At 40.7% G+C, this 56041-nt stretch carries 63 protein-coding genes and 1 other RNA gene (1 of these 64 cut by a window edge); 27 read left to right on the forward strand and 37 right to left on the reverse strand.

The window, feature by feature from the left end; translation table 11 throughout:
* Positions 1-283 precede the first annotated feature (283 nt).
* From FY557_RS20525 to FY557_RS01125, 13 genes are all read right to left on the reverse strand, one after another.
* Complete coding sequence (locus FY557_RS20525) at positions 284-589, reverse strand: DegT/DnrJ/EryC1/StrS family aminotransferase (RefSeq protein ID WP_317131771.1); 306 nt, start codon at positions 587-589, stop codon at positions 284-286.
* A gap of 64 nt (positions 590-653) precedes the next feature.
* A complete protein-coding gene (locus tag FY557_RS20530; protein WP_317131772.1) occupies positions 654-863 on the reverse strand; it encodes a DegT/DnrJ/EryC1/StrS family aminotransferase in 210 nt (69 codons plus the stop codon).
* A 94-nt stretch (positions 864-957) separates the two neighbouring features.
* On the reverse strand, positions 958-1203 hold the full coding sequence (locus FY557_RS20535; RefSeq protein WP_317131770.1) for a DegT/DnrJ/EryC1/StrS family aminotransferase: 246 nt from the start codon (positions 1201-1203) through the stop codon (positions 958-960).
* A 15-nt stretch (positions 1204-1218) separates the two neighbouring features.
* The gene (locus tag FY557_RS01075) at positions 1219-1674 is read right to left on the reverse strand and encodes a regulatory protein RecX (protein ID WP_149245450.1); all 456 of its coding nucleotides are present in this window, start codon (positions 1672-1674) and stop codon (positions 1219-1221) included.
* Positions 1675-1734: 60 nt separating this feature from the next.
* Positions 1735-3000, reverse strand: coding sequence for a serine hydroxymethyltransferase (gene glyA, locus FY557_RS01080; protein WP_149245451.1), 1266 nt, complete (start codon positions 2998-3000; stop codon positions 1735-1737).
* 108 nt (positions 3001-3108) lie between these two features.
* On the reverse strand, positions 3109-3525 hold the full coding sequence (locus FY557_RS01085; RefSeq protein ID WP_149245452.1) for an arsenate reductase ArsC: 417 nt from the start codon (positions 3523-3525) through the stop codon (positions 3109-3111).
* A 132-nt stretch (positions 3526-3657) separates the two neighbouring features.
* The gene (locus FY557_RS01095) at positions 3658-4128 is read right to left on the reverse strand and encodes a DUF6428 family protein (RefSeq protein ID WP_149245454.1); all 471 of its coding nucleotides are present in this window, start codon (positions 4126-4128) and stop codon (positions 3658-3660) included.
* 57 nt (positions 4129-4185) lie between these two features.
* Positions 4186-4512, reverse strand: a complete 327-nt coding sequence (locus FY557_RS01100; RefSeq protein WP_149245455.1) for an ArsR/SmtB family transcription factor — start codon at positions 4510-4512, stop codon at positions 4186-4188.
* Positions 4513-4621: 109 nt separating this feature from the next.
* Positions 4622-5521: an NAD(P)/FAD-dependent oxidoreductase gene (locus tag FY557_RS01105; RefSeq protein WP_149245456.1), complete on the reverse strand. Its 900-nt coding sequence runs from the start codon at positions 5519-5521 to the stop codon at positions 4622-4624.
* Between the two features lie 416 nt (positions 5522-5937).
* A complete protein-coding gene (locus tag FY557_RS01110; RefSeq protein ID WP_149245457.1) occupies positions 5938-7134 on the reverse strand; it encodes an efflux RND transporter periplasmic adaptor subunit in 1197 nt (398 codons plus the stop codon).
* Between the two features lie 43 nt (positions 7135-7177).
* On the reverse strand, positions 7178-8449 hold the full coding sequence (locus tag FY557_RS01115) for an ABC transporter permease (protein ID WP_149245458.1): 1272 nt from the start codon (positions 8447-8449) through the stop codon (positions 7178-7180).
* 210 nt (positions 8450-8659) lie between these two features.
* Positions 8660-9889, reverse strand: coding sequence for an ABC transporter permease (locus FY557_RS01120; protein WP_149245459.1), 1230 nt, complete (start codon positions 9887-9889; stop codon positions 8660-8662).
* A 108-nt stretch (positions 9890-9997) separates the two neighbouring features.
* On the reverse strand, positions 9998-10687 hold the full coding sequence (locus FY557_RS01125) for an ABC transporter ATP-binding protein (protein ID WP_149245460.1): 690 nt from the start codon (positions 10685-10687) through the stop codon (positions 9998-10000).
* Positions 10688-11113: 426 nt separating this feature from the next.
* On the opposite strand from FY557_RS01125, the gene FY557_RS01130 reads away from it, so the two are divergent.
* The 4 genes from FY557_RS01130 to FY557_RS01145 all read left to right on the forward strand — a co-directional run bounded on the left by FY557_RS01130 (position 11114) and on the right by FY557_RS01145 (position 15354).
* Positions 11114-12088: a ribonucleotide-diphosphate reductase subunit beta gene (locus tag FY557_RS01130; protein WP_149245461.1), complete on the forward strand. Its 975-nt coding sequence runs from the start codon at positions 11114-11116 to the stop codon at positions 12086-12088.
* A gap of 133 nt (positions 12089-12221) precedes the next feature.
* Complete coding sequence (locus FY557_RS01135) at positions 12222-13880, forward strand: ribonucleoside-diphosphate reductase subunit alpha (RefSeq protein ID WP_149245462.1); 1659 nt, start codon at positions 12222-12224, stop codon at positions 13878-13880.
* 159 nt (positions 13881-14039) lie between these two features.
* Positions 14040-14930, forward strand: coding sequence for a DUF72 domain-containing protein (locus FY557_RS01140; RefSeq protein ID WP_149245463.1), 891 nt, complete (start codon positions 14040-14042; stop codon positions 14928-14930).
* A gap of 193 nt (positions 14931-15123) precedes the next feature.
* Complete coding sequence (locus FY557_RS01145; RefSeq protein ID WP_149245464.1) at positions 15124-15354, forward strand: hypothetical protein; 231 nt, start codon at positions 15124-15126, stop codon at positions 15352-15354.
* 126 nt (positions 15355-15480) lie between these two features.
* Here the strand turns inward: FY557_RS01145 and FY557_RS01150 are convergent, their stop codons facing one another.
* The 7 genes from FY557_RS01150 to FY557_RS01180 all read right to left on the reverse strand — a co-directional run bounded on the left by FY557_RS01150 (position 15481) and on the right by FY557_RS01180 (position 22630).
* Entirely contained in the window at positions 15481-16074 is a 594-nt protein-coding gene (locus FY557_RS01150; RefSeq protein ID WP_149245465.1) for a hypothetical protein, read from the reverse strand.
* A gap of 39 nt (positions 16075-16113) precedes the next feature.
* Complete coding sequence (locus FY557_RS01155; RefSeq protein WP_149245466.1) at positions 16114-16758, reverse strand: HD domain-containing protein; 645 nt, start codon at positions 16756-16758, stop codon at positions 16114-16116.
* A complete protein-coding gene (locus FY557_RS01160; RefSeq protein WP_149245467.1) occupies positions 16755-17597 on the reverse strand; it encodes an alpha/beta fold hydrolase in 843 nt (280 codons plus the stop codon). Before FY557_RS01160 ends, FY557_RS01155 begins: the two co-directional genes overlap by 4 nt.
* An 87-nt stretch (positions 17598-17684) precedes the next feature.
* Positions 17685-18572, reverse strand: coding sequence for a ribokinase (locus FY557_RS01165; RefSeq protein WP_149245468.1), 888 nt, complete (start codon positions 18570-18572; stop codon positions 17685-17687).
* 84 nt (positions 18573-18656) lie between these two features.
* Positions 18657-19292, reverse strand: a complete 636-nt coding sequence (locus FY557_RS01170; RefSeq protein WP_149245469.1) for a DUF4241 domain-containing protein — start codon at positions 19290-19292, stop codon at positions 18657-18659.
* Between the two features lie 84 nt (positions 19293-19376).
* Positions 19377-19991, reverse strand: a complete 615-nt coding sequence (locus tag FY557_RS01175; RefSeq protein ID WP_149245470.1) for a DUF3239 domain-containing protein — start codon at positions 19989-19991, stop codon at positions 19377-19379.
* 23 nt (positions 19992-20014) lie between these two features.
* The gene (locus FY557_RS01180) at positions 20015-22630 is read right to left on the reverse strand and encodes a valine--tRNA ligase (protein WP_149245471.1); all 2616 of its coding nucleotides are present in this window, start codon (positions 22628-22630) and stop codon (positions 20015-20017) included.
* Positions 22631-22757: 127 nt separating this feature from the next.
* Between FY557_RS01180 and FY557_RS01185 the strand changes: the two genes are divergently transcribed.
* The 4 genes from FY557_RS01185 (at position 22758) to FY557_RS01200 (ending at position 25535) form a co-directional block, all read left to right on the forward strand.
* Positions 22758-23243, forward strand: coding sequence for a DUF1573 domain-containing protein (locus FY557_RS01185; RefSeq protein WP_149245472.1), 486 nt, complete (start codon positions 22758-22760; stop codon positions 23241-23243).
* A 251-nt stretch (positions 23244-23494) separates the two neighbouring features.
* The gene (locus tag FY557_RS01190; protein WP_149245473.1) at positions 23495-24364 is read left to right on the forward strand and encodes a PPK2 family polyphosphate kinase; all 870 of its coding nucleotides are present in this window, start codon (positions 23495-23497) and stop codon (positions 24362-24364) included.
* A gap of 148 nt (positions 24365-24512) precedes the next feature.
* A complete protein-coding gene (locus FY557_RS01195; RefSeq protein WP_149245474.1) occupies positions 24513-24890 on the forward strand; it encodes a hypothetical protein in 378 nt (125 codons plus the stop codon).
* An 84-nt stretch (positions 24891-24974) separates the two neighbouring features.
* Positions 24975-25535, forward strand: coding sequence for a hypothetical protein (locus FY557_RS01200; RefSeq protein ID WP_149245475.1), 561 nt, complete (start codon positions 24975-24977; stop codon positions 25533-25535).
* Between the two features lie 51 nt (positions 25536-25586).
* Here the strand turns inward: FY557_RS01200 and rnpB are convergent.
* Positions 25587-25910: RNase P RNA component class A (gene rnpB, locus FY557_RS01205), an RNA gene on the reverse strand.
* 155 nt (positions 25911-26065) lie between these two features.
* Here rnpB and FY557_RS01210 point away from each other — a divergent pair.
* The 3 genes from FY557_RS01210 to FY557_RS01220 are packed head-to-tail and all read left to right on the forward strand — an operon-like array spanning position 26066 to position 28907.
* The gene (locus FY557_RS01210; RefSeq protein WP_072954385.1) at positions 26066-26557 is read left to right on the forward strand and encodes an RNA polymerase sigma factor; all 492 of its coding nucleotides are present in this window, start codon (positions 26066-26068) and stop codon (positions 26555-26557) included.
* Entirely contained in the window at positions 26550-27224 is a 675-nt protein-coding gene (locus tag FY557_RS01215; RefSeq protein ID WP_149245476.1) for a beta-carotene 15,15'-monooxygenase, read from the forward strand. The genes FY557_RS01210 and FY557_RS01215 overlap by 8 nt, the downstream gene beginning before the upstream one ends.
* Positions 27225-27284: 60 nt before the next feature.
* Entirely contained in the window at positions 27285-28907 is a 1623-nt protein-coding gene (locus FY557_RS01220; RefSeq protein WP_149245477.1) for an AMP-binding protein, read from the forward strand.
* Positions 28908-28965: 58 nt separating this feature from the next.
* Here the strand turns inward: FY557_RS01220 and rpoN are convergent, their stop codons facing one another.
* Both rpoN and asnS read right to left on the reverse strand, forming a co-directional pair.
* Positions 28966-30429, reverse strand: coding sequence for an RNA polymerase factor sigma-54 (gene rpoN, locus FY557_RS01225; RefSeq protein WP_149245478.1), 1464 nt, complete (start codon positions 30427-30429; stop codon positions 28966-28968).
* 777 nt (positions 30430-31206) lie between these two features.
* Complete coding sequence (gene asnS / locus FY557_RS01230) at positions 31207-32655, reverse strand: asparagine--tRNA ligase (protein ID WP_149245479.1); 1449 nt, start codon at positions 32653-32655, stop codon at positions 31207-31209.
* Positions 32656-32837: 182 nt separating this feature from the next.
* Here asnS and FY557_RS01235 point away from each other — a divergent pair, with 182 nt between their 5' ends.
* Positions 32838-33062, forward strand: coding sequence for a hypothetical protein (locus FY557_RS01235; RefSeq protein ID WP_185151623.1), 225 nt, complete (start codon positions 32838-32840; stop codon positions 33060-33062).
* A gap of 24 nt (positions 33063-33086) precedes the next feature.
* On the opposite strand, the gene rimM is transcribed toward FY557_RS01235, so the two are convergent.
* From rimM to FY557_RS01255, 4 genes are all read right to left on the reverse strand, one after another.
* Complete coding sequence (rimM, locus tag FY557_RS01240; RefSeq protein ID WP_149245480.1) at positions 33087-33629, reverse strand: ribosome maturation factor RimM; 543 nt, start codon at positions 33627-33629, stop codon at positions 33087-33089.
* Between the two features lie 12 nt (positions 33630-33641).
* Positions 33642-34196, reverse strand: a complete 555-nt coding sequence (locus FY557_RS01245; protein WP_149245481.1) for a 30S ribosomal protein S16 — start codon at positions 34194-34196, stop codon at positions 33642-33644.
* 202 nt (positions 34197-34398) lie between these two features.
* Positions 34399-34911, reverse strand: a complete 513-nt coding sequence (locus FY557_RS01250) for a nitroreductase (RefSeq protein WP_149245482.1) — start codon at positions 34909-34911, stop codon at positions 34399-34401.
* Positions 34912-35015: 104 nt separating this feature from the next.
* Positions 35016-35465, reverse strand: a complete 450-nt coding sequence (locus FY557_RS01255; RefSeq protein WP_149245483.1) for a hypothetical protein — start codon at positions 35463-35465, stop codon at positions 35016-35018.
* 137 nt (positions 35466-35602) lie between these two features.
* On the opposite strand from FY557_RS01255, the gene FY557_RS01260 reads away from it, so the two are divergent.
* On the forward strand, positions 35603-35977 hold the full coding sequence (locus FY557_RS01260; protein WP_149245484.1) for a DUF805 domain-containing protein: 375 nt from the start codon (positions 35603-35605) through the stop codon (positions 35975-35977).
* Between the two features lie 33 nt (positions 35978-36010).
* Here the strand turns inward: FY557_RS01260 and FY557_RS01265 are convergent, their stop codons facing one another.
* Positions 36011-36544 carry an SRPBCC family protein gene (locus tag FY557_RS01265; RefSeq protein ID WP_228451664.1) on the reverse strand — a complete coding sequence of 178 codons (534 nt, stop codon included), beginning with the start codon at positions 36542-36544 and terminating at the stop codon, positions 36011-36013.
* Positions 36545-36755: 211 nt separating this feature from the next.
* On the opposite strand from FY557_RS01265, the gene FY557_RS01270 reads away from it, so the two are divergent.
* From FY557_RS01270 to FY557_RS01300, 7 genes are all read left to right on the forward strand, one after another.
* Positions 36756-38789, forward strand: a complete 2034-nt coding sequence (locus FY557_RS01270; protein ID WP_149245485.1) for a M3 family metallopeptidase — start codon at positions 36756-36758, stop codon at positions 38787-38789.
* A gap of 59 nt (positions 38790-38848) precedes the next feature.
* Positions 38849-39109 carry a hypothetical protein gene (locus FY557_RS01275; protein ID WP_149245486.1) on the forward strand — a complete coding sequence of 87 codons (261 nt, stop codon included), beginning with the start codon at positions 38849-38851 and terminating at the stop codon, positions 39107-39109.
* Between the two features lie 293 nt (positions 39110-39402).
* Positions 39403-39894 (forward strand): GNAT family N-acetyltransferase, encoded by a 492-nt coding sequence (locus tag FY557_RS01280; RefSeq protein ID WP_149245487.1) that lies wholly within the window; start codon positions 39403-39405, stop codon positions 39892-39894.
* A gap of 26 nt (positions 39895-39920) precedes the next feature.
* Positions 39921-40304, forward strand: a complete 384-nt coding sequence (locus FY557_RS01285) for a tetratricopeptide repeat protein (RefSeq protein WP_149245488.1) — start codon at positions 39921-39923, stop codon at positions 40302-40304.
* A 136-nt stretch (positions 40305-40440) separates the two neighbouring features.
* On the forward strand, positions 40441-41064 hold the full coding sequence (locus FY557_RS01290; protein WP_149245489.1) for a hypothetical protein: 624 nt from the start codon (positions 40441-40443) through the stop codon (positions 41062-41064).
* A gap of 211 nt (positions 41065-41275) precedes the next feature.
* Complete coding sequence (gene tyrS, locus FY557_RS01295; RefSeq protein ID WP_149245490.1) at positions 41276-42475, forward strand: tyrosine--tRNA ligase; 1200 nt, start codon at positions 41276-41278, stop codon at positions 42473-42475.
* Positions 42476-42545: 70 nt separating this feature from the next.
* The gene (locus tag FY557_RS01300; protein WP_149245491.1) at positions 42546-43067 is read left to right on the forward strand and encodes a 3'-5' exoribonuclease; all 522 of its coding nucleotides are present in this window, start codon (positions 42546-42548) and stop codon (positions 43065-43067) included.
* Positions 43068-43155: 88 nt separating this feature from the next.
* On the opposite strand, the gene FY557_RS01305 is transcribed toward FY557_RS01300, so the two are convergent.
* The 4 genes from FY557_RS01305 to panD all read right to left on the reverse strand — a co-directional run bounded on the left by FY557_RS01305 (position 43156) and on the right by panD (position 45911).
* The gene (locus FY557_RS01305) at positions 43156-43827 is read right to left on the reverse strand and encodes a TerD family protein (protein WP_149245492.1); all 672 of its coding nucleotides are present in this window, start codon (positions 43825-43827) and stop codon (positions 43156-43158) included.
* A gap of 2 nt (positions 43828-43829) precedes the next feature.
* Positions 43830-44405 carry a TerD family protein gene (locus tag FY557_RS01310; RefSeq protein WP_149245647.1) on the reverse strand — a complete coding sequence of 192 codons (576 nt, stop codon included), beginning with the start codon at positions 44403-44405 and terminating at the stop codon, positions 43830-43832.
* Positions 44406-44527: 122 nt separating this feature from the next.
* Positions 44528-45556, reverse strand: coding sequence for a lysylphosphatidylglycerol synthase transmembrane domain-containing protein (locus tag FY557_RS01315; RefSeq protein ID WP_149245493.1), 1029 nt, complete (start codon positions 45554-45556; stop codon positions 44528-44530).
* Between the two features lie 4 nt (positions 45557-45560).
* On the reverse strand, positions 45561-45911 hold the full coding sequence (panD, locus tag FY557_RS01320; protein ID WP_149245494.1) for an aspartate 1-decarboxylase: 351 nt from the start codon (positions 45909-45911) through the stop codon (positions 45561-45563).
* 399 nt (positions 45912-46310) lie between these two features.
* Between panD and FY557_RS01325 the strand changes: the two genes are divergently transcribed.
* Positions 46311-46622: an HU family DNA-binding protein gene (locus FY557_RS01325; RefSeq protein WP_149245495.1), complete on the forward strand. Its 312-nt coding sequence runs from the start codon at positions 46311-46313 to the stop codon at positions 46620-46622.
* Between the two features lie 63 nt (positions 46623-46685).
* Here the strand turns inward: FY557_RS01325 and pdxH are convergent, their stop codons facing one another.
* On the reverse strand, positions 46686-47330 hold the full coding sequence (gene pdxH, locus FY557_RS01330) for a pyridoxamine 5'-phosphate oxidase (protein WP_149245496.1): 645 nt from the start codon (positions 47328-47330) through the stop codon (positions 46686-46688).
* A gap of 24 nt (positions 47331-47354) precedes the next feature.
* Here pdxH and FY557_RS01335 point away from each other — a divergent pair, with 24 nt between their 5' ends.
* From FY557_RS01335 to FY557_RS01360, 6 genes are all read left to right on the forward strand, one after another.
* Complete coding sequence (locus FY557_RS01335; RefSeq protein ID WP_149245497.1) at positions 47355-47903, forward strand: YqgE/AlgH family protein; 549 nt, start codon at positions 47355-47357, stop codon at positions 47901-47903.
* Positions 47904-48007: 104 nt separating this feature from the next.
* Positions 48008-48592 (forward strand): N-acetylmuramoyl-L-alanine amidase, encoded by a 585-nt coding sequence (locus FY557_RS01340; protein WP_149245498.1) that lies wholly within the window; start codon positions 48008-48010, stop codon positions 48590-48592.
* A gap of 261 nt (positions 48593-48853) precedes the next feature.
* Entirely contained in the window at positions 48854-50047 is a 1194-nt protein-coding gene (locus FY557_RS01345; RefSeq protein ID WP_149245499.1) for a hypothetical protein, read from the forward strand.
* Positions 50034-50606, forward strand: coding sequence for a PorT family protein (locus FY557_RS01350; protein WP_149245500.1), 573 nt, complete (start codon positions 50034-50036; stop codon positions 50604-50606). Before FY557_RS01345 ends, FY557_RS01350 begins: the two co-directional genes overlap by 14 nt.
* Positions 50607-50621: 15 nt before the next feature.
* Positions 50622-51176, forward strand: coding sequence for an outer membrane beta-barrel protein (locus FY557_RS01355; RefSeq protein WP_149245501.1), 555 nt, complete (start codon positions 50622-50624; stop codon positions 51174-51176).
* A gap of 1 nt (position 51177) precedes the next feature.
* On the forward strand, positions 51178-51726 hold the full coding sequence (locus FY557_RS01360) for an outer membrane beta-barrel protein (protein ID WP_149245502.1): 549 nt from the start codon (positions 51178-51180) through the stop codon (positions 51724-51726).
* Between the two features lie 67 nt (positions 51727-51793).
* Here FY557_RS01360 and FY557_RS01365 read toward each other — a convergent pair whose 3' ends face one another.
* The 4 genes from FY557_RS01365 to FY557_RS01380 all read right to left on the reverse strand — a co-directional run.
* On the reverse strand, positions 51794-52606 hold the full coding sequence (locus FY557_RS01365) for an aminotransferase class IV (protein WP_149245503.1): 813 nt from the start codon (positions 52604-52606) through the stop codon (positions 51794-51796).
* Positions 52607-52682: 76 nt separating this feature from the next.
* The gene (locus FY557_RS01370) at positions 52683-53069 is read right to left on the reverse strand and encodes an START-like domain-containing protein (protein ID WP_149245504.1); all 387 of its coding nucleotides are present in this window, start codon (positions 53067-53069) and stop codon (positions 52683-52685) included.
* 185 nt (positions 53070-53254) lie between these two features.
* On the reverse strand, positions 53255-54430 hold the full coding sequence (locus FY557_RS01375; RefSeq protein WP_149245505.1) for an aspartate aminotransferase family protein: 1176 nt from the start codon (positions 54428-54430) through the stop codon (positions 53255-53257).
* A 447-nt stretch (positions 54431-54877) separates the two neighbouring features.
* Positions 54878-56041: the 3' portion of an OstA-like protein gene (locus FY557_RS01380; RefSeq protein WP_228451665.1), read on the reverse strand. It continues 609 nt past the right edge of the window; 1164 of the gene's 1773 nt are visible here — the last part of the coding sequence; its start codon lies off the right edge, out of view; its stop codon occupies positions 54878-54880.

The raw sequence follows: 56041 nt of genomic DNA on the forward strand, positions 1-56041 counted from the left end.
TTAAAAGCATAAACCCGATCCTGCATTGATGGTTGAAGCATTAGTGCAAAATTAAAATAAAAATTCAACTGTTGTTGAAATTTACAAAATAAATTTAAATTTTAATATTGAATAGCAATTCTGATATTCTGTATCTGCATCTATTACTCATTTCGCTTCCTGATGGAAGGCATAGACCACTATCAAAAAGCATACCACATATATTATTACCAAAGAAATAATAATCTTTATACAAATCCTGTAAATGCATCGGTTTCCATAAATATCGGACCTCTATATTTTTTCAGAAATTGTTTTGCAATTTTTTCTTTTTGTAAATCAGGATGTTTAATGATGGTATTGAGCCAGTAATTGGAATAATATTTTTCATCAGGATCAGAAATAGAGAAAATATTTCAGAATCATTTAATATGGTCTGATAAAAGTCATTATTTTTCCTGTGTTCAGGAATTCTTTCTTCAGGAACCTGCATCTGTCCTCTCCCGATTCCTGCGGAAATATTAAGGCGGTAATTGTATGCTATTTCAGAATGGCTGTAATAATCTTTCTTCTTTGGCCTGTGTTGCCAGGTATAATGTCCTGTTTTTATCTTTGATTTCTTGAAATCAAGATACCGCCACCCGACTTCGTAATGATTTTATTTCCATTAAAGCTTATAACCGACAAATCACCGAACGTTCCGCAAAGCTGATTTTATAACAGCTTCCCAGATCTTCTGCGCTACCTTTGATACCAAGAACCTCGTATTCTCTGGAAATATCCATAATCTCTTTTACCATGAAAGGCATTCCATATAAAGACACAAAAATTATTGCTTGGGGGTTTTTACCCTCTTTTATACAAAACTTAATCGCTTCCTCCAGAGCATCCGGACATAAATTTCACGTGAAATGCTCACCGTCTACAAAAATGAGATTCGCCTTAAATACAGAATGGGATTAGCAGAAGCCACAAAGGTCAAAGACTGCATATGACGAAATTCCCTTCCCCGACATTTAAAAGCTGCAGCGCGAGATGTATGGCTGCGGTGCCGGAAGATAAAGCAGTGACAAATGAATTCTCACCCAAATAATTTTCAAGGCTTTTTTCAAATTCGGTAATGTTATGGCCGGCCTGCGAAATCCAGTTGGCATCAAATGCTTCCTGTAGATATTGAAGCTCGCTGACCCTCATATAGGAGGGTGAAAGCCAAATTAGTTCCAATACCAAATGTTAATTTTATTCAAAAACATCGTTTATTCGCTCATATTCAAAACCCCGGCTCATCAGGTATTTTATGGTTTTGGATTTTTTCTGATATTCCTGTCCGCTTTGTTTTGCGTAATAATCTTCATAAATCTTTTTTATGGTTTTCAGATAATCGTCTTCATAAATTTCATCAAAGCATTTGCTGATCAGTTTATCGGTAATCTGCTTTTGCTTGAGATGCATTTTGATTTTTGTCTTTCCCCAGTGCTTGATATAAAATTTGCCGCGGATGTAGCTTCTGGTAAACCGCTCTTCATTCAGATAATTTTCTTTCATCAGATAAAGCATGATTTCTTCCTTTGCTTCATCAATCAAAAGAAACTCCTTCATTTTCTGTTCAACTTCTGCATGGCAACGGTCCTGATACACGCAATAATTCACGAGTTTCAGCTTGATCTCAGCAAAAGTCAGAGACTTCTTTTCCATATGTAATGATACAAAAAAGAATGGACAGTGTGCCCATTCTTTCATTTATTTATAATAAGATTAGTAATTGAACAAGGCTTTACCTTCCATTAATTCATTTACTTTTTTTCTTACGGAAGCAATTACTTCTTCATTTTTGATATTGTCCACCACGTCGGAAATCAATCCGGCAATCGTATCCATATCGTTTTCTTTCAATCCTCTTGTCGTAATGGCTGCAGTACCCAAACGGATTCCGGAAGTTGTAAACGGTGATTTATCATCAAACGGAACCATATTTTTGTTGCAGGTAATATCTGCCAATACCAATGCTTTTTCGGTCTCTTTACCGTTCACATTTTTATTTCGGAGATCTACCAGCATCAGGTGGTTATCCGTTCCGCCGCTTACAATATCGAATCCTCTGTCGATCATTGCTTTGGCCAGAGCCTGGGCGTTGGACTGTACCTGCTTGGCATACGTCATGAACTTATCATCCAGCGCTTCACCGAAGGCTACTGCCTTTCCTGCGATAACGTGCTCCAGCGGGCCGCCCTGGATTCCAGGGAAAACAGCTCCGTCAAGAACCTGGCTCATCATTTTGGTCTCGCCTTTCGGTGTTTTATGACCGTAGGTATTTTCAAAATCTTTGCCCATCATGATCATTCCTCCTCGCGGGCCTCTTAAAGTCTTATGCGTAGTTGTGGTTACAAGGTGGCAATGCTCAAACGGGTTATTTAAAAGACCTTTGGCAACAAGACCTGCCGGGTGGGCAATATCGGCCCAAAGCGTAGCTCCGATTTCATCGGCAACTTCCCTGAATTTTGCATAATCAAGATCCCTGGAATATGCTGAGAAACCTGCAATAAGCATTTTCGGCCTTTCCCTTAATGCCACTTCTCTCATCTGATCGTAATCGATAAGGCCGGTCTCCTGCTGAACGCCATACGAAACCACATCATACTGGATCCCTGAAAAGTTTACGGCTGAACCGTGAGTCAGGTGCCCTCCCATGGAAAGGTCCATTCCCATGATTTTGTCACCGGGTTTTAAAACGGCAAGATAAATGGCTGCATTCGCCTGGGATCCTGAATGAGGCTGAACATTTACATACTCGATTCCGAAAAGTTCTTTCGCTCTTTCAATTGCCAGGGTTTCGACCTCATCTACTACTTCACATCCTCCGTAATATCTTTTCCCGGGATATCCTTCAGCATATTTATTGGTCAATACGCTTCCCACAGCTTTCATTACATTATCAGAAACAAAGTTTTCTGACGCAATCATCTCAATGCCGTGAGTCTGTCTTTGTCTTTCTTTTTCAATCAGGTCGAAAATAATGTCCATTTTACTTTTAGTTTTAGAAATTTTTCATGCCAAAAGTACGAAATTTCCGGCGAGATTTCAGCATTAGAAAATATGATTTTTAGTGGGAAAAATTATCAAATTCGCCTATCAGAGGTTTTCTTTAATGAAATTTTCACAATATTTCTTAATTTCTTCCCGAACATTTTTAAAGGCATGGCAGATTTCCTCCTTCCTTCCCATTGCTTTGGCAGGATCGGGAAAATTTTGATGAAAGGATTTCGTTTTCGACGGGAAATACGGACAATTTTCTTTAGCGTGGTCACAAACAGTAATCACAAAATCAAAATCGAGGTGCCTGTATTCATCGATGTGGTTGGAAGTATGCCTGGAAATGTCGATGCCATCTTCTTTCATGGTTGCAACAGCCTCTGGATTCAAGCCGTGGGTTTCAATTCCCGCACTATAGATTTCAGCTCTGTCCCCGGCAAAGTACCGCAGATAACCTTCTGCGATCTGACTTCTGCAGCTGTTTCCCGTGCAGAGAACAAATATCTTCTTTTTCATATTTAAACAAGCAACCAAATAATATTAATAATACAGAACTTCGGATCGAAGCCGAAAATCAGCTGCAGAAGAATGACGGAAGCCGTTATCATGAGAGGCTTCCTGTATTTTATCAAAAGGTTTTCCATAGTATCAGCAACATCCGGCCCCAGGGCAGCAGCCTGAATTTTGTTTTGTAAGTTCACTCAGTTGTACTTTTTGCTTCTGTGTCGGTATTCCGCAGGCCTCCTCGGCAAGACAGGCAGTTAAAGTATTTTTGAGAATGAAATTTTTCCCGTTAAAATCCAGACTGTACTTTCCAATAGTCGTGCTTTGGTATTCCACTTCAATTTCGACATCTTTTATTCCCAGCTGTATTTCGGCGAGCGAGATAATACCGAGCAGTTTCCCGGCTTTCAGACGGTGTTCATAATCGTCGGCATTCCAGAGCTGAAAGTTTACTTTTTCCTCTGTCCTTAAGGTTCCGCCACAGTCGATAAAATTTTTGGTAACCTTTCCGATTTCAGTCACATGAAAATGTTCCGGTACAAATGTTCCGTCTTCCAGCTGGAATTCCATATTGTTTAGTCCAGGAAGGATTTTTTTAATCTGTTCAAGAGTCATAACGCTTCTATTCTAATTGTAATATCGCAATATTACGATAATTTATTTTAATTTTTTTCAACAGCAACTTTGATTTTTAACGGTGGCAATCACCTCCGAAAAAAACAGATGCAATACCTCAAAAGCTTTTTCATCAATACAATAACAAACGGAATTTCCTTCAACATTTCCTTTGATCAGGCCTGCATTTTTCAATTCTTTAAGGTGCTGGGAAACGGTAGGCTGCGCCAGAGGAAGCTCATTCACGATATCTCCGCAAATACATTCGTTTACTTTTAAGAGGTATTCTATAATAGCAATCCGCGCAGGATGGCCTAATGCCTTTGCAATAACCGCAATCCGGTTCTGGCGTTCGGTAAAGAAATCTGTTTTTGTAGCACCCATATCCAAAACTTTATCGCAATATTACGATAAATATTCTTGATCAGCCAAATTTCTCTAAAAAAACCTCCCGAAAAACCGGGAGGCAGCAAAATAAATATATAAATGAAGTTTAAAAACTTTCATCAGCAAGCTCCTTATTTACAATCGCTCCGGTTAAATTTCCCTGAGCTACCGCATTTGCTACGGCACGCATCATGGTGGTATTGTCACCGCAGGCAAAAACACCTTCTACATTGGTTTTATGGAAGTGGTCTATTTTAATGTGCCCATGTTCCGTAAGCTCCAGTCCCAGATCATCGGTGTTGACATTCTGCTCAAAAGGAATTTTGGCATAGAGGGCATCCAAGGAAATTTCTTCCCCACCTTTGAGAATAACCTTACGGATCTGCCCGTTCTCGTGATCAATCCTTTCAATCTCCGTTTCTGTAATTCCTATGTTGTTTCTGCCGAATCTTTCGGTTTGTTCACCGTTGAGTGTTGAACTACCGTTGGTGAAAAGGGTCAGTTCTTTGGTTAAATTATAAACAATCTTTGAAAATTCGAAACCCATATCGCCGTTAGACATAATGCCGGTGGCCTTTCCATGAACTTCATATCCATGGCAATAAGGACAATGAATCACTGAAATTCCCCAGCATTCCGCAAACCCGGGAATATCCGGCATTATATCTTTTACGCCTGAAGCCAGGATTATCTTTCTGGCATGAAATACACCGCCGTTTTCAGTCCTTACTTCAAAATTTTCAGATTGCTTTGATACGTTGGTTACGAGTCCGTCATAAAATTGTACGGTTTTATATTTCGACACCTGCTCTTTAGCGAGATCAGAAATTTCTTTCGGTATTTTTCCGTCATGGGTAAGAAAATTATGGGAATACGGGGTCTGCTGATTACAGGGTCTTCCACTATCAATAATTAAAATTTTCCGTAAGGATCTTCCTAAAGCCATTCCCGCCGATAGTCCCGAATAGCTCCCTCCTATAATGATTACATCAAAGTTATTTTCCATTAGCTGTCTGTTTGCCGGTAGTAAGTACAAGTACTGCACCGTTATCTGTCGCAAAGGTAAAACAAAAATTATTAATGCAACAATGTTTCAATAATAAAATTATGAATCAGCGTATTCAATGAAAGTAGAGCGTTTGCCTAAAGTTAAGTTTGATTGGTTAAGCCACCTGAAAATCATAACAGATCCGGGAATCTAAATATTCCAGGCTGTCGAAAAACGCCTTCAGCCTTAGCCCTGATTGGAACGGCATCCTTTTTTGTTGCGGGCGGAACAGCGTGGAGGCCGTAACAGAAAAGATACAGTGGAAAGCAGGAAACAGCTCCTGAAAAATATCCGGAACAGAGATGAAGACCCGATAAAACAAAAAACCCGGGTATACCCCGGGATTGTGTTAAAAAAAATATAGTGATTGCTTACTATTTTTTCGCTTTGTCTTTTAATTCTTCTTTGTCTTTATCAGAAGGGTTCCAGACTTTCACTTCCGCATTTTTATCCAGCCCTGCCAGGATCTGAACATTGATTCCGTCGCTTGCGCCTAATTTTACGTACGCTTTCTTGAACTTGCCGTCTTTTTGTTTTACTTCCACGAAAGGAACGTCTTTTCCGTTTCTTTTTTCATACTGGATTAAAGATTCATCCAGCAGCAGAGCATTTTTCTGTGAATTCAGTACAATCTCACCGTTGGCTGAAAACCCGGCTCTGATGTACTCGTTATTCGGGTTGAAAACATCACCCTCTACCGGAAATTTAATGGTTCCGTTGTTGTCTTTTCCTTTCGGAGCGATCATCGTCAGCCTTCCCGGAAATGTTTTGTTCTGAAGAGCACCGATCACGATGTTCATGTCCATTCCCTGCTTCAGCTTTCCGGCCTGGGCCTCATCGATTTCTCCCTGGAAGATCAGTGAATTCAGGTTAGCGATCGAACAGATGGTGGTTCCGGCATTGAATGAGTTGGCTTCAATCACCTGGCTTCCTACTTTTACCGGCACCTCAAGAACTGTTCCTGATGCTTTGGAGCGGATCTGGGTGGTAGCCAGCCCCTGCAGTTCCGGAGTAGATCCCGTTCTGGCGATCTGCAAAGCCTTTTGGGCCGTTACCAATTGCTGCTGGGCATTTCTGAGGGCCTGTTGCGTAGAGTACAGCTGCTGTTGGGCATTTAAGTATTCCTGCTTGGAAGCTACCCCTTGCTTATAAAGACGCTCCTGCATGTCAAACTGTTTGCGCATGTTATCGACGTTCAGTTTGGCATTGCTGATCTGAAGCTGCTGGTTGCTCACATTCTGCTGTGCGTTGTTCACCTCGGAAAGATTGGGAACAATCCTTACTGTGGCAATCAGCTGTCCCACTTCTACCCTGTCTCCTTCATCCACCAGGATTTTATCGATAATCCCTGCAATATTCGGCTTGATCTCAATTTCTTCTTTCGGAACAATTTTCCCCGTAGCCATTACTTTATCGTCCATGTTCTGAACGGTAGGCTTTCGGGTTAGGAACGCTTCATCTTCCTTTGAATTGGATTTTACCAGGTACCCGATTCCTGCGAAGAGGGCCACGGCAAACAAAAGCCCCAGGACGATATAAACGGCTTTTTTCCAGGTGAATTTCTTTTTCATTGTATAGTTTATTTTTTTATTCTGTTAAATTAAATTCATTCAATTATTCGGTTCTCAATGCTTCGATCGGTCTGATTTTTACAGCTCTCTGCGCCGGAATCAGCCCGATAATCAATCCAAGGATTACCATGACCGACATGGCAGCAAAAACATTCCCGTAGTTTACGGTCGGATTGTAAAACGGAAACGAGTCCTGGCCTTTGGTGGCGATATCCAGAATCATCAGCACAAAAATCCCGAAGATAAAGCCGAGCAGGCCCGATGAGAGTGTAATGACCACACTTTCCAGCAGGATCTGGTTCCGTACCTCGGCAGGCTTTGCGCCTAATGCTCTCCGGATCCCGATTTCTTTGGTTCTTTCCTTCACCGTGATCAGCAGGATGTTGGAAATGGCAATGACTCCGGCGAGGATGGTTAAGGTTCCTACGATAATGGTTAAAAGCTGCATTCCCGTCAGAAAGCCGGTAAGCTTTTTAAATTCCTTCCCTAAATTGAAGCTTCCGAACGCATTGGTATCTTCCGGGGAAACTTTATTTTGGGCTTTCAGTTCAAGCTTTACTTTTTGTTCCACGGAATTCACATCCACATTCGGTTTGCTCACAATGGCAAACATATCGATCTGGTCTGCGGCATTATACATTTTCGTATAGGTGGAAAGCGGAATAAAAACCGTCTGGTCATTTTCGAAACCGCCACCTTTCTTCACCCGGAAAACCCCGATCACATTAAAAAAGATCCCTTTGATATTGATGGATTTCCCAAGCGGGTTCTCGTTCTTTTTGGCATCAAAGAAATTTTTGTAAATCTCTTCTCCGATGACGGCCACGTTTTTATTTCCCGAAACATCGGCATCGTTGATGTATCTTCCGAAAATCAGCTTTTTTTCGGAAATTTTATTTCCTATCGGATAATCCCCGGTTAAGGAATAGGTTCCCGTTTTACCGTTTTTAGACATGGCTTCTCCCGGAGTTCCTGTAAAGCTTCCGCGTGAGTTCTGAGGGGAAATATAGTCGATGTCCGGGATTTTCCTTTTCAGCATGTCGATATCCGGAAGGTGAAGATGCACCTGCCTTCCTTTTGGAAACCCCTCATATGGAATAGAGGTATTCTGTGCCCAAAGGAAAATCGAGTTGGTAGCAAAACCGGAAAACAATTTATCGAAACCGTTTTCCATTCCTTTTGCCGCTCCCAGCAAACTTACATACAAAAACATACCCCAGCCTACCCCGATCATGGTAAGGAATGTCCGGAGCTTATTATTCCGCAACGAATAATAAATTTCCTGCCAGGTATCTTTTTTAAATATTATGTTCATTTTAAACTGTCAGTTTTTTAATATTGTCAATCGTCAATTTCTTCAAGTCAATGGTGAATTTTCTGTGACCTTAATTCACTTGAAAGCAAGGTTCACCTTTCGTCTTTACCAATGGTATTCCTTCGGATCAGTTCGCTATGCCTTTCAATTTCAGTTCAGTTATAAGCTTCATTTTTTACTCGCGAAGTGAAATTCATCTTTCACCTTCTATCATTCCGTCCTCAAGGCTTCAATCGGCTTGATTTTCGATGCCCGGTATGCCGGAACGAATCCTGCCACCAATCCTGAAAAAACCAGCGCGATGAATGCCGCAATAATATGCCCCCAGCCTACACTCGGATCTTTAATAAAATACTCTTCCAGGTTATTTCCGATTAAATACAAAGCCAACACCCCCAATCCTACACCGATCAGTCCTGAAACCACGGTGATAACTACACTTTCCTGAACGATCAGGGCTACAATGCTCCGCGGTTTCGCCCCGATGGCTTTCCGCACCCCGATTTCTTTGGTCCTTTCTTTTACGATATAGACCATGATGTTGCTGATCCCTATGATTCCCGCCAGTAGAGTTCCCAAACCGATAAATCCGACGATTCCGGTAAGAACGGCCATGAATGCGAAAGTGTCGTTCATATTCTGGGCATTGTTCCAGATCCGGACTCCGTTTTCATCGTCGGGAGCCACGTTTTTACGGGCTTTTAGCCGTTCTTTCAGCTTGTCGCCGTATTTGATGGCCTGTTCAGGCGTCATTTTTTCGTTATAGGCAATGTAATTGATGCTTACTGTATCGGATCCCTTTTTCATCTGCTGCAGCGTGCTAATCGGAACGGTAATGTGCCTTTCGTCCCAGTCGCCGCCATCATCCGAAAATACCCCGACCACTTTGAACATGGTTCCGTTGATGTTCAACTCTTTACCAACAGGGCTTCCGTTTTTGATAAGGTCACGCTGGACCATTCTGCCGATCACGGCCACATTCTGTTTCCGCTCGAGATCGGTCGGGGTCAGGTAGCGGCCTTCCAGTACTTTCCGGTTTTCAATGACCTGTTCTTCAGGCGTGGCGCCGTTGATCTGGTAATTCCCGCTTTCCTTTCCGTATTTCACCAATAGGTTTGAGGTATATCTTGGAGTGGAACTCCCCACTTTTTCTTTATCAATATTGACGAGAAAATCGTAGTCATCATTATTCATTGTCACCTGCCGGTCAGACTGCAGCCCGTTGTAAGCGATGGTTGTTTTTCCCGTAACAATCGAAATCAGGTTTTGGGCATCCCGGGCAAAGCCTTGGGTAAAAGCATTCTGCAATCCCGATCCTATTCCGAAAAGCACAATGAAAATAAACAATCCCAACGCCACGGTAAAACCGGAAAGTACTGTCCGCAATACATTACTGCGGATCGAACTGAATATTTCCTGCCAACGATCTAGATCAAACATATTTTTTAGGCTTGAAGCGGGAAGCTGGATGAAAGAAGTCTCCATCTTTCCGCTGATTTAATTCTAATTTATTATAACATCCTTTCTCCCAGCACCCAGCATCCTACTTTACAACACCAGCTGCTTAATAAACTCATCACTTTCGATGATTCCGTCTCGGAGTACGACGTTTCTTTTGGTCTGTGCGGCAACGTCGGGCTCGTGGGTCACGACAATGATGGTTTTCCCTTCATTGTTAATGTTCTGAAGAAGCTTCATGATGTCGTGGGTAGTCTTGGAATCCAATGCCCCGGTCGGTTCATCGGCCAGTACTACTTTCGGATCGGTGATTAATGCCCTGGCGATGGCCACCCTTTGCTTCTGCCCTCCTGAAAGCTCATTCGGCAAATGGTTTGCCCATTGGGCCAGCCCAACTTTCTCCAGGTATTCCATCGCTTTCTGGTTACGTTCTTTTCTAGCAACATTCTGGTAATACAGCGGAAGGGCTACATTATCCAGAGCGGTTTTATATCCGATCAGATTGAAGGACTGGAAAATGAATCCCAGAAACCGGCTTCTGTATTCTGCCGCTTTTACTTCAGACAAATGTTCGATCGGCACGCTATCCAGTTCGTAGATCCCGGAATCTTTTTCATCAAGAATACCGATGATATTCAGAAGTGTGGATTTTCCGGATCCGGAACTTCCCATGATCGAAACAAACTCCCCCTCGGAAATGCTGAGATTGATTCCCTTGAGTACGTGCAGTTTGCTCTTTCCCGTGTCGTACGATTTGTGTAAATCCTGAATTAGTAACATGAAGTGATGTTATGTTTTATATTCAATAAGTAGGTACATTTTTTAATTTGTTACGGCGAATGGAAATTTCTTTCCATAAATTAATGTTTAACAAAATAATCCTTTATTTATAAGGCTTTATACTTTTTTGTTTAATAAAAATTCTGTAATATCCCCTATTTCTCCGTGATAAAGGTTTGGAAGTCAATATCTAAAGGCTTTCCGTGCAAATGTGGAAAACTTTTACTGTTAAAACTCAACGAATTAGTGTTTTGCCCTTTCAATTACAGTTCTTGTTTTCTAACTTTGTACATAAATGGTCCGGGATCTATAACAGTTTTGATTGTGAATAAATTTTACCAATAAGTAACTATCAGTCAACTACTTGTTTATTTCAAGCGACTTTTCCACACTGATCCGATTAATTAAATATAAAGACATTTTAACATGGGAGTTTTTGATAAGAGAGTAAGTTACAAGCCATTTGAATACCCTGAAGTTCTTCAGTTCGTAGAGGCGATCAACAAATCGTTCTGGGTACATTCCGAAGTGGATTTTACTGCAGATGTTCAGGATTTTCATTCGCAGCTGGAGCCGCATGAAAAACATGCTGTGAAAAATGCGCTTTTGGCGATTGCACAGATTGAGGTGTCTGTAAAGACCTTCTGGGGAAATCTATACACGCATCTTCCAAAACCTGAATTCAACGGGCTGGGTTCTACCTTCGCCGAATGTGAATTCCGTCACTCAGAAGCCTATTCCCGTCTTCTTGAGGTGTTGGGATATAATGATGAGTTCCTTAACGTTGTTGAAATTCCTGCTGTAAAAAGCAGAATCGAGTTTCTGGGAAATGCCCTGAGACATGCCAATTCCGCAACACCTAAAGAATATGTTTCGGCTTTACTGCTGTTCAGTATCCTGGTAGAAAACGTATCGCTTTTCTCTCAGTTTGCCATTATCCTTTCTTTCACAAGGTTCAAAGGATTCATGAAAAACGTTTCCAACATTATTGCCTGGACCTCCATTGACGAACAGATCCACGCCAATGCCGGAATTTTCCTGATCAACAAAATCAGGGAGGAGCAGCCGGAACTTTTAACCGACAGTGATATAGAAGACATTTATACTTTGGTGGATGAATCTATCGAAAGAGAAGGCGATATCCTGAGCTGGATCTTCGAATTAGGCGAAATAGACCATGTTTCTAAAGAAGACCTTTTGAATTTCATGAAATACCGTGTTGATGACAGCCTTAAGAAAATCGACATGCAGCCGAGGTACAATGTTACTGCCGAGCAGTACAGACCAATGGTTTGGTTTGAAGAAGAGGTTTTCGCTAATTCTATGGATGATTTCTTTGCGAAAAGACCGGTGGATTATACGAAGCACGATAAGAGTATTACAGCGAACGATTTATTCTAAATGAATAAATCATGATAAGGCACTGGTCTCTACAAATATCATGTTAGCCTACCGAATCATTAAAAATTTACTTTAAAGCAACGAAATTCCTGAGCCGTAAAACCGTTCGGGAATTCGAAAATATACAACAACTATGGACGAACAGAACAACAACATATGGTGGCTCAATGAAGAGTCTGAGCAAATGCTGAACAGGGGCTATTTGCTGAAAGGGGAAACGGTAGACGGTGCCATTGACCGGATTACCACTGCTGCGGCAAAGAGATTATACAAGCCGGAGCTTCAGCCAGCTTTCAAGGAAATGATCACCAAAGGATGGATCAGTTTCTCGTCGCCGGTTTGGGCCAATATGGGAACCCAGAGAGGGCTTCCAATTTCATGTTTCAACGTGCACATTCCGGACAGCATCGAAGGTATTACTCACAAAATGGGTGAGGTGATCATGCAGACGAAAATCGGGGGTGGAACTTCAGGGTATTTCGGAGAGCTCCGTAACCGTGGAACAGCGGTAACGGACAACGGTAAATCTTCAGGCGCGGTTTCTTTCATGAAATTATTTGATACGGCAATGGATGTTGTTTCCCAGGGCGGTGTAAGAAGAGGAGCTTTTGCTGCTTACCTGGACATCGACCACGGGGATATTGAAGAATTTTTATCGATTAAAGATATCGGAAGCCCGATCCAGAACCTGTTTACCGGAATCTGTGTACCGGATTACTGGATGCAGGATATGATCGACGGCGATATGGATAAGCGTAAAATCTGGGCAAGGGTATTGGAAAGCCGCCAACAGAAGGGGCTTCCTTACATCTTCTTTACGGATAACGTAAATAGAAACAAGCCTCAGGTATATAAGGATCTCGGGCTGACGGTAAACGCAAGTAACCTTTGTTCCGAAATCATGCTTCCTTCCACAAGGGAAGAATCTTTCATCTGCTGTCTGTCTTCCATGAACCTGGAACTGTATGATGAGTGGAAAGATACCGATGCCGTAAAACTGGCCATCTACTTCCTGGATGCCGTATTGTCCGAATTCATTGATAAGACGGAAGGCAACTATTACCTTCAGGGTGCAAGAAACTTCGCCATGCGTCACAGGGCTTTAGGTTTAGGGGTTTTAGGATACCATTCTTACCTTCAGAAAAATATGATCCCGTTTGAAAGTTTTGAAGCAACACAGTTCAACGCAAGGGCTTTCAGGCTTATCAAAGAACAATCTGAACAGGCTTCAAGAGAGCTTGCAAACATCTATGGGGAACCGGAAATACTGAAAGGATACGGATTGAGAAATACCACGACGATGGCTATTGCTCCTACGACATCAAGTTCTGCGATCCTGGGACAGACTTCTCCGGGAATCGAACCGTTTGCATCCAACTATTACAAAGCCGGGCTTGCCAAAGGAAACTTCATGCGTAAAAATAAGTATCTGGCTAAATTGCTTGAAGCAAAAGGGCTTGACAATGAAGAAACATGGAGAACCATCATGTTGAATCACGGTTCGGTACAACATTTGAAGGAACTAACCGATGAAGAGAAAGCAGTGTTTAAAACCTTCAAGGAAATTTCTCCGATGGAAATTATTTCCCAGGCTGCCCAAAGACAGCAGTATATCGATCAGGCGCAGTCCCTGAACCTGCAGATCCCTTCGACAATGCCTGTGAAAGATGTAAACTACCTTTACATCGAAGCATGGAAGAAAGGTGTAAAAACCCTTTATTATCAAAGAAGTTCTTCTGTTTCTAAAGAAATGATGGTAAATTTTGTTACCTGCACAGCTTGTGAAGCATAAGACTTTCAAATAATAAACAATACATATTCACTTCGGCACGCTTTTTAGCGTGCTTTTTTATGGCCAGATATATATAAAAATTGCATAGTGCTGTGAAAACAATTTCTGTAAGTTTTATCTTATATTTGTTCAGCCGCCTAATCAAAAAAACATCCAGTTATGAAATTCGGAAAAGTGGAAGACCCTTCAAAGATTAATTTTACATTGCCTAAAGACCATCCGCGAACACAGGAAATTTTAAGCCGGAATACAGAAGGGCTTGAGAATATTTCAGTCGGGGCGGCCAAGTGGACCAAAAGCGAAATGAAAGGATTCTACCCGAAAGGTACGAAAGACGAACTGAAGTACTATTCTACCCAGTTCAATTCAATTGAGCTTAACGGTACATTTTACGGAATGCCGGCTCCGGAACAGATTCTTACCTGGAAAGACAAAACGCCCGCAAACTTCAAATTTTTCCCTAAAATCACCAGTACGATTTCACACTACAGGCGGCTGATTGACGTTACGGATCATGTCACGCAGTTTGCCACCTCCGTCCTGAATTTTGAAGAAAAACTGGGCATGGTCTTTCTACAGCTTCATGATAATTACCAGCCAAAAGATTACAGCAGGCTCGAAAAGTTTGTAAAAGAATGGCCGAAAGAAGTTCCGCTGGCGATCGAGCTCAGAAATAGCGAGTGGTATAACAACGAGGAAATTTTCAATATAACCTGTGACCTTTTTGAAGAACATCAGATCACTAATATTATTGTAGATACGCCCGGCAGAAGAGATATGCTTCATATGCGGCTTACCACTCCCACTACTTTCATCCGTTTTGTGGCAGCCGGTACGGAAATAGACCTTACACGGCTGGATGAATGGGTAGAACGGCTTACGGCCTGGAAAAAAGAAGGCCTGCAAAATATTTATTTTTTTGTCCATCAGGGTTTCGAAAAAGACAGTCCTCTGTTAGCGTCCTATCTCGTCAAAAAACTCAATGAAATCTGGAAAACAGACCTTCACATCCCAAAAATGGCAACGGAAAGCATCGGAAGTCTGTTTTAGAAAATTAAGACTTTAAATTTTATTCGCTAATTAGTGAAATAAATTACATCAAAAGCTACCACTTTAACGAAGATAATCCACTTTTTTAACTATTAAAAAAATTCCGTGCAATTCTGTATTCGTATTTTTATAATCAGTACATTAGGAAAATATATCCCGTTAAGGGGAATGTTTAACAATTTATTGAAAAGCAATGGAAAATGAAATCTGCACCATCAGCATCGCCACTAACTGGCTGGGCGACGAATATACTTTTTATGAGGACCATAAAATAAAAAGAACGTATGACAGCAACAGCTTGAGTTCCGATAAAACCGAGTGGCTTGAGCAGAAACAGATTAGTAAGCAGAATAAAGATAAATTGGTGAAGAACTGCCCGGAAGAATTCAAGGAGACGGTTATGCTGATTCTGGATTATCCTTAAACAGCGGAAGACTTTAACGTTAAAGCCCGGAAGGGGAAAACTGGAGGCTGGAAGCCTCTTAAACGTTAAAATAAATCAGATTATCTAAATATAATTCCAGCCAAGTATAGAACAGGCCGGAATTCATTATTTACGTTTTCTCGTCAGCAATACAAGATTGAGAAACAACAGCAGGAAATCCAGGGTTACCCAGATGCCCACCTTTGTATTTTCATAATTGTAGGCTTCTACCTGCTTTTTGGCAATCTCCGAAAGTTTCACACTCTGGTTGATATAGTTATTGATCTCAATGATCTGGTCGATGTTCTTATTCGGAACGGCGTGCTGGGAAAAATATACCAGGTTTTTTTTTCCAAGATATCCTACGATCCAGTATTCATCGGATCTATCCATTCTCAAATATTCAATTCTGTAGTATTCTGAACGGATATTGCCGATATGCTTGGTTTCAATTGCCTTTCCGGCTTCAGGATCGTTGAGATTGATCACATAAAAATCGATAGGCTGCGGAAGTTTGTTGATGACCTGCAAAGCTACAGAATCCTGCACGATTCCCACCGAGCTTCTTTTAATAAACCAATAGGTAAAAAAAGAAATGGAGAAAACGAGCGTGAGGATCCTGAAGATCTTCGCCCATTCCGCGCCCCTTCCCTTCTTTATTTTGAAAAGAATAAGGGAAAAAACCAATGCCCAGAAAATAAGCAGGACCATAAATACCATACTGCAAAGATACTTATTTAAAAGGGTTTATCGGGAATGCTAGTCAACATTCCATTCTTTATAGAACTGATCGAGGAATTTCAGCATAAAACCGTGTCTTTCCTCTGCCATTTGCTTCCCTTTTTCCGTATTCATCAGATCTTTCAGCAGCAATAATTTTTCATAGAAATGATTGATGGTTGTCCCGTTTGATTTCTTGTATTCTTCTTTGGACATATTCAGTTTAGGTTCAATATCCGGATCATACATCAGGTTGTTTTTAAAGCCTCCGAAGTTGAATGTCCTGGCAATTCCAATGGCCCCAATGGCATCGATTCTGTCTGCATCCTGTACGATTTTAAGTTCAACCGGGAGATCCTGCGGAACCTCGTCCCTGTTCTTAAAGGAAATATTTTTAATGATGAATAATACCTGCCCGATGACCTCTTCCGGAACCTGCTGGCTTTCCAGAAATACCCTGGATACTTTCAGAGCAATGGTTTCATCCCCGTTATGGAACTTCGGATCAGCAATATCATGCAGCAGGGCAGACAGTTCCACCACTTCTTTATTACATTTTTCCGTTTCGGCAATTTTTTCAGACAGCTTCCACACCCTTTCGATGTGAAACCAGTCGTGTCCCGCTTCTGCACCTTTCAATTTTTCTTTTACAAATTCTACCGTGTTTCCGATCAGTTTATTCATCTTATCAATTCGTTTAAAATAATGTCCCAAAGATTTTTATTATAGCTCCTGAAAAAATTGACGTGGCCGATTTCTCCCTGCTCAGATTCTGAAGTTTTAACTAATCTATATACAGGTCTGAGGTTTGGATACGTATTATTCAGCAGGCTTTTTACCCCTTTTTCCGTCAGCCATCCGTCATCTTCTGCCCGGATGACCAATACACGCTGTTTCAGATCTTTAGAATAGTCCTCTGTTTTTTCCAGCAACCGGTTGGTTGATTTTCTGTTTAAAATTAAGGTTCTCCAGTCAGATGCGCAATTTTTCGGGAGACTTTCTCCGAGTCCGAACCACTGCGCAGGAAAATATCCCAGCAATCCTGTGGTTAAAGGCTGAATAATTCCAAATCCCAGGAGGGCTTCTACTTTGGTCCTGAATTTTAAATTCCCGATGAAAGCATTCTGTGTCCCGACAAAAACAAATTCGTCAAAGATCCCCGAGCCCTCATTCATTCCCATGATTAAAGCACCTACTGAATGGCCGAGAACATATTTTTTGTAGTTGTTAAAATGAATTTTAATATAATCGGTTACTGCTTTATAATCCATAGCTCCCCAAACCCTCATTGAAGCTTTAAAACCTCTCATACGGGCAGGTTTGGAAGAACCGATGCCGCGGTAATCATAAGTAATAACGGTGAACCCTTTTTGCGAAAAGTAACTGGCAAATAAAAAGTAAAGCTGCTGTTTTACGCCTGTAGCCGAATTGATGAGCAACAGTCGGCCATTGCTTTTTTCAGGCAGAAAAAGATGAGCCGTAATTGAAAAACGGTCCGGTGTCGTAAGTTTTAACTCTTTCATAAGTAAAAGAAAAAATCCACTATAAAAGTGGAAATTTTACATTTTATATTTAGGTTTTATCCTGTTTTTCGATATGCAGCAAATACTTTAAAGAAAATCCGACACTCTCGGAAGCCCGGTCTGGGAACCTTTTTTACCGGAAACCCTGGCGGAAACCTCATTCCCGAATTTTACACAATCTTCAATAGGATTTTCATGACACAATGCTACCGCAAACCCTGCGGTAAATGCATCACCCATTCCCATTTTATAGACGGTTTTATCTTTATCATTTCTGCAGTACTTCATTTCCGTGCCGTCAAAATAAACGGTGGAATTAATATCATCTCTTACGAAAACTTTGTTAAAGTACTTTTTAAGGATTTCTTCCCTCTGTTCTTCTCCAAAAACGATGTGCAGCTCGTTGCTTTTTACAATGATAAAATCTACATTGTCAATCACCTCATTGCTTAATGGCTGGGCCGGAGAAGCATAAAGCCCTACTTTTTTACGGTATTTTTTGGCTTTCCGTGCAGCGTACTCGACCACTTTCATAGAAACTTCCAATTGGAGAAGAATAAGTTCTGCAGTATGGAAATATTTATCTGCCGCTTCCACATGCTCGATGCTTAAATAATTATTGGCAGCAGGAACCACCACAATTGCAGAGCTTCCGTCTGACGTAGTAACATAAGCCGTTCCCGTTGCTTCCTGGTCGGTTTCAAATACAAAGCCTACATTTACCCCTTCATTTACCATGTTTCTCATGATCTGCTGACCCAGAGGATCCATACCCACACAGCCTACAAAATATACGCTGGCTCCCAGCCTTGCGGCAGCAACTGCCTGGTTGGCCCCTTTTCCTCCAAAATAACTTTCGGAATTGTAGGCCATGACCGTCTCATTCTGGCAGGGAACTTTTTCTGTTTCTAAAACAAGATCGATCGAAGAGCTTCCTACAACGATGATTTTCGGCTGTTCTGAGGAAAAATTCATTGAGTTTTAATTAGCTTTTTATTATTTTGTGATTCGGACAAATTTATCATCTCGCGGCTGTGTTTCAAAGACAATTAACGTTAATTAACTAATTTCGATAAATTCAGTAACGATTTTTACCGGTGCGCCATTTCTATCATAAGCAATATAGCTTGCATAAAAGCCTTCACCATATCCGGTTTCAAAGGCAAAAATGGTTCCAGGATGCCGGTCTGACGGTTTTAAAAAAGCAAACTGGTCGATGGCTCCATTCTCATCAAAAAAATATTCATGAAAAAATTCTTCATAAATCCCCATAAAGTCTACACCTTTGCTACGGTACAGCCGCTGTTCCAGATCATTCAGGGCATTCTGCGTATCGGCATCCATAAAGCAGCCCATGCCGCTTTCCACAGGATACCCGAATATTTCCCCTTCTTGCAGATCTTTTATATGCTGCCCTTCCGTTACAGCCAGTTTCCAGTCTGCCACCTCCGCATTGCTGAAAATAATCTCGGTATAAGCCACGCAATTGCTTTCCCGTTCTTTATGCAGTAAAACAGAAAAATCCCCTTTCGGAAATTTTACGGTAAACGGATTCATATCGCTGGTGATTACAGGATCACAGGCCACAAGCTTTCCGCTGGACAGATAAATTTTCCCGACTTCGAAGCTTTCCAGCAAAGGATTTTCAACGAAGTTTTTAGAAAATAGTTTTTTTATGTTTTCTATATGTGTCATTTAATTTTAATTAATCTGCATGTCTCAAAGCAATAGCTTTCTGGATAACATAAATTTTAGGCAATATTATAAATCTTACAGGTATTACCAGCTGCTGTTTTCTGCAGAAATTTTAATCAGGCCTTCCTTGTAGGGTCTACTGATCTGCTTTATCCTGTTTTCCAATATTTCCCAGCTTTCTTCGGAATAGGAACGCAAAACAGCGTTTAATTCGGCTTTATTGCTGTTCACATATTCCACCGGAACCGGAAAAAAATCGTTCCAGTGAGGGGTACAGCTTGAAGTCCCTTCATACAGGGCAACGGTCCCGATTCTCTCGTTCAGCATACCTTTTCCTTTGTAAGGCACGATCTTTATCACCGGATAGCTTCCGGCAAATCCTTTTGACAGGTCGGTTGCAACGGCAATCAGTTTGGGATTTTCCGAAACCACAATTCCACCTTTGGAATCTCCGTAGGCAAAATGCTCTCTTTTTCTTCTCCAGTACAAATAATTGATTACAAAAAAGATGACCGAAGATAATCCTCCCCACAACAAGGAAACCTCACAAGCAATAACCAACGAAGCCAATAGAGGAATCAGCAGCAAAACGGATTTATGCATGTACCTCATCAACACGAAAGGCATTATCCGTACGCTTCCCGGATTGGAAGCTACGGTATCACTATCTAATGTAAAAATGCCTCTGTCGTCTTCCATTAATCTACTGCCGGTTTAAAAATTTACAGGCTTTTCAGTTTTTCTTCCAGAATCGCGATTTTATCCATCGCATCTTTCTGTTTTTTACGTTCTACCTCTACGATTTCCGGTCTGGCATTCGCTACAAACTTTTCGTTGGACAGCTTTTTATCTACGGAAATCAGAAACCCTTTCAGATATTTTACTTCTTCTTCGGTCTTTTTCTTTTCTTCTTCCAGGTCTAAGTTCTCACTTAACGGAATTGAAATTTCCGTAGCTCCTACCAGGAAGGTAAAGCTTGGCTTATCGGTCTTTGTTCCGAAGTGAATTTCTGAAACGTTGGCCAGTTTACGGATAACGGCTTCATTGGCAAACTCCGATGCATTCGTATAAATTTCAGCGGTTTCCCTCGGGGAAATCCCTTTAGTCTGACGGTAATTCCTTACCCCGGAAATGAATTCCGATGCCGTCTCGAAGTTTTTAATGATTGTCTCATCAAATGCTTCCGCTTTTTTCTGCTGGGCAATAATCAGGGCCTCCTCCATACTTCTCTCAGAAATCGTCTGCCACAGTTCCTCTGTTAAGAAAGGCATAAACGGATGAAGCAGTTTCATCAGTTCTTCAAAAAGCTCAACCGTTTTGTTGTAAACTTCTTTGGAAATCCCGTCACCGTAGTTCGGCTTGATAGCTTCAAGATACCAAGAACAGAAATCATCCCAGATCAGTTTATAGATCAGATGCAGCGCATCGGAAATCCTGAATTTATCAAACTGATCGTTGATCTCAACGATGGTTTTATTCAATTTGTTTTCAAACCATTCGATGGCCTGAGTTTCTGTAGAATTTGCCGGCTTATCTTCATGATTCCAGAGATTGATTAATCGGAATGCACTCCAGATTTTAGACATAAAGTTTCTTCCCTGCAACATCAGATCTTCATCAAAAAGAAGGTCATTTCCTGCTGCAGAACTTAATAAAATTCCTACACGAACGCCATCAGCTCCGTATTTATCCATCAGTTCCAGCGGATCCGGTGAATTTCCCAAAGATTTTGACATCTTTCTTCTCTGCTTATCTCTTACGATTCCCGTAAAATAAACATTTTTAAACGGAACTTCTTTCCGATATTCCAGGCCGGCCATGATCATCCGGGCTACCCAAAAGAAGATGATATCGGGACCGGTTACCAGGTCCGACGTCGGGTAATAATAATTGATGTCTTTATTCTCAGGATCAAGTAATCCGTCAAAAACCGACATCGGCCAAAGCCATGAGGAGAACCAGGTGTCCAGCGCATCTTCATCCTGTTTCAGGTTTCCTGCTGTCAGCTGATCATTACCGGTTTTTTGCTTTGCAAGTTCCAATGCTTCCTCAATGGTTTCAGCTACTACGAAATCGTTTTCGCCGTCACCATAGTAATAGGCAGGAATCTGCTGCCCCCACCACAACTGGCGGGAAATATTCCAGTCGCGGATGTTTTCCATCCAGTATTTATAGGTATTCTTAAATTTTTCAGGATAGAATTTTACCTCGTCATCCATTACAACATCCAGAGCAGGCTTCGCAATCTCAGACATTCTCAGGAACCACTGAACTGAAACTTTAGGTTCGATCACCGCACCTGTCCTTTCGGAAGTTCCTACTTTATTTACATAATCTTCCGCTTTCAGCAAAAGACCTTTTTCTTCCAGTTCTTTTGCGATCTGTTTTCTTACGTCAAACCTGTTTTTCCCGGCGTAATGCAATCCGTGATCATTCAGATTTCCATCGTCATCCAGAGCATCGATCATCGGAAGATTGTGCTTCTTTCCGATTTCATAATCGTTTACGTCGTGCGCCGGCGTGATCTTCAGAGCTCCTGTTCCGAATTCGATATCTACATATTCGTCTTCGATTACCGGAATTGTTCTGTTTACAATCGGTACGATTACTTTTTTCCCTTTCAGGCGGGCATATCGCTCATCATTCGGATTGATGCAGATGGCCGTATCGCCGAAAATGGTTTCCGGTCGGGTGGTTGCCACGGAAAGGAATTCTTCCGAACCTTCAACAGCATATTTAAGGAAATATAATTTTCCGTTCTGTTCTTTGAAGATTACCTCTTCATCCGAAATGTTGGTTTTGGCTTCCGGGTCCCAGTTTACCATCCGGTATCCGCGGTAAATCAGCCCTTTGTTATAGAGATCCACAAAAGATTTAATTACCTGCTGGGAAAGTTTCGGTTCCATCGTAAAACGGGTTCTCTCCCAATCACAGGAACAGCCCAGCTTTTTCAGCTGCTCCAGGATGGTTCCGCCATATTTATCGGTCCAGTCCCAGGCATGCTTCAGGAATTCTTCACGGGTGATATCAGACTTGCTGACCCCTTCCGATTTCAGTTTGGCAACTACTTTCGCTTCCGTAGCAATGGAAGCGTGATCTGTTCCCGGCACCCAGCAGGCATTAAAACCCTGCATTCTCGCACGTCGGACCAGAACATCCTGAATGGTATTGTTAAGCATGTGCCCCATGTGCAAAATCCCCGTTACGTTTGGCGGAGGAATTACAACAGTGTACGGCGGCTTATCATTCGGTTCTGAGTGGAAGTATTTGTTTTCCAACCAGTAATTGTACCACTTCTGTTCTGTTTCCTGTGGATTGTACTTTTCTGAAATCTGCATAAATTCTGTTTCTTTACTTTACAATTTGCAAAAATAGTCTAAAGAAAAAAAATTTTAAGTATGAATTAAAATAATTTTTAACTTTGTTCCCGAAATTTATCTAACAACATATTTAACATTCAAGAATATGAAAAAATTAATCGCAGGAATTGCATTATTCGGAACATTCGCTCTTGCATCTGCACAAACGATTACGTTTGACAAAACTACCTTCGACTACGGTACTGTAAAACCTAGTTCAGACGGTATCCGATTTTTCACCGTAACCAATACCGGTGATAAGCCTCTTATCCTTTCAAACGTAAAAGCATCTTGCGGATGTACAACGCCTGAATTCAGCCAGGATCCTATTATGCCGGGAAAATCTGCTAAAATTAAGGTAGGATACAATACGGCGATCAATGGTGGTTTCAACAAAATGATCGAGGTATTCTCCAATGACCCGGTGAACAGCAGAAGCGTAATCTATATCAAAGGAAATGTAGATCCGAATGCCCCTGAACCGAAGCCATTGACTCCGGAGGAGCTTAAAGCTAAGGAAAAGGCTGAGAAAGCTGAAGCAAAGGCTGCCGCTAAAGCGGCAAAAAAGTCAGCTAAAGCTGCTGCGAAATAATACATTTCTACTACAGATAAAAAAACCGTCTCCGAAAGAGGCGGTTTTTTTGTATATTTAGGTAAGAGAAACCGGATACCGGAGGATGGAAGCTGGAGAGATCATGAATTTAAAATAGCATTGACCTTGACCAGATCATTTGATATTTAAGGCTGCCTGTTGTGATATGGAGAGAAGAACTTCCGGCATCCAGCTTCCCTCTTCCAGCCTTTTGGCATGATTTCCAGTACACATTAATCTTTAAATAAAATATGAATACCAATTTTTCAGATGACTTTTTAATCAAAGGGAAATTTTCAATAAAAAAAACAGCAACGGCATATAAAGGGAAACTGACCAAAGAAGAAGGTGCCCAGTTGCTGATTCGGGAAAAGGAAAAGCTTCGTGAACTGCAGGAACGGTTATATTCGGATGGAAGTCAATCGCTTCTCGTCGTGCTTCAGGCAATGGATGCAGCAGGGAAAGACAGCATGATCGAACATGTATTCGGTGGGGTGAATCCGCAAGGCTGCAACGTGACAAGTTTTAAGACCCCTAGCTCCAGAGAATACTCCCATGATTTTTTATGGAGACATTATCTTGCGCTTCCCCCAAAAGGAATGATTGGGATTTTTAACCGTTCGCATTATGAAAGCGTACTTGTCTGCAAAGTGCATCCCGAATATAATTTAAACGAAAAAACCTGGAAATCCGTGGAAGATTTTGATGGTAAATTCTGGGAAAACCGGTATGAAAGCATCAGGAATTTTGAGAAGCACCTGGCACAAAACGGAACGACCATCATAAAAATCTTCCTTCATGTATCCAAAGACGAACAGAAAAAGCGACTTCTGGACCGTATAAATGAGCCTGATAAAAACTGGAAATTTTCTTCTGCGGACCTTCCGGAGCGTGCTCTTTTCGATCAATATATGGAATGCTATGAGACCGCGATCAATGAAACTGCCAAAGACAATGCACCATGGTATGTACTTCCTGCAGATAATAAATGGTTTGCCCGGATTGCAGCGATCCAGATTATTATTGATACCCTGGAAAAGATGAATCTGAAATATCCTGAGCTCTCGGAAGAAGAAAAACAAGGCCTGGAAGAATCAAAAAGAATTCTGGAAAGCGAGTAACCGCTTATCATTTTAAGGAATAAAACAACATTTAAATAATTGCATTTCATAAAATACACCATTTGGTGAAAAAAATTAATTATGTATTGAATAATTGATTATATTTATGAGAAATTAAATTTAACCAACCAATCATTGAATTTTAATTATGAAAAAGCAATTATTACTATCCGTTTTTATTGTTTTAGGTTTCTCTTCCTGTTCTAATGAGAATACGCTCATCAACACGGCCGAAAGTATGAAAACGCCGGAAATGCAGGCTTATGACAGAGCTTTCAGAAGCCTGGGAGAGCCGCAGAACCGTCCTAACGAAGAAGAAAGAAAAAGTAAAACCGCTGAATTGAGTGACCGCAGAAAAGCCTTGCTCCTGCCTGCCTGTAAAGATCTGGTCCTTTCAACAGGTATTTCGGAAGCACAGCTGATAAAACAGACCAATGGGGATATGAGTGCCATTATTGTCTGGGCTACCAAAATTTACCAACAGAAAAACAGCGAAATCGCAGGTAAATTAAAGTCTCAGCATTAAACCTGTTTTAAAGCATGAAATAGTTAACTAAAGCTGCTTATGCTTATTTAATCTTTAACCTTTACTCGATTTAAAACAATTTTTATGAAAAAAACAATATCGGCTCTGCTGTTATCCTTAGGAGCTTTCTGCTATTCACAAAGCTCAGTGTTTGTTATGAACAATTTCAATACGCATTTTGATGCCGTAGGGCGGTTTTTCACCTCAAGACCGGTTGCCGGCAATCCTCTTGTTATGTTTGCCGCACCCAATGCCGGCTACGGAACCTTTACGATGCCTTCCGGTATTTATCACAAGTATGGAAGTTTTGACACGTCCAGCGGCTTGGGCAATATTATGGATATCGATACCTGGTATGTGAGTGATTATACCAATCCCGCAAATTCAGGAACCTATAGTTATAATGATCCTTTTATTACTTCTGTTATGGTACCCAATAATCAATGGGCTGGCTTTATTTTCCAGCTTCAGGATATTTCCTCGGGAAATATGTACGATTATTTCGAAGTTGGGGATCCTGCTGTAGCGGGTACTGCAAATATTACGGTAAATCCGTCACAAACGGGTTCCACTTCCGGAGTATTTGCAGAATGGTTTACCATTACATCGGGACCGCAACCTGTAACTTACTTTAATATTTACTGATAAAAAAAGCGGAGACTGTTCTCCGCTTTTTTTACCTGAAATTTCAGATAAATCACGAGAAAATCTATAAGCCGGATTTTGTACTTCTAAAGAAGTGCCTGTTATTTATCTGCGTGGTACATTGCTGCACCACTTGAGCTGATTACCCCTCGGCTTTCAGAGCGAGCCGCCCCTATTTTCATTGCTGAAAAGAACCGATATACTTATCATTGCACCACAAAGAGTTTACCTGGTTTCACTACAGCCGAACTGTACATTCTTTCTGTTGCACTGGTCCTACCCTCGCGGGTGACGGATGTTATCCGCTTTGCTGCTCTACGGTGTCCGGACTTTCCTACCCTTACCGAAATAAGAATCAACAGGCCGATTTTCTCGTGGCTGCAAAGATACAAATTAGTTATGAGTTGAAAGTTATAAGTTATGGATCCTGTAAATTTTCACTAAATCTTACCATTCATAATTTATAATTCATAACCTTCAACAATTCCTACATTATTATTATCTTCGTGAAACCATTTATAACATCTGCATTGGCTTCAAAGGAAAAAGAATTTGCACAGCTTATCAAGGATAATCAGGGCCTGATTATCAAGGTTTCGCGGCTCTATACCAATTCCTTGGAGGATGAAGAAGATCTTTTCCAGGAAATTGTTTTACAGCTGTGGCGAAGCTACGATTCTTTTAAAGGAAATTCAAAGATTTCTACATGGATGTACCGGGTGGCCCTGAACACAGCCATTACCCTTTTCAGAAAAAAAAGCAAAAGCCTGCCTACCAATGAACTGGACATCAATCACGCTGATTTTATCGAAGATGATGATGAAAAGCAGCAGCAGGTATCACTTTTGTATACTGTGATCAAGACCTTGCCTAACGTAGAGCGGGCAATCGTGATGATGTACCTTGATGATCTGCCTTACAAGGATATTGCAGAAAACCTCGGGATCACCGAAGTGAATGCGCGTGTGAAAATGAACAGATTAAAGAAAACCCTTAAAGAACAGATGGAGAAATATGCCTGAATTCGATCTAGACAGTTTTAAGAAAACGTGGCAGGAGCAACCTGTTCAGCAGAAATACGGCAGCAATGAAATTCTTCAGATGCTCAACAGAAAGTCACGGAATTATGTGAAATATATTTTCTGGATCAGTGCAGCGGAATTCCTGTTCTTTACCCTGATCGGGCTGTTTTACATTATACAGGGAAAAGAAGCGAATTCGTTTCTTAATATTCTTGACAGGCTTGGGGTACAGAAAACCCCTGAACTGGAACTTACATTCGATAATATCTATCTTGTTCTGAAAATATTAAGCCTTCTGGTGACGGCTTATTTTGTCTACCGGTTTTACCTGAATTACAGAGGCATTAAGGTGGAAGAAAACCTGAAAAAATTCATTCTTAAAATTATACAGTTTAAAAGAACGGTTAATGCCTTTATTTTAATCAATATTGCCTTATTGGTTACGTTTACTTCTATTTTTACGGTATTCATCGTTTACATCCTGAACACCCAGAATATAGAGATCACCAATTCCACGCTGGCTGGTTTTATTGCCGGAACAGTGATCAGCACAGTCTTTACAGTACTGATGGTATGGCTTTACTACAGAGTTGTATACGGGATTATCATAAAAAAGCTCGACCGTAACCTAACCCAGCTCAGAGAGATCGATTCGCAGGAAATTTAGAAGGTAAAGCAGGAATATAAGATTTTATTGCTAATTTTATTTCACCAAATCTTTCATTCTATGCAATTATCTTATGTTCACGGGGCTTCCGATATTCCTTTATTAGGTGAAACCATCGGAAATAATTTTAAACGCACCGTTGAAAAATTCCCGGATCACGAAGCATTGGTCTGTGTACATCAGGATTACCGCGCTACGTATCAGGAATTCTATAATCAGACGACGGCAGTAGCCAAAGCTTTAATTTTTCTCGGAGCCAAAGCCGGCGACCGTATCGGAATCTGGTCAGCCAACCGGTATGAATGGGTCCTGCTGCAATACGCCACCGCCAGAATCGGGGTTATTTTAGTCAATATCAATCCGGCTTACAGAACCAGTGAACTGATTTTTGTGATTAACCAATCGGAGATCTCCCATCTGTTTTCTTCGCTGACCTTTAAATCCAGCGATTATAAAAAAATGATCGCGGATGCCCGCGAATTCTGCACTACCCTGAAATCAGAAATTTTCTTTGATGACAACTGGGAAGACTTCCTGAATACCGGACAGGAAATTTCCGACGATACCCTGCATAGTTTTGAAGAATATGTACAATTTGACGATCCGGTAAATATTCAGTACACCTCCGGAACGACAGGTTTTCCGAAAGGCGTGACGCTTTCCCACCATAACATTTTAAACAACGGGTATTTTATAGGTATCCGTCTCAAATACAGCGAAAAAGACAGGGTTTGCATTCCGGTTCCGTTTTACCATTGCTTCGGCATGGTGATCGGCAATATCTGCTGTACGACTCACGGCGCCTGTATGATAATCCCTAATGACAGCTTTGATCCTGAAATCACACTACAAGCTGTTTCAGATGAAAAATGCACGTCTTTATATGGGGTTCCTACAATGTTTATTGCCGAACTGGCAGTGAAAAATTTCGATACTTTCGATTTTTCAAATTTAAGGACCGGTGTGATGGCCGGCTCCGTCTGCCCGCCGGAAATTATGAAAAAGGTAGAAAGCCTGATGAATATTAAAGAAATGAGCATCTGCTACGGAATGACGGAAACGTCACCGGTATCTACCCAGACACTGATCGGAACACCTTTTGAAAAACAGGTAAACACTGTAGGAACAGTTCAGAATCATCTGGAAATAAAGATCATTGATAAGGATGGAAAGATCGTAAAGCGTGGAGAAGACGGGGAGCTCTGCACACGGGGATATTCAGTTATGCTGAAATACTGGAAAGATCCTGAGAATACCGGGAAAGTCATCGACGACGGGCGATGGATGCATACCGGAGACCTGGCGGTAATGGATGAGGAAGGATATATTACCATTTCCGGAAGAATAAAAGACCTCATCATACGTGGCGGAGAGAATATTTTACCGAAAGAAATTGAGGATTTCCTGTATGCCTATCCGAATATTTTAGATGTCCAGATCATCGGTGTGCCGAGTGAAAAATTCGGAGAAGACGTCATGGCCTGGGTAAAAGTGAGAAAAGGCTTTGAAGTAACTGAAGAAGAACTTTTACAATACTGCAACGGAAAAATTGCCCATTACAAAATTCCGAAATACTGGAAATTTGTGGATGAATTCCCGATGACCATCTCCGGAAAAATCCGGAAAGTGGAAATGCGGGAAGTTTCGATAAAAGAACTGGGGCTGGAAAACATAAAAGCTTAATATAGCGTTTATCAAAAGACAAAAAAGCATTTCAGATTGAAATGCTTTTTTGTTATACTTAAAGTTCTTTTCTTAATCTGGCAACCGGAATGTTCAGCTGCTCGCGGTACTTGGCAATGGTTCTTCGGGCAATGTTGTAGCCCTGCTCTTTTAAGATGACCACCAAAGCATCATCGGTAAGCGGTTTTCTTTTATTTTCCTTGCTGATGACTTCCTGAAGATGGGTCTTGATTTCTTTTGTGGAAACCTCCTCACCGTCATCATTCGTCAGACTGTCCGAGAACAGGTCTTTCAGATAAATGATTCCATTCGGTGTATCGGCGTACTTGCTTTTAACTACCCTTGAAATCGTTGAAATATCGAAACCGGTAATATCGGCTACATCTTTTAAGATCATCGGCCTCAATGATTTTTCGTCACCGGTAAGGAAATAATCTTTCTGGAATTTTACAATCGCAGTGATGGTCTGCAATAAAGTATTCTGACGTTGGTTAATCGCATCGATGTACCACTTGGCAGCATCCAGCTTTTGCTTGATGAATAAAGCCGCCTGTTTGTGCTCTGAAGAATTTTTATCATGTGAATACGTTGATAAAATATCTTTATATTCCTCCGACACTCTTAAGGTCGGAGCATTTTTGCTGTTCAGCATCGGGATTACCTGTCCGTCTTTTACCTGAATCACAAAATCCGGGATAATCTCCTGATTGATGGTAATGGTCTGGGTATCGAAGTTTCCGCCGACTTTCGGTGATAATTTTGAAATTTCATCCAAAGCATCACGCAGGTCTTCTTCCTCAATGTCGTATTTCTGAATGATTTTATTATAATGCTTATTGGTTAAAGCATCAAACTGATGCCTCAGAATATTGGCAGCCAGGGAAACAGCTTTATCGGAACTCACTTTTTTCTCGATCTGCAGCAAAAGACATTCCTGAAGTCCTCTTGCTCCCACGCCCGGCGGATCCAGTTTCTGCACATAATTTTCAAGAATATCCTCTACATTTTCCTTGGTCGTATAAATTCCCTGTGAAAACGCCAGGTCGTCAACAAGCGATTTGATTTCTCTTCTTAAATAACCATCAGTATCAAGATTCCCGATAATATATTCTGCAATTTTTTCGTCCTCTTCGCTGATGTTTACCAGGTGGATCTGCTCCAGCAGATAATCATACAACGACTGTCCTTCCGTTAAAAGGCTTTCGTTATCGAATTCCTCATCGTCTGAAGAATAATTGCTGGACGCGGTTTTATAGCTTGGTTCGTCGTCATAGAGATACTGGTCTACATCGAAATCCGTTTCAATACTTTCAGTTCCTTCGGTCTCATATGAATCTTCAAGAGTAGCATATTCATCTTCCTTAGAATCTTCTTTTGCAATTTCCAATGCCGGGTTTTCTTCTAATTCTCTCTCAAGTTCCTCCTCAAATTCCAAAGTGTGAAGCTGGATCAGCTTCATCAGCTGGATTTGCTGGGGTGCCAGCTTTTGCCCTAATTTAAGTTGTAAGTGTTGTTTTAGCATATTACTGGATGGTGTTTTAACATAACATATTCTACGAATTTAATAAAATATTTTGACAAAAATAAGTTTTAGCACGATTTTTGTATTCAATGCCACATAATAAGCTATTTAAAATAAACAGAAAAAGCCCTGAAGCATGATGGTCAGGGCTTTTTTGCATTTATATCTAAAATTACGACAGGAATAAAAAAATGGGGGAAATCGGGGGAAAAAGTAAAGTCTGATCTTTAAAAATCCAGATTTTTAGGATTTCGCCGATTGTCCTATAAAGCGGGAATTTCTACTGCATCTTTAGTGAGCCCGTAATAAATTGAAAAATTTTATCAATTAAGATAAATCATACGCTTTCTCAGAAATAAAACTCATGTCCGGATTTTCAGAGATCAGCTTCCGCTCCTTTCTTAATTTTTCGAATATTTTTCCGAAGGATCATGAACATTCCAATACATTAAAGTATCGGCAAAAGAATTCAGCACTTTTCTGGTCCATTTTATTTGAAACATTTATCCAGCCTTTCTTTAACTTCATCCTCAGTAAAAATCTCCGCGGTATGCCTGCCCAATACCTTCCAGCATTTTTTCTGTTCCATTCCGTAAGACTTGCCTCTTTATTGATATCAAACTGATGTTTAATTCTTTCAGAAGGGCTTCGGAAGATTGAGCAGGTTTTCATTTTTTCGTATGGAACGTAATGGTGCTCATTTGTCAATTTTTAGTAAAGTTAATAAAAAATCCTTCCGGTTTTCCAGAAGGATTTGATATGGTTTAAGCTTGCTTTTTAGAATTCGGCACTCTTCGGTGTTCTCGGGAAAGGAATTACATCCCGGATATTCGTCATTCCCGTTACAAAAAGCACTAGTCTTTCCAGTCCTAATCCAAAACCGGCATGTGGCACGGAACCGAATTTACGGGTATCCAAATACCACCAAAGCTCATGTTCGTCAACGTGCATTTCGGCCATTTTCTGCTTCAACACATCCAACCTGGCTTCCCGCTCGGAGCCTCCGATGATCTCGCCGATCCCAGGGAAAAGCACATCCATCGCCGCAACGGTCTTGTTGTCGTCATTCAGCTTCATGTAGAATGCCTTGATCTCTTTCGGATAGTCGAAAAGCACTACCGGGCTTTCAAAATGTTTCTCTACCAGGTATCTTTCGTGCTCAGACTGAAGATCGGCTCCCCAATTCTCAACCGGGTACTGGAATTTTCCTTTTTTATTTTCTTTTGAGTTTAATAAGATTTCGATTGCCTCGGTATAAGAAACCCTCTTGAATCTTTTAGCCACTACATTTTCAAGCTTTTCGATCAATCCTTCTTTCGCTCTTTCCTTTTCAGGCTTGGACTTCTGCTCTTCCGCAAAGCGCTTGTCTAAGAAATCAAGATCGTCTTTGCAGTTATCCAGCACATACTGGATCACGTATTTCAGGAAATCTTCTGCCAGGTCGATGTTGTCTTCCAGGTTATTGAAAGCCACTTCCGGCTCGATCATCCAGAATTCAGCAAGGTGTCTTGTTGTATTGGAGTTCTCCGCACGGAACGTCGGTCCGAAGGTATAGATTCTACCCAATCCCATGGCTGCCGTTTCGCCTTCCAGCTGTCCGGAAACGGTAAGGTTTGTTTTTCTTCCGAAGAAATCCTGGGAAAAATCGATATCGCCCTGCTCATCTCTCGGGATGGCGTTCAGATCAAAGTTCGTTACCCCGAACATTTCACCCGCACCTTCGGCATCAGCCCCGGTAATAACCGGTGTATTGATGTAAAAAAACTGGTTCTGATTGAAGAACGAATGTACGGCAAAGCTCACCGCATGACGCACTCTGAAAACCGCTCCGAATAAATTCGTCCTGAACCTCAGGTGGGCCTGGTCCCTTAGTGTTTCCAGTGAATGTTTTTTTGGCTGAAGAATGGTTTTGTCTCTTTCTTCCGTAAAGTTATCCCCTAAAATGGTAATTTTCTTTGCGACGATTTCAACGGCCTGTCCTGCTCCCTGGCTTTCCACCACTTCACCTACAATCTTTAGAGAAGCTGCCGTACTGATTTTATTAATAATCTCTTCGTCAAAATTTTCGAAATCAACAACAATCTGCAAATTATTAATCGTAGAACCATCATTAAGCGCAATGAAGCGATTCGCACGGAAGGTTCTTACCCAGCCGTAAACCGTGATGTCATGATGTAATACTTTCTTGTAATCCTGTAGGATTTCCTTAATGGTCTGCTTTTTCATTTGTTGATTAAAATTTTTGTGTAAAAATTAACGTTCGCAAAGGTACAAAAAACGTTTTAAGACTTAAATACTTCTGATGGTTTAATTTTCTTGTGTGAAAAATTTATTACAGGAACGGGATATTCCATATAATTAAAATACCATACGTTCCATAAAGCTGGTCATACTTTTGTTATTGAATAATGACAGACTTTACCTTATTACTTATGGTAGAATTCGCCAATTCCGCCAGTATGCTTGGGTATATTTTGATTGATGATGAAAAAACCTGCTGCGAAACGCAGAATTATTTTGAGCATCAGATTAAAAACTCAAAATCGATGAATACTTCCGGAAACCGGGACCGGAAAATATTTTTCAATAAAATGTATGAACAGATTGAAAATCTGGGAGAGAAATTAAGATAAGCCTATGGCTTTTAAGGCCAAAAGTTATTCGTCTTTCTTGGAAGGTACCAGAAAAACATCGATGAGCCCTTCAGGAAGCTGCATTTTGATGAAGCGTTCGTCACGGTCCACTTCAAGGATCCAGTCTTTGATCATCGGGATGACGACTTCTTTTCCTTCAAGATTCGTAACGAAATATACCTGCGCCGTCTGATCGTTTACGGACCGGATCACGCCACAGTCGTTGTCGTTTTCATCGAAAATGGTAAATCCGATGATTTCGTGATAATAAAACTGCTTGCCGGATAATTTCGGCAATGTGGATAACGGCAGATAAACGTCTTTTCCTAAAGACTGGTCTACGAGCGCTTCCGTGGAATTTTTGAAAGCAATATTCAGGGCATCCAGCTTGCTCCATGAGGATTTGGCAATAAAAAAAGGAACCAATAGTCCGTTGATTTCAACGAATATTGATTCCAGTTTATTGTAAAGCTCGGGTTGGTCGGTATCCAGTTTAAGGATAACGTTTCCCGCAAGTCCGTGTCTGCGTGTGATTTTTCCTAACAAATAGCAATCTTCTTTACGCATACCGGATTTTTCTTAAGCTTCAGTGTTTTCTTCTGTAGATTCAGCAGCAGCTTCTCCTTCCGCAGTTTCTTCAGCAGGTGCGTTTGCAGCTTCTTCAGCAGCTTTAGCATCGGCTTCAGCTTGTGCAGCAGCAGCAACTCTTGCTTCGTTTACTTTAGTTTCAGCATCCAAAGCCGCTTTCTTAGCATCAGATTTAGCCGTTGCCAAACCTTCTACTTTACCTTGTACTTTAGCATCTTTAGCTTCTACCCACGCAGCAAATCTTTTTTCAGCTTCAGCTTCGTCAAAAGCTCCTTTAGCTACCCCACCTTGTAAGTGTTTTTTGTAAAGGGCCCCTTTGTAAGAAAGAATAGCTCTTGCAGTATCAGTTGGCTGAGCACCGTTGTTTAACCACTTTACAGCAGAATCAACGTTCAAATCGATAGTTGCAGGGTTTGTAATTGGGTTGTATGTTCCTAATTTCTCGATGAATTTACCATCTCTTCTAGCTCTGGAATCGGCAACCACGATGTGGAAAAAAGGTCTTCCTTTAGATCCGTGTCTTTGTAATCTGATTTTTACTGACATAATGTTTGAATTTTACGGGAACTCGTCCCAGTTAAATATTTAAGAGTGCAAAGATAATAAAAAAGTTCAAAGTAAAAACACCCAGGTAAAAAGTTTTACACATTAGGCTATTTCTTTAATGAGCCGGGAACCTGCTCTCACTACTCGCTTTTTTCTTCTGCAAAGAAAAAGAGCTCAGACAGGCCGCTCGATCAGGGCTATTTTATTCCAGGTTTCCTAAGTAGAACAATCCCAGGCATTTCTGGTTTTCTTCAATGGTAAGGGATTCTTTAAGGTGGTCTACCAGCTTCGGGGAGCTCCAGTAACAGCCGATTCCGTTAGCGGTGCAGGTAAGGTACATATTCTGGACAGCCATCGATACTGCGGCAATTTCTTCCCACTCCGGAACCATCCCGCTGAAATTCACCACAATGGAAACCACAGCATCCGCTTTATTGATTTTGAAGCCAATATCGTTGTACTTTTTCTCTAAGAATACTTGTTCAGGCTGGGTAGCCTTGTAGATGGCCTGCATTTCAGTGGCAAGCTTAGCCTTTTCTTCTCCTTTGAAGGTTTTGAAACGCCAAGGTTTGGTTCTTTTATGATTGGGAGCCAGAGTCGCCGAATGTAAAATCTCATCCAGGATTTCCTGAGGAATTTCTGTATCCGTATAATCTTTCGGGAAAATACTTCTTCTTTGCTCTATGATTTCTTTTAAAACTTCTGCTTTATTCATGCAACAAAATTACAAAAAAGATGGAAGCCCGAAACGGGATGAAGGAAGTTTAATGTTTTGCTGGATGATGATGCCGGAAGATGAGTGCCGGAAGCCATAAGCTATTACAAAACCTCTACAATCTTCTGATGGATTTTATTCAAAGTAAATTCATCGCCGGGCTTCATGCCCATCATTTTTTTGGCCATCGGGCTTTCCGAGGAAATGGCATAGAACCGGTCGCCTTCAAAGAAAAATTCCCCTAAAGATACCGAAATATAAAACCGGGCTTTATTGGTGATCACCAGCGAACCCAGCTGCACCCTATCGGTAGAATTGTTCAGGACCTTGGCCATATTTCTCCTAAGGTCATGCAAAGCACCCAGCTGACGCTGCATCTGATAGATTTCTTCCTGCATTTCCTCTCTTATGCTGTCATATTTCGGGGTCTTTTTTATTTCGCGGCTTGCTTCAAGAGTAAACTCCATAAAATTTTTCAGCTTCTCAATTTTTCCGGCAATCACGTCTTTTACATAATTTCTTATGTTATTTTTCTCAAATACTATCTTCTCCATGTATCGAATCTTTAATATAAAGATAATATTTTTTAAATAATCTCTATTCAGCTTAACATAAAATAACAGTTTGATTTATTTTTTCGATTTTTAAAAATTATTTCTACATTTACAGCCTTAATTATAAAACTAAAATCATGTTTAAAGCACCATTTTCCTTTGATGGAAGAATCAGAAGACTGGAGTACGGATTGTCTTATCTTATTTACCTTGTATTCGCCCTTCCTTTCAATATTTATTTAAGAATGTCTGAAAATTCTTACGGCGGGCCTTCAGGAACCGTACTGGTGATCTTCTTTATCCTGCTTATTCCTTTCTTATGGTTTATGCTGGCGCAGGGCGCTAAAAGATGCCACGACCGCGGCAATTCCGGATGGTTTCAGCTGATTCCTTTCTATGGGCTGTGGATGCTGTTTGCAGACAGCGAAAACGGGCCCAATGAATACGGACCGAATCCGAAAGGCCAGGGAAATTACAATTCGATTAATGAAATCGGTAAAAAAGAAGCTTAATAAAAAGCCTTGTCTGCGGACAAGGCTTTCGTTTTATTTTTCAGCTAATTCTTTCAGATTACTGAGACCTTCTTCGTAGGATTTTCCCATCTGGTAATCCATCATCGGCCTCAGGATCTTCATCATGGCATCCTGCTCGGTATCCATGGTCCAGGTTACCTTCGTCGCATTTCCTTCCGGGGAAAGGATCATTTCGGACATTGCCTGTCCTTCAAACGGTTTTTTAAAAATCATTTCCGTTTTTTGCCTTTGGTACGGAACCAGTTCTTTGATTTCCTGGCAGCCCGCTCCTGCATCGTCATCTTTGCTTTCCCAGCAGTATTTATCTCCGACCTGTCCCGTCATTCCCGAATACACAAGCTTCATTCCGGGATCCAGTTTCATCCACGGATTCCATTGATTGAACGCTTTCATCGAACTGATCTGCTGCCAGACTTTCTTCTGAGGTGCATTGATGACCATCGATTTTTCATAATGATAATTTTTACCGAAAGCCAGCATGGCAATGACGGCGTATAAGACAATGAGAAGAATAACAGTACCGATAATTTTTAAGATGGTTTTCATAGTTACAGTATTTTATAAGTTAATTTTTAGAAGAATTTGATCCGGATGCTGTCAAATGTAATCAATTCCTGCACGTTACGGCTTTGCATATGACAAGATTATGCAATCCCGTCAATTTTGTCACATCATCCCGGTCAGGCACTATTTTTGAGCATTTTCGCTGTCGGTTCGGCAGAATCGTTACATTTACAGGAATTAAAAATTATCAGAAATGAAGATCTTAACAGAAAAATTCAATACTCCATATCATTCGGCACCCTTCGATCAGCTTAACAATGAAGATTACCTTCCTGCTTTTAAAGAACTGATTAAAAAGTCGGAAGAAGAAATTGATGCCATTGTCAACAATCCGGAAGTACCTACTTTTGAAAATGTAATTGAGGCACTGGCTTATTCGGGAGAGCAGCTGGATGTGGTTTCCAGCATATTCTTCAATCTGAATTCCGCAGAAACCAGCGATGAGCTGCAGAAAATCGCCCAGGAAGTTTCCCCGATCCTGACAGAATATTCTTCAAAAATTTCCCAGAACGAAGCTTTATTCAATAAGATTAAAAAAGTATACGACGAAAAGGAAAAATACAACCTCAACGGAGAACAGCAGATGCTTTTAAACGAAACTTACAAAGGTTTTGTAAGAAGCGGTGCCCTGCTGAATGAGGAAGACAAAGAAAAACTAAAGAAAATCAATATGGATTTATCTTTAAAGTCGCTCCAGTTCGGGCAAAATGTGCTGGCTTCGACGAATCATTATTTCAGGCACATTACCAATAAGGAAGACCTGGCAGGAATTCCGGAAGCGATCCTGGAACAATATGCCGAAGAAGCAAAAGAAAAAAACCTGGAAGGCTGGGTGGTAACGCTTCAGTATCCGAGCTATATCCCATTCATGACGTATGCGGAAAACCGGTCGCTGAGAAAGGAACTGGCATTGGCCAACGGTAAAAAATCTTTTGACGGCGGCGAGTTCGACAATCAGAATTTAATTAAAGAACTGCTTTCACTGAAACAACAGAAAGCAGAACTTTTAGGTTATGAGAACTATGCAGAATATGTGTTGGAGGAGCGAATGGCCAAATCTCCGGCAAAAGTAATCGATTTCCTGAATGAACTTTTAACCAAAGCACAACCTTATGCAGCCAAAGAAATCGAAGAGTTAAAAGCATTGGCAAAAGCCGACGGGGTTGATGACATGCAGGCGTATGACCACGCTTTTTATGCGGAAAAGCTCCGTAAAGCGAAATATGATTTAAATGACGAAGAACTGAAACCTTACTTCCCGTTACATCAGGTTCAGGATGCCGTCTTCGGTTTGGCAGAACAGCTTTTCGGACTGACTTTCAGCGAAAGAAACGACATTCCGAAATATCATGAAGAAGTAAAGGTATATGAAGTCCGGGAAACGGAAAGCCAGAAACCGGAAGCCTTTAAAGGATTGCTGTATGTAGACTATTTCCCTCGAAAAGGCAAAAGAGCCGGCGCCTGGATGACGAGCTATAAAAACCAGTACCGGAAAGGCGGTGAAAATTTGCGTCCGCATATCTCGATCGTCTGCAATTTCAGCAAACCCACAAAGGATACGCCAAGCCTGCTGACTTTCCAGGAAGTAACCACGCTGTTTCATGAATTCGGGCATGCGCTCCACGGGATGCTGGCCGATACGCAATACCCTACTCTTTCCGGAACTTCGGTAAAATGGGATTTTGTGGAATTGCCGTCGCAGTTTCTGGAAAATTTCTGCTATGAGCCGGAATTCCTGAAAACGTTTGCCAAACATTATAAAACCGGGGAAGTTTTACCGGATGAAAAAATAGAAAAAATTTCCCAGTCGAAAAACTTCATGGAAGGCTATCAGACGCTGAGGCAGCTTGGTTTCGGATTACTGGATATGAATTACCATACGAAAGTCGGAGATCTGGAGCGTAAAAGCATAAAAGAGTTTGAAGATGAATATACGAAAGCGACCCAACTCTATCCTGCCAATCCCGAAACGGCGATGAGCCCGAGCTTCTCCCATATTTTCCAGGGCGGTTATTCTGCAGGATATTATTCTTACAAATGGGCGGAAGTCCTGGATGCCGATGCCTTCCAGTATTTCAAGGAAAACGGAATCTTCAACCCGGAAATTGCCGCCAAATATAAAGTTCTGCTATCCTCCGGCGGCACCAAAGATCCGATGGAACTGTACAAAAGCTTCCGCGGAAGCGAGCCGAAAGTGGAGAGCCTGCTGAAGAGGGCGTTTGGATAAAAATATTTTTAAACCATTAAGTAAATCAGCTTAATGGTTTTTTATTTTAAATTTGAATTATGGAATTTATCAGAGATATTGTCTGCCAGGTGTATTTTGACGGAAAATCATCCGAAAAAATATTTAATCTTTTAAATTTGTACTTGCCGAAACATGAGCCGTTAAATTTAGATTACACCTACAGACCGGATAGTGAGAAAGGCTTTGAAAGCAATAAAGAAATGATTGATTATTTTGTGGATACGGATCATGTAAATCAAACATTTTATTGGGGCCAATATGTTGATAATCCTGATAGAATCTGGTTGGCGCCAATATAACGGATGATAACAGAACCATATTCAGCCTGACAATTGACGGTACGATTGCGCTGGCTGAAATTTATTTACATGATTTAAAACAAAAAACAAATTCCGATATCGGAGTTATCACTTTTGTGAATCCCGCAGAATATGATAGCGGGGCTGATTTTAAACGAAGATATCAGAGTTTTTGAATTATTTAAATACCTCTTTTATCCGAATTTCTATTTTAATAAAAATCATAAAAACTAAATCAATATGTTCGATCTTTTCAGAAAAAAAGAAAATAAATTAAAACTTCAGATCAAACGATGGAAAATATAAACTTTTATGAAAAGCGTAACACCATTGAAATCATCCCCTTTTCCGATGATCTTCACGTTCATATAAGAATACTTAATTATGAATGGCTGGAAAAATATTTCCGCATCGAAGAAGGCGACCGCATTTCATTATCCGATCCGGGAAAGGAAATAATAAATAAGGGCGGATTTATCTTTTACGCAAAACTTAATGGTGAAATCGTAGGTACTGCTTCCCTACTGAAAAAATCGGGCTCTGTTTTCGAACTCGGTAAAATGGCCGTCTCCGGAAAAGCACAGGGCCATGGCATCGGAACCGCTTTACTTGAATACTGCATCCGGTTTGCAGAAGAACAGTCCATCGAAAAACTGATTCTGTATTCCAATACGAAATTACAGTCTGCCATACATCTCTACAAAAAATACGGGTTCCGGGAAATCCCGCTCGAACCGGGTCTGTATGAGCGGGCAGATATCAAGATGGAGAAACTTTTAAATTGAGCCGTTTATATTTTATAATTTAAATCATGAACACGATAAACCAAAGACTGGAAAACGTAAAAAAACTTCAGGCCAAACGATGGGAAAATGAAGACCACTGGGATGAGATCAACGATCTGCTGATCCAGGAACTGGACGATATTTTATCGGCAGAACCTGAGAATACCGCCGCTTTGATAAATATTGGGGCGGTATATTCGGATATGGGGGAAAACGAAAAAGCATTGGATTATTTACAGCACGCATTACAGCTTGGATCAATCGATAAAAACCTTTTTATCAATCTGGCCATCATCATGGTCTATATGGAAATGCACCCTGAGGAATATCATGAGTATCTTGAAACAGCGGAACATTATTCGGAAGATCCGCTGACTTTCAAAGCGTATTTCGATCCGCAGTCTCAATAATCATTCACTTTAAAAAATTCTTTTCTGGTTGAAAACTCTTAAAAAAGCTGCGAAATTGTGAAAGCCAGTCATTACATCTGTTTTTTTCATTATCTTAGTAATGAATTAGCTGAAAAACAAGGCATCACATAACAATATGGCAGAAAAACTCTATTTCATTAAGACCAATCCGGTTGTGGCAAAAATCAATTTGTACAACAAACTCTGCCGTGAAGAAGCGCAGGTGCTCCCCTTCTTAAAGGATGATAAGAAGACAAGCCTGGAACTGATCAAGAAGAAAGCACTGGATCATATCGACCATCTTTCAAAAGAGGAACTGCAGGATCTTTTCAAATGGTTTAATACCGCGTGCCATTTCGATCCGGAAGAATTGAAAAACCGGCTGTTTACTCATGGCATAGATGTTTTTTATGAAATTCCGGGTTCTTTGGAAGTGCAGGAATTTCAGCAGATGCTGTCCGGTTATGAAAAATATTTCCGGAGCAGCCTCGGCTACAAAGCGGATGCCGGAGCATTTAACCGGTTCGTGGTCTACGGAATCTTTTTTTCAGGTTTGGCCAATGAAAACAGCCAGACCAACTTTCATTTCGACTACCTTAAATCCAGCCATAAAGACCTTTACTCAATTGCCGAAGCAGCGATTCAGGAGAGAAAAGCAGATGAACTCCCATCACCGGAAATACATCACCATTTTTCCGAACTCTACGATAGCACCAAGTTTTACAAAGGAAATATTTTAATGCTAACTTATTTAGACTGAATATTTTTTTTACAGAATTAATAAAAACTTCTATATTTGCAGCAATGAAGCAACTCAACAACATCTTGCGATTGCCTTTTTTCAGCAATTATTATTACCCGGCCTATGGTTCGGGAAAGCTTCTGTAAATTTATTTCAGTAAAAAATTCAACTAAAATAATAAGGAACCCGGACCATTCGTCCGGGTTTTCATGTTTAAAATTCAGGAAAAATGATCAGTACATTAAAGGAAAACGCAGAAATCATTCTGCCCGAAAACGGTCTGGAAGAAAAATTAGCACAGGCTGAAAGAGAAAACAGGAAGCTTATCATCAAATTGGGCTTCGATCCCACCGCTCCGGATCTGCATCTTGGGCACGCCGTCGTATTGAAAAAGCTGAAACAGTTTCAGGAACTAGGCCATCAGGTCGTGATCGTGGTCGGAAGCTTTACGGCAAGAATAGGAGATCCAACCGGGAAAAACAAGGCCCGCCGGCCTTTGACCGCTGAGGAAGTCCGGCATAATGCGGAAACCTACATCAGCCAGCTTTCCAAAGTGATCGACGTTGAGAAAACAAAAATTGTTTTTAATTCAGAATGGCTGGATGCATTGCCATTTTCCGACATCATTCAGCTGATGTCTAAAGTCACCGTTGCTCAGCTGATGCACCGTAACGATTTCAGTAAAAGGTTTGCCGGAAATACCCCGATTGCCATGCACGAACTCGTATACCCTATTCTACAGGGATTCGATTCTGTGCAGATCGGCTGCGATATCGAAATGGGCGGAACCGATCAGCTTTTCAACTGCACGATGGGAAGGCAGCTGCAGGAAAGCCACGGGAAACCGCCGCAAACCGTGATGTGCATGCCGCTGCTGAAAGGGCTGGACGGAACGGAGAAGATGAGCAAATCGCTGAACAACATCATCGGCTTAACCGACGAACCGAATGAGATGTTCGGAAAAACCATGTCCATTCCCGATTCTTTAATCGATGAGTTTATTGATCTAACCACCGACTTTTCTCATGACGAAAAAGAAGAACTGAAACAGAGGATCAGCAACGGGGAAAATCCAATGAATATCAAGAAGCTCATTGCCGGAAATATTGTGCAGCAATACCATCATCCGGAAGCAGCAGAGAATGCCGACCGGTTTTTCAAGAGCCAGTTTCAGAATAAAAATCCCGAAGAAAAGGCTTTTGAGCCGGTCTTCATCGATTCCCTTTTTCCAGCCCAGAACACAATAAGCCTGGTGGAATTATGCCATCGGCTGAAAGACAAGGAAAGCAAATCTTTTGTCCGAAGACTGATCGAAAACGGAGGTGTAAAAATCGATACTGTTATCAAGACGGATCCTCAGGAAGAAATCGAATTGCGGGAAGGAACAAAAATCAAAATCGGAAAAAGAAGTTTTTTTGAACTTTTATAAATCCCGGATTTTCACATACAATTTTTTGATATATTCGTCAGGTTAAAAAATAGATTTAAAAACACAGAACATGAGCTATATTGTGGTTGATATCGAATCGGACGGGCCGATTCCAGGAGATTTTTCGATGGTCTGTTTCGGAGCGGTCCTGGTGGATGAACATCTGGACAGGACCTTTTACGGAAAATTAAAGCCAATTTCTGAAAATTTTAATCCTGATGCGCTGGCGGTTTCAGGATTTGCAAGAGAAGAAACTTTAAATTTCGATGATCCGAAAGAGGTGATGCTGGAATTTGAAGGCTGGATTAAGGAAAATTCCAAAGGAAGGCCGATTTTCATCAGCGATAACAACGGTTTCGACTGGATGTTCATCTGCTGGTATTTCCATCATTTTATCGGACGGAACCCATTCGGGTTTTCATCCAGAAGACTGGCCGATCTGTATTGCGGACTGGAAAAAGATACGTTTGCCCAATGGAAGCATTTAAGAAGAACCGAGCATACCCATCATCCCGTAGATGATGCCCGGGGAAATGCAGAAGTTTTATTGCATATGAAAAATGAAATGGGCCTGAAAATCGGGCTAAAGTAAATACGCACGCAGATCTTGCACTCCTAAGTACTGAAACGCGAAGATTAAAATTATTTATGCATATAGAGCCAGCCCCAAGAGCTATCCGCTAATACGTATATGGCACCAGCACATCGATAAAATTATCCGTCCGGTGCGGCTCCCCAATGGCGCGGAATTTCCAGTCGCCGTTGTGGCGGTAGGCTTCAGCAAAAACCATGGAGCACATGCCTTTCATGCTGTCGTCACCGGAAAGACTGAATTTGGTAATTTCTTTCCCTTTCGCATCCACTGCGCGGATAAAAGCATTTTCGATCATCCCGAAATGCTGCCGGTGGGTGAGTCCCTGGTAGATTGACACCACAAACAGAATCTTCTGGTAGCGTTCGTCGAGTTCGTCTAATTTTACAATAATCTGTTCGTCGTCGCCATCTCCTGCACCGGTCCTGTTATCGCCGGTCAGCCAGATCTTTCCGCTCGGATGGCGCATGGAGTTGAAATAAATAACGTCGCCTTTGTATAAAACGATTTCTTTTCCATTGCCTGCGGGGCAGGTTTTCCCCATATTGGCCACCTTTCCGTTATGATCGAGAAGGAAAGCGATGGCGTCCAGATCATATTCCGGTCCGCTGTTAATCCCCAACAAACGGTTGAAGAACCCTCCGCATTTCTTTACATCCCAGCCCAGACCGATGGTTACAGATGAAAGATCGTACACTTCGTCTCCGCGCTCGCTTTTACGGAGATTGATGGTCTGTCCTTTTTGCAAATTGATCGCCATAATTATTTGATGATTTGTCCTTTATAATATTTTTCAAGAAAAAATCCGAGATCCGCCCTGTAGCCGATTCCCGAAGCCTCAAATTTCCAGCTTCCGCCGCGTTTGTACAATCTTCCGAATTCGATTCCCGTTTCTATGGAGAAATCTTCATCCAGCTCGTATTTTGCAATCTCCTGATGCGTCAGGTTATCGATAATCCGGATGTATGAATTCCTTACCTGCCCGAAGTTCTGCTTTCTCCTTTCAAAATCTTCGATCGTTACTACAAAAAGGATTTCCTCTACCCGCGGGTCTACTTTTTCAAGATCCAGAATAATAGCTTCATCATCATCACCGTCGCTGTTTTTCCCACTCGGATCATCACCGGTATGGGTAAGGGCACCATCGGGAGAATTCAGGTTGTTATAGAAAACGAAATATTCTTCACCGATCAGCTTCCGGTCGGAACCAATCATAATTGCCGAAGCATCCAGGTCGAAGTCATATCCCATCCCCTCATTCGGGTCCCAGCCAAGGCCAATGGTCATTTTGGTAAATCCTAATTCGATCCGCTGACCTTTCTGTAAATTAATTGCCATAATATGATGTGTTGTTCCCTCTAATTTAGCACTCATCCGGCAATTTTCCAAATGAAATGTGCATAAAATTTAAGGCAAAAAAAATCCGGCAGTACGCCGGATTCAGAATTATCTATGTTTTGTTATGATTCAGATACTGTATTTCCGGTCAGCCGGTTTCTTGCTTTGGCGAGCATCGGGATGGAAATAAGCCCCATTACCAGCATAATTACAATCTGCAGCGGCAATGAGATAAAAGAATAGGTTAATCCTACTTCGCTGCCCAATTCGCCGCTTCTTCCCATGGAAATGAATAACGCCATGAATCCGTATTTCATCGCCAAGTTAAAAGCACCGATTCCGCCGCTTGCCGGAATGATCATCCCGAAAGTTCCTACGACCAGGATCAGGAAACCGTTATCAAAAGTAAAATCCGAAGTTTCAGGCAGTGCAAAGCAAACCAGGTACGCTGCAAAATAATAAGAAACCCAGATGCCTATGGTATAAAGGATGAATTTTCCTTTTTGTTTTAATTTAAATACGGAAGTCAGCCCTTCTAAAACGCCGTCAATAAACCGGATGATTTTATCTAAAACAGGAACGTGGGCCAGTCTTTTCCTAAATACAAAAAACAATACCGCTCCGGCGATTAAAATCCCCAGAATTATTAAAATTTTATCCGGATTAAAATCTATTCCCGAATTTTTGTAAAAAGAATAAATCACTTCCCCCTTAAATACCAGAGTAAGGCCTAAAAAAACAACCATGCACACCAGATCCACTATCCTTTCCAGGATAATCGTTCCGAAAGACTGGTCTACCGGGACTTTTTCCACTCCATACAGGGCGGTGGCCCTCGCTACTTCCCCACTTCTGGGGATGGTAAGGTTCATTAAATACCCAAAAGAGATCGACCATAGCGCGTTGGAATCTGAAATACGGTGTCCCATCGGCTCCAGCATCAGGTTCCAGCGGATGGCTCTGAACCAGTAAGCTGCAATCCCGAAACAGGCCGCAAACAGGACCCACCAGTAATTTGCTTTCGCCAAAGATTTCTGAATTACCTTAAAATCCAGCCCTTTTAGAGCGAACCATAAAAAAAAGCCCGCAAAAGCAAGCGATATTACAATGGTAAGGATTGTTTTTAAAGGCTTTTTTGATTTTTTATCCATCCCGTTAAGTCAAAAGGTTGGTTTTTTCATCCGGAAACACAATTTTCGGCTGGAAAACCTGCGCTTCTTCATGGGTCATCTGTGCATAGGCAATGATAATAATGATGTCATCCCTCTGTACTTTCCTTGCGGCGGGCCCGTTGAGGCAAACTTCACCCGACTTTCTTTTCCCTTTGATGACGTACGTATCAAAACGTTCACCGTTGTTTACATTTACAATATAAACCCTTTCTCCCACTACCAGTCCTGCTGCTTCAATAAGCTCTTCATCGATGGTAATGCTCCCAATATAATTAAGGTCAGAAGCCGTAACTCTCACCCTGTGAATTTTAGACTTAAAAACTTCTATTAACATGGTGCAAATTTATTAATAATAATTTACAAAAACGACTTTTAAAATGAATTTAAAACTAACAGATACACAGCATCTTAATTTCTTTAAATATAATTTTTAAAGATTTTACTTACCAAATTTATAAACATATCCTTAAAAGCATTAATTCTTGATATCAAATTTAGGATTTAATAAATATCAAAACCAAATTACAAATTTTAGTAAAGTCAATACACATAAGCCATTGGCATGATTTTAGCAACGGGTAACGTAGATTTTCCGTAAAATATGGAATTATCATATTTTAATCAATTTTACTAAAAATTAAAAATATTATTTATTTTTTCGCAATAAAATTGCACATTTACAAAATAGTATTATATTTGCTATAATAACGAACTAACTTTAATAATAAAAATTATGAACAAGTCTGAATTAATCGACGCAATCGCAAAAGATGCAGGGATTAGCAAAGTGGCAGCCAAAGCAGCTTTAGAATCATTCATCAACAACGTAATGACTACTTTAAAGAAAAAAGACGGAAAAGTTTCTTTGGTAGGATTCGGGACTTTCTCTGTAGCTGAGAGAGCCGCAAGACAGGGGATCAACCCTGCAACCAAAAAGCCGATTAACATCGAAGCAAAAACGGTTGCTAAATTCAAGGCAGGTGCTGATCTTTCAGCGGCCGTAGCTTCTGCTAATGCGCCTGCTACAGGTAAAAAGAAAAAATAATCGACTCAGATTACAAAAATAAACCTCATCCGGCGATGAGGTTTTTTTATTTGTATTGATGGCTTAGGGTGCCAGCCTTGAGATTTTCCAGTCGAAATCTTCTGTTAATGTATAAACGATCCGGTCGTGAAGGCGGTTGGGCCTGCCCTGCCAGAATTCAATCTCATAAGGTTTTGCGATATAGCCTCCCCAGCTTTCAGGTCTCGGCACTTCCGTATGCTCATATTTCTGTTCCAGTTCCTTCAGCTTCTCTTCCAGAAAGCTGCGGTTGGGGATTTCACGGCTCTGCGGAGAAACGGCTGCGCCCAGTTGGCTTCCTTTTGGACGCGAATGGAAATAGCCGTCGCTAAGATTTTCCGCAATGCGTTCCAGATCTGCCTTGATGACGATTTGCCGCTCAAGGCCCGGCCAGAAAAAGTGAAGACAGGCTTTATGGGTTTTCTCTATGGCTCGTCCTTTCCTGCTGTCGTAATTGGTATAAAAAACGAATCCTTCATGCGTATACGCTTTCAGCAAAACCATCCGGGACCGCGGGCAGCCGTCTTCCTCTATTGTAGAAACCGCCATGGCATTGGCTTCGGAAATGCTCGGGTTTTCACCGGCTTCCATATACCAATCCCGAAACTGCTCAATGGGGTTCTGTTTTATCTCACTTTCAATAAGTTGGGATTTATCATACACTTTTCTTTTATCGTGCAGGTTTTCCATAAATATTTTTTATTAAATTTGAGTATGAATTACTCTTACAAAGGTAAAATATTAATTTCCACACCTGACATTTCCGGCGATATTTTTTCCCGATCGGTAGTCCTCGTTGTAGAGCATAACGAGAATGGTGCTTTTGGTTTGATACTGAATAAGAAAAACGGCCAGATGAGCAGTAAATTCAAAGATTTCTTTGATTTTAAAATCGAAGTATATGACGGCGGACCTGTAGAAAACGACAAGGTTTTCTTTATTGTAAAAGGAAAAAAGGTAACGGAAGCCTATACTGAAATCACCCCTGAATTTTACCTCACGGAAGATATCGAAAACATCATCAGTGCCGTTTTAAACGGAGAACTGGACATCAACAATGTGAAAATATTCTCAGGCTATTCCGGCTGGACGGCGTTGCAGCTGGACGGTGAAATCCAGCGGAAAGTGTGGACGGTAGTAGATGTTTACAACCTCGATTATACCCTGCCGAACGACCAGACCTTATGGAAATCCATCATGCAGAACCTGGGTGGAGAATTCCTGCTTTGGGCCAATTCGCCTGAAGATATTTCACTGAACTAAAAAGATCTTTATAAGCTGTATAAAAATTTAACAAATTTTAGGAATCCATTAACAAAGTTTAAGGTTGAAATTCCCGTTATTTGTTAAACCAAAATCCAGGCGATATGAAAGGAATAAAACTCTTGGCTTTATCCGTTTTTTCAGCAGCATTCTTATCTTTTACTCCCGAAAATAAAAAACTGATCGTTATCGACGCCGGCCATGGCGGAACTGATATGGGAAGCAACAGAAACGGCATATACGAAAAAAATATCGTTCTTATTATTGGTAAAGAAATCCAGAAATTCAATACGGCTCAAAATAAATATGAAGTGATCCTGACCCGGGATCATGACACCGACATCCCGCTGAGCGACCGCACGGCAGTTATCAACAAACTGAATCCGGAAATGGTTATTTCGCTGCACATGAACAGCAGTCCCCATGAAGAATCCGAAAGGTCCGGACAGGAAATTTTCATCCAGAATACAGAAGCTTCCCGGAAACTTGCTGAAAAAATTTCCCGAAAATTCAATCCATGCCCGATCGTTGGAGAAAGAAACCTTCATATCTTAAGAGCGTCCAAAGCTCCTACGGTACTGGTAGAACTGGGTTTTATCAACAGCACAAAAGACCGCGAGTACCTGACCAGCGAAAAAGGCCAGAAGGAAATTGCACAGAAATTCACAGAAGTTTTTAAAGAATATTAAAGATACAAATTCTGACCCGTTCAGAATAAAACCCGGTAAAGGACTGAAATAGGTTGTTTACCGGGTTTGTCAATTTAGAGTGATATATCTAACTGATTTAGAATTTTTTATTGTCTGGAAAGTATCTTGCAAAATATTTATTAGAACGAATAACTCCATTTTTAGTATAGCATGGGATTAAAAAATTAATAATTTATCCCTCAATAATTTTGTGGTACCACAAAAATTTACATATTTTTGTCCCGTTAAAATTTAATAACAATGAAAAAAACTCTAATCATGAGCCTGATAGCCAGCTCATTAATTTACTCCTGTTCTTCGGAAAGAGAATTTGACTCTGAAACAAATTCCAATTCAAATGCAAAAACATCAGCTAAAGGACGTGAATCCGTTTGTGATTTTTTTGAGAATTCTACAGCAAGTACTGTCATTCCCGGTATAAAGGCTGTAAATCTAGACAACAGTCTCACGACTTCATGCCAGAATAACATCTTAATATTTCCTACATTGCAGGATTACGAAACTGCTATTGTAAAATTAGATCAGCAGATTGAAGATTATAATGATGCTTTTGATCAGCAAACGGCCGGTATGACGGACGAAGAAGCAGATGATTATGCCGAATCAGTGGGTTTTGATGAAAATCAGCCGCTAATTGATTTTGAAAAAGATATGCATTTTTGTTCGCTTAGGCAACACTTGGCAGAACTGGATAATGCGTGGGTGGATCAGCAGGTTGATGGAGCCTGGGATTTAAATACCGCTCCTGATGAATATTACATCGATGATGAAACAGAAAGGGCATTGTTAAGTTTAGGTGCCGAATTTATTGTTGGTGACTGTAAAAACGGTTATACGCTTTATAAAAGATATGATTGGGGATATGCAAGTTTTCCTATCAATGATATCGGAACAGCGACTGATATTCTGACTGCCTTAAACAGCATTACCAATCCAACCCAACAGCCGATTAACATCGGCGGAGCCACTCAAGGTCAGGTGTCCCAAGCCGTAGAACCTTATAAAGATTCTGGCGTAACCATTGTTGCTACTGTTTCTACTCCACAAGGCGGTTATTGCCATAGTGAGATTAAGGATAAAGGTGAACATTTGTTTAGCTCTGAAAGAAAGATTCGATGGAAGCATAAGTTTAAAGACACTCATTTTCCTAATGCAACAGGAAATACACTAATGAAAACTTATACAAGATCATACAGAAAGAAAAAAGGAAAATGGAAAACATTTAGAGCAACGATCTTTACAGGTTATTACGGAAAAACGGCAACAGCTTATCAGTGTAATGATTATGGTAACGAACAATTAACCGGTAAAGAAAAAAGAAGGAAGAAAGTGAAGAAAAGAGAATACATCATTGGTGATGTTGCTGTGAAACAAAACGTATTTTTCAGTGTTCATAAACAGGAAGGAAATTCTTATCAAAATGAAGTGTATTAATATCAATAAAAACATTGAGGGCAGGTTCCTCAATGTTTTGTTTTTCCTATTTACCATTTTTACTTATTCCCAAAAATATCCAGTAAAGTATGGTATAAAAGCAGGCTGGAACTACTCCAATGTAAATGCAGTAGACGAAAATAGCGAACCATCAGGCTATCTAAGCAATGGAGGAGAACTTTATGGCGGGATAGCTTTGGAAAAACAAATCACAAAAAAATCATATATCCAATCCGGATTTGTTATTTCCTATACAGACGCAATAACTTTCCTGGAAATGCCTATTTATTATAAAGCTGACATTTACAATAATTTATCTATAATTATCGGTCCAAAATTTAATTATATTCCTGACAGTGAGGAAAGCCAGCCATATTATTTCCGTAAAAGATTTGGTATGAGCGGAGATATAGGGATGAATTATAAAATTTCAAAACATTTTATTATAGAGGGAATCTTTTCAAAAGGATTTACAAAGCAATATGATGATTTACTACTTAGTTACTATCACGCCCAGCGGGATGTTTATAGAATTGGATTAATTTATTTGATAAATTAAAATTTTTCAGAAAATATGAACTCTTCCAAATCTTACCTGACTGCATTATTTTTACTTATAGCCGCTTTCACTTATTCTCAGAAATATCCTATGAAATACGGGATAACAGCAGGCTGGAACTACTCCAACGTAAATGCAGTAGATGAGAAGAATGAACCTTCCGGATATCTAAGCGATATTATTGATGAAGCTTATGCAGGTTTTGTGGTGGAAAAGCAAATCTCCGAAAAGTCCTACGTTCAATCAAACTTATTAATTTCTTTCACTGATCGGGTTACATTTTTAGAACTTCCCGTGTATTATAAATACAATTTTTACAAAAGATTCTCTTTAGTAGCAGGTCCGAAACTGAATTATATTCCTGACAGCGAAGAGAGCCAGCCTTATTACTTCAGAAGAAGATTCGGCATCAGCGGAGATATAGGATTAAACTATAAAGTATCAAATCATTTTATTTTGGAAGGAAGCTTTTCAAAAGGGTTTACCAAACAGTATGATGATCTGGTGTTAACTTATTATCACGCTCGCCGGGATGTTTACAGAATTGGATTAATTTATTTTATTAATTAAAATGAGTTTTTCTAAATCTTTCATTGCAATATTTTTTCTTCTAGCTGTTTTCACCTATTTTCAAAAATATCCATTAAAATATGGTATAAAAGCAGGCTGGAACTATTCCAACGTAAATGCAGTAGATGAAGACGGTGAATCATCAGGCTATCTAAGTGATGTTATTGATGAAGCATACGCCGGTTTTGTGCTGGAAAAGCAAATTTCCAAGACATCATATTTGCAGGCAGCTCCTACTGTTTCATATACGGAATCAGTGACTTTCGTTGAATTACCTATATATTATAAGTATAATTTTTACAGAAAATTTTCATTTATAATAGGTCCAAAACTTAATTATATTCCGGATGAGCAGTATAATAATTTTTATTATTTCCGCAGAAGGTTTGGTATCAGCGGAGATATAGGATTAAACTATAGAGTATCAAATCATTTTATTTTGGAAGGAAGCTTTTCAAAAGGGTTTACCAAACAGTTTGATCAATTAATATTAACCTATTATCAAGCAAAAAGGGATGTTTACAGAGTAGGCATTATTTACTTTTTCTGATATAAAATATAAACCCGACCTAAATCAGGCCGGGTTTTATATTGAATCGTTATGTAAAATCTCTTTGTTATAAAAAACTGTTTCTCCAGCTTTCCGTCAGTTCTTTAAAACGGGTATTGCCAAAGGTTTTATTCCTGATCTTACCAACGGAATAGATTCCTTTTTCATCGGAGATCAGCAGGATCTCTTCAGCTTTCTGGGATTCAAAAGCAATGATCTCATGTTCCTGGATATCGGCCAGATTGTTCTTGTGCAGAAAGGTCACAAAGTTTTCCATTAAGGGCGAAATGTAAGCACCCTCCGTCTGTTTCGGGACTTTGATGACATCACCTTCCAGAAACAGAAGGTTCCCGGTAGTTGTGCGGGCGATCCTTTTATTCGGGTTGAGAAGAATGACATCATCCAGATCATTTTCCTGGGCATAAATCGATCCGTAAATATTTTCCGGACTGTGAACGCGGATATTGCTTAAAAGGTTATTATTTACGTTAATTTCCTTAATCAGATCCAGTTCCAGTGCTCTTTCATGGACAGCAAGCACATCTACTTTCTCAGTGATGTCGTAAAGGTAGGAAACCGAAGACTTTGAAAGGGTAATGCCATCCGAATTACGGAATACCTGAAAATTGATGATTCCGTTTCTAATGCCTTTTCCATCGATTACCTCTTTCCTGAAAAGCGACTGGAAAAATTCCAGGGTATAACCCAGAGGGATGTTCAGCCTCATTTTCCGCATGGAAGCCATCAGGAAGAAATAGCATTCTTCATCCATAATCAGATTACCGTCCCTGATAAAAAAGGAAACCTTCACCGTATCTCCGGAAAGGAAAGCCCTGTTTCCTGCCGCTATTTCGTCTGATGTAAAATATTGATTTTCCACTTGTCTCTGATTTGTTTATAAAAAAATAATGAACGATAAATCGTTCATCAGTTTTATCATGCAGTACAGCCTACGTTTAGGCAGCACCTAATTTAATTCTAAGGTTTTCAATAAGGTTATCCCAATACAAGGCGTTTTCATTTTCGTCACCTTCTTCACAGAAATCGGTAATATTCAGGGAAAGGTCTTCGGTGATGTCATCAATGGTGATCGTCATTTCAAAGAAATTTTTCGTCCCTTCATCTTCTTCCCACCGGAAACGCACAAACCCCTCAGGCTTATATCTAATCAAAGTTGCCTTCTCAGCAGGACCTCCGCCCCAGCTGAAAAAAAAGTCGTCCCCTTTCTCTGTTACCTCATCCGCAAACCATTCAGACAACCCTTCTGCCGTGGCCAGATATTCATACAGAATCTCTGACAAACAGTGCATTGGATATTCGTAATGGACTTTATGTTTCGCCATATATCTTTGTTTTAATCGTCCCGCAATATATAAATTAATTTTTTTATTACACAAAAATGTATTTATTTTTTTAAACAATCTTCATGATATTTGTCAGCGATTTTTAAATAAGTGTTTAATACCAAATCCCTGAGAATTTCTTCAGGGCCTTACATAAAAAACGCCTCTCTGCGAAGCGTTTTCATTTAATTTTCGTTGAGTACTTCAATAATGATCTTACAGCCTTCTTCAATCTCTTCTTTCGAGATCGTCAGCGGCGGGGAGATCCGTAAATATTCATTCCGGTACAGCTGCCAGAAGACAATCAGTCCTTTATCCATACATTTTTTGGCAACATCCAGGGTATATTCCGGGGATCCGAGATTTACCGCCAGCATCAGGCCTTTGCCGTTGATGTTTTTAATTTTGGGATGAGCCAGCAGTGTTCTGTACAATTGTTCCTTTTCATCCACTTCATTCATTAATCCGCTTTCCAGTACTTCTTTTAAAGTCGCATGGCTGGACGCGGCGATCAGCGGATTTCCTCCGAATGTGGTAATGTGCCCCAGCTTCGGAGAATGGGATAAAGTTTCCATAATTTTCCGTGAGCTCATAAAGGCACCTACCGGCACGCCTCCGCCCATTCCTTTTCCCATGACCAGAATATCCGGGACCATACCGAAATGCTCAAAGGAAAACAGTTTTCCGGTCCTTCCGAATCCCGGCTGTATTTCGTCAAGAATCAGCAAAGCACCTACTTCTTCACATCTCTTTTTTAATCTGATCAAATAGTCCTTATCCGGAACCAGGAAACCGGCCGCTCCCTGAATCGTTTCCATCAGTACACAGGCTGTTTTTTCCGTGATCTTATCGAAATCTTTTTCGTTATTAAATTCGATAAAGGAAACCATCGGCAGCAAAGGCCGGAATTCCCTTTTATGAAATTCGTTTCCTGAAACACTTAGGGCACCATGCGTATTCCCGTGGTAAGAATTTTTAAAGGAGACGATCTCTTCCCTTCCGGTGTATCTTTTGGCGAGCTTTAAGCTTCCGTCGATGGCTTCTGCCCCGCTGTTTACCAGGTAGGTAATTTCCAGCGGATCGGGAGTCGCTTCCGCCAGCAGTCTGCACAGTGCCACCGGCTTTTCCTGTGCATATTCTCCGTACACCATGACGTGAAGGTATTTTTCTGCCTGTTCCTTGATCGCTTCAACAACTTTAGGATGCGAGTGCCCCAATGTATTTGCCGAAACGCCTGCAACGAAATCCAGGTATCTTCTTCCGTCTTTACCGTAAATATAGCTTCCTTCTGCCCGCTCCACTTCAAAACCCGCAGCAAATTGTGTCGTCTGGGCCTGATAGGTAAAAAAATCTTTTTGCATTTTTATTTCCTGAAAATTTCAGCAAAGCTAAAAAACATTCGGCAGATGCAGAAATAATCCCGATAGAATAAAAAAATCGCTTACAATGAAACTTGTAAGCGATACACCAAATCACAAAATATTAATATAGATTTATATATTTCTATGATAAATATACATAAAAACCCGGATAAATATATACATTCGGCAGGAAATATTTTAGCTCCCTACCGATATTTCGCTACAATTCAAAATATAATGAGAATTATACAATCTTAAAAGCCTCATGCAGTGAGGTTTTTCCCTTCACCGGTTTTTGAATAAATGGATCAATATTTTTTTTGATTTAAACTTAAAAATGCATTCTAAAAAGGTATTCTCACAGGAATTTCATAAAAATAACTCACCATTTCCTCTAAAGAAATGGTGAGCTGATGTATTTTTTATGATTGATCTGTAAAAAACGAATTATCTCCGGGTACGTTTCGGCTTTTTGGCTTCCTCTTTAGCCTTTTCTTTTTCTACCGCTTCCTGCGCTTTATTGTACAACGTATTGTCGGATTCGTATTTTATTTCTTCGTAATTCGGGGTATCGACGAGAATATCCTGCCACTTGAGAATGCGGTCTTTGGTATTCCAGTTGAAATCCGGGAACTTCCTTTTTTCCGGTTCGATCATGCTCATCGGATAGGTATCCGAGGTGGCACCGATATTACATTCCACCACGTAAAGCAGTTTTTCCTCGAAGACCGCATCAATAATTCCGCATGAGGTAAGAGAAATCCCTATCCTCTCCTTTTCTCCGGTCTGCCTGTTTTCATCATCCGAATAGGATATGGCCTGTGCATTTCCGATCACCTTAGCTTCCTTAATGTTATTGTCGGCACCATAATATACCGTCATGAGTTTTCCTTTTACCTGGTTGAATTCATCTTTCAGATTCAGCGAATCTACCTTGCTGATGGCAAAAGCATTTCCGATTACTTTTAAAGAGTCGATGTTTTCATTCTGGGTATTGAAGTAAGCTTCTACTTTGTCTCCTGTCACCTGTTTTCCGTTGCTCCACAGAATAGGCTTCGTGTACATATGAAGGACACCGTCCGTTTCATTAAATGCGATAGAATCCGCTCTCCCCTGTGCATTCGATTTGTAAAATCTTCCTTTACGGAATGCCCTTAAGAAACTTTTCTTCACTTTGATATCTGCCGAATCCGGACGCTGGAAAGAGATGATTTTTTCCGCAGCAAAATACATGGAATCTTTCTCCAAAGCTTTCACAGCATACGGATTTTTGGTCATCATCGCGGAATCCTTCTTTTCAAAAATTTCCCCGTAGCCGCCTTTGATCCATCTTCTTTCGTTAGGATCATCCAGCGTAACATTTCCTGTAGCCTTTCCGAAACCGGTCAGCTGGTTATAGTACATTTCATCACCGGTGAGGATCTTATCGTTATAATACACCCTGGAGTTCTTATAGAGAAAAGCTTCCTTGGTGTTCGTATTGTAGTTTCCTTTGTCGGTAACGATCCGGTTCTTAGGATTCTTTTTGTTGACAATCGTCGTCGGACCATTGATGTTGACGATATTGGTATTCTGATTCTGCACCACATTGTCTCCTTCCAGAACATACTG

Origin of the sequence: Chryseobacterium sp. SN22 (assembly GCF_008329705.1) — a bacterium.
In the GTDB taxonomy this organism is placed as follows: Bacteria; Bacteroidota; Bacteroidia; order Flavobacteriales; family Weeksellaceae; genus Chryseobacterium.

What these genes read in the sequence shown, in the direction of transcription:
- panD (WP_149245494.1), bottom strand. Translation starts at nt 45,911, where the DNA reads ATGTTAATAGAAGTTTTTAAGTCTAAAATTCACAGGGTGAGAGTTACG.
- FY557_RS01190 (WP_149245473.1), top strand. Translation starts at nt 23,495, where the DNA reads ATGAATACCAATTTTTCAGATGACTTTTTAATCAAAGGGAAATTTTCA.
- FY557_RS01150 (WP_149245465.1), bottom strand. Translation starts at nt 16,074, where the DNA reads ATGGTATTTATGGTCCTGCTTATTTTCTGGGCATTGGTTTTTTCCCTT.
- FY557_RS01375 (WP_149245505.1), bottom strand. Translation starts at nt 54,430, where the DNA reads ATGCAAAAAGATTTTTTTACCTATCAGGCCCAGACGACACAATTTGCT.
- FY557_RS01355 (WP_149245501.1), top strand. Translation starts at nt 50,622, where the DNA reads ATGAACTCTTCCAAATCTTACCTGACTGCATTATTTTTACTTATAGCC.
- FY557_RS01250 (WP_149245482.1), bottom strand. Translation starts at nt 34,911, where the DNA reads ATGAATAAAGCAGAAGTTTTAAAAGAAATCATAGAGCAAAGAAGAAGT.
- FY557_RS01095 (WP_149245454.1), bottom strand. Translation starts at nt 4,128, where the DNA reads ATGACTCTTGAACAGATTAAAAAAATCCTTCCTGGACTAAACAATATG.
- FY557_RS01120 (WP_149245459.1), bottom strand. Translation starts at nt 9,889, where the DNA reads ATGTTTGATCTAGATCGTTGGCAGGAAATATTCAGTTCGATCCGCAGT.
- FY557_RS01115 (WP_149245458.1), bottom strand. Translation starts at nt 8,449, where the DNA reads ATGAACATAATATTTAAAAAAGATACCTGGCAGGAAATTTATTATTCG.
- FY557_RS01195 (WP_149245474.1), top strand. Translation starts at nt 24,513, where the DNA reads ATGAAAAAGCAATTATTACTATCCGTTTTTATTGTTTTAGGTTTCTCT.
- FY557_RS01215 (WP_149245476.1), top strand. Translation starts at nt 26,550, where the DNA reads ATGCCTGAATTCGATCTAGACAGTTTTAAGAAAACGTGGCAGGAGCAA.
- FY557_RS01310 (WP_149245647.1), bottom strand. Translation starts at nt 44,405, where the DNA reads ATGGCAATTAATTTACAGAAAGGTCAGCGGATCGAATTAGGATTTACC.
- FY557_RS01315 (WP_149245493.1), bottom strand. Translation starts at nt 45,556, where the DNA reads ATGGATAAAAAATCAAAAAAGCCTTTAAAAACAATCCTTACCATTGTA.
- FY557_RS01185 (WP_149245472.1), top strand. Translation starts at nt 22,758, where the DNA reads ATGAAAAAATTAATCGCAGGAATTGCATTATTCGGAACATTCGCTCTT.
- FY557_RS01165 (WP_149245468.1), bottom strand. Translation starts at nt 18,572, where the DNA reads ATGAATTTTTCCTCAGAACAGCCGAAAATCATCGTTGTAGGAAGCTCT.
- FY557_RS01135 (WP_149245462.1), top strand. Translation starts at nt 12,222, where the DNA reads ATGGACGAACAGAACAACAACATATGGTGGCTCAATGAAGAGTCTGAG.
- FY557_RS01325 (WP_149245495.1), top strand. Translation starts at nt 46,311, where the DNA reads ATGAACAAGTCTGAATTAATCGACGCAATCGCAAAAGATGCAGGGATT.
- FY557_RS01140 (WP_149245463.1), top strand. Translation starts at nt 14,040, where the DNA reads ATGAAATTCGGAAAAGTGGAAGACCCTTCAAAGATTAATTTTACATTG.
- FY557_RS01155 (WP_149245466.1), bottom strand. Translation starts at nt 16,758, where the DNA reads ATGAATAAACTGATCGGAAACACGGTAGAATTTGTAAAAGAAAAATTG.
- FY557_RS01335 (WP_149245497.1), top strand. Translation starts at nt 47,355, where the DNA reads ATGAATTACTCTTACAAAGGTAAAATATTAATTTCCACACCTGACATT.
- glyA (WP_149245451.1), bottom strand. Translation starts at nt 3,000, where the DNA reads ATGGACATTATTTTCGACCTGATTGAAAAAGAAAGACAAAGACAGACT.
- FY557_RS01305 (WP_149245492.1), bottom strand. Translation starts at nt 43,827, where the DNA reads ATGGCGATCAATTTGCAAAAAGGACAGACCATCAATCTCCGTAAAAGC.
- FY557_RS01105 (WP_149245456.1), bottom strand. Translation starts at nt 5,521, where the DNA reads ATGGAAAATAACTTTGATGTAATCATTATAGGAGGGAGCTATTCGGGA.
- asnS (WP_149245479.1), bottom strand. Translation starts at nt 32,655, where the DNA reads ATGAAAAAGCAGACCATTAAGGAAATCCTACAGGATTACAAGAAAGTA.
- FY557_RS01125 (WP_149245460.1), bottom strand. Translation starts at nt 10,687, where the DNA reads ATGTTACTAATTCAGGATTTACACAAATCGTACGACACGGGAAAGAGC.
- pdxH (WP_149245496.1), bottom strand. Translation starts at nt 47,330, where the DNA reads ATGGAAAACCTGCACGATAAAAGAAAAGTGTATGATAAATCCCAACTT.
- FY557_RS01350 (WP_149245500.1), top strand. Translation starts at nt 50,034, where the DNA reads ATGAAGTGTATTAATATCAATAAAAACATTGAGGGCAGGTTCCTCAAT.
- FY557_RS01245 (WP_149245481.1), bottom strand. Translation starts at nt 34,196, where the DNA reads ATGTCAGTAAAAATCAGATTACAAAGACACGGATCTAAAGGAAGACCT.
- FY557_RS01345 (WP_149245499.1), top strand. Translation starts at nt 48,854, where the DNA reads ATGAAAAAAACTCTAATCATGAGCCTGATAGCCAGCTCATTAATTTAC.
- FY557_RS01270 (WP_149245485.1), top strand. Translation starts at nt 36,756, where the DNA reads ATGAAGATCTTAACAGAAAAATTCAATACTCCATATCATTCGGCACCC.
- rpoN (WP_149245478.1), bottom strand. Translation starts at nt 30,429, where the DNA reads ATGCTAAAACAACACTTACAACTTAAATTAGGGCAAAAGCTGGCACCC.
- FY557_RS01200 (WP_149245475.1), top strand. Translation starts at nt 24,975, where the DNA reads ATGAAAAAAACAATATCGGCTCTGCTGTTATCCTTAGGAGCTTTCTGC.
- FY557_RS01085 (WP_149245452.1), bottom strand. Translation starts at nt 3,525, where the DNA reads ATGAAAAAGAAGATATTTGTTCTCTGCACGGGAAACAGCTGCAGAAGT.
- FY557_RS01340 (WP_149245498.1), top strand. Translation starts at nt 48,008, where the DNA reads ATGAAAGGAATAAAACTCTTGGCTTTATCCGTTTTTTCAGCAGCATTC.
- FY557_RS01260 (WP_149245484.1), top strand. Translation starts at nt 35,603, where the DNA reads ATGTTTAAAGCACCATTTTCCTTTGATGGAAGAATCAGAAGACTGGAG.
- rimM (WP_149245480.1), bottom strand. Translation starts at nt 33,629, where the DNA reads ATGCGTAAAGAAGATTGCTATTTGTTAGGAAAAATCACACGCAGACAC.
- FY557_RS01175 (WP_149245470.1), bottom strand. Translation starts at nt 19,991, where the DNA reads ATGGAAGACGACAGAGGCATTTTTACATTAGATAGTGATACCGTAGCT.
- FY557_RS01075 (WP_149245450.1), bottom strand. Translation starts at nt 1,674, where the DNA reads ATGGAAAAGAAGTCTCTGACTTTTGCTGAGATCAAGCTGAAACTCGTG.
- FY557_RS01170 (WP_149245469.1), bottom strand. Translation starts at nt 19,292, where the DNA reads ATGACACATATAGAAAACATAAAAAAACTATTTTCTAAAAACTTCGTT.
- FY557_RS01130 (WP_149245461.1), top strand. Translation starts at nt 11,114, where the DNA reads ATGGGAGTTTTTGATAAGAGAGTAAGTTACAAGCCATTTGAATACCCT.
- FY557_RS01160 (WP_149245467.1), bottom strand. Translation starts at nt 17,597, where the DNA reads ATGAAAGAGTTAAAACTTACGACACCGGACCGTTTTTCAATTACGGCT.
- FY557_RS01360 (WP_149245502.1), top strand. Translation starts at nt 51,178, where the DNA reads ATGAGTTTTTCTAAATCTTTCATTGCAATATTTTTTCTTCTAGCTGTT.
- FY557_RS01275 (WP_149245486.1), top strand. Translation starts at nt 38,849, where the DNA reads ATGGAATTTATCAGAGATATTGTCTGCCAGGTGTATTTTGACGGAAAA.
- FY557_RS01285 (WP_149245488.1), top strand. Translation starts at nt 39,921, where the DNA reads ATGAACACGATAAACCAAAGACTGGAAAACGTAAAAAAACTTCAGGCC.
- FY557_RS01220 (WP_149245477.1), top strand. Translation starts at nt 27,285, where the DNA reads ATGCAATTATCTTATGTTCACGGGGCTTCCGATATTCCTTTATTAGGT.
- FY557_RS01100 (WP_149245455.1), bottom strand. Translation starts at nt 4,512, where the DNA reads ATGGGTGCTACAAAAACAGATTTCTTTACCGAACGCCAGAACCGGATT.
- FY557_RS01145 (WP_149245464.1), top strand. Translation starts at nt 15,124, where the DNA reads ATGGAAAATGAAATCTGCACCATCAGCATCGCCACTAACTGGCTGGGC.
- tyrS (WP_149245490.1), top strand. Translation starts at nt 41,276, where the DNA reads ATGATCAGTACATTAAAGGAAAACGCAGAAATCATTCTGCCCGAAAAC.
- FY557_RS01180 (WP_149245471.1), bottom strand. Translation starts at nt 22,630, where the DNA reads ATGCAGATTTCAGAAAAGTACAATCCACAGGAAACAGAACAGAAGTGG.
- FY557_RS01300 (WP_149245491.1), top strand. Translation starts at nt 42,546, where the DNA reads ATGAGCTATATTGTGGTTGATATCGAATCGGACGGGCCGATTCCAGGA.
- FY557_RS01280 (WP_149245487.1), top strand. Translation starts at nt 39,403, where the DNA reads ATGGAAAATATAAACTTTTATGAAAAGCGTAACACCATTGAAATCATC.
- FY557_RS01265 (WP_228451664.1), bottom strand. Translation starts at nt 36,544, where the DNA reads ATGAAAACCATCTTAAAAATTATCGGTACTGTTATTCTTCTCATTGTC.
- FY557_RS01290 (WP_149245489.1), top strand. Translation starts at nt 40,441, where the DNA reads ATGGCAGAAAAACTCTATTTCATTAAGACCAATCCGGTTGTGGCAAAA.
- FY557_RS01110 (WP_149245457.1), bottom strand. Translation starts at nt 7,134, where the DNA reads ATGAAAAAGAAATTCACCTGGAAAAAAGCCGTTTATATCGTCCTGGGG.
- FY557_RS01370 (WP_149245504.1), bottom strand. Translation starts at nt 53,069, where the DNA reads ATGGCGAAACATAAAGTCCATTACGAATATCCAATGCACTGTTTGTCA.
- FY557_RS01235 (WP_185151623.1), top strand. Translation starts at nt 32,838, where the DNA reads ATGACAGACTTTACCTTATTACTTATGGTAGAATTCGCCAATTCCGCC.
- FY557_RS01255 (WP_149245483.1), bottom strand. Translation starts at nt 35,465, where the DNA reads ATGGAGAAGATAGTATTTGAGAAAAATAACATAAGAAATTATGTAAAA.